This is a genomic window from Bradyrhizobium sp. AUGA SZCCT0160, from assembly GCF_018130105.1.
Taxonomy (GTDB): Bacteria; Pseudomonadota; Alphaproteobacteria; order Rhizobiales; family Xanthobacteraceae; genus Bradyrhizobium.
Genome location: NZ_JAFCMD010000039.1, coordinates 1 through 47,900, shown reverse-complemented (window position 1 = coordinate 47,900; position 47,900 = coordinate 1). Strand labels below are relative to the sequence as shown.

At 63.8% G+C, this 47,900-nt stretch carries 39 protein-coding genes and 1 pseudogene; 14 read left to right on the top strand and 26 right to left on the bottom strand.

Annotated features, from left to right (window positions below):
• Positions 1–179, bottom strand: a pseudogene (locus JQ558_RS37735) (flagellar protein); the annotation flags it as partial.
• Positions 180–492: 313 nt separating this feature from the next.
• Here JQ558_RS37735 and flbT point away from each other — a divergent pair.
• A complete protein-coding gene (flbT, locus tag JQ558_RS35725; protein ID WP_212214230.1) occupies positions 493–915 on the top strand; it encodes a flagellar biosynthesis repressor FlbT in 423 nt (140 codons plus the stop codon).
• 72 nt (positions 916–987) lie between these two features.
• Here flbT and JQ558_RS35720 read toward each other — a convergent pair whose 3' ends face one another.
• The 5 genes from JQ558_RS35720 to JQ558_RS35700 form a co-directional block, all read right to left on the bottom strand.
• The gene (locus tag JQ558_RS35720) at positions 988–2,865 is read right to left on the bottom strand and encodes a flagellar protein (protein ID WP_212296616.1); all 1,878 of its coding nucleotides are present in this window, start codon (positions 2,863–2,865) and stop codon (positions 988–990) included.
• Between the two features lie 7 nt (positions 2,866–2,872).
• The gene (gene flgK, locus JQ558_RS35715; RefSeq protein WP_212296615.1) at positions 2,873–4,756 is read right to left on the bottom strand and encodes a flagellar hook-associated protein FlgK; all 1,884 of its coding nucleotides are present in this window, start codon (positions 4,754–4,756) and stop codon (positions 2,873–2,875) included.
• Between the two features lie 46 nt (positions 4,757–4,802).
• Positions 4,803–6,611: a flagellar hook-basal body complex protein gene (locus JQ558_RS35710; RefSeq protein WP_212296614.1), complete on the bottom strand. Its 1,809-nt coding sequence runs from the start codon at positions 6,609–6,611 to the stop codon at positions 4,803–4,805.
• Positions 6,612–6,860: 249 nt separating this feature from the next.
• The gene (msrB, locus tag JQ558_RS35705) at positions 6,861–7,361 is read right to left on the bottom strand and encodes a peptide-methionine (R)-S-oxide reductase MsrB (protein ID WP_212214240.1); all 501 of its coding nucleotides are present in this window, start codon (positions 7,359–7,361) and stop codon (positions 6,861–6,863) included.
• 64 nt (positions 7,362–7,425) lie between these two features.
• Positions 7,426–8,922: an FAD-binding oxidoreductase gene (locus JQ558_RS35700; RefSeq protein ID WP_212296613.1), complete on the bottom strand. Its 1,497-nt coding sequence runs from the start codon at positions 8,920–8,922 to the stop codon at positions 7,426–7,428.
• A gap of 95 nt (positions 8,923–9,017) precedes the next feature.
• Between JQ558_RS35700 and JQ558_RS35695 the strand changes: the two genes are divergently transcribed.
• Positions 9,018–9,569 carry a histidine phosphatase family protein gene (locus JQ558_RS35695; protein WP_212214251.1) on the top strand — a complete coding sequence of 184 codons (552 nt, stop codon included), beginning with the start codon at positions 9,018–9,020 and terminating at the stop codon, positions 9,567–9,569.
• Positions 9,570–9,664: 95 nt separating this feature from the next.
• Positions 9,665–10,090 (top strand): universal stress protein, encoded by a 426-nt coding sequence (locus JQ558_RS35690; protein WP_192737723.1) that lies wholly within the window; start codon positions 9,665–9,667, stop codon positions 10,088–10,090.
• A 76-nt stretch (positions 10,091–10,166) separates the two neighbouring features.
• On the opposite strand, the gene JQ558_RS35685 is transcribed toward JQ558_RS35690, so the two are convergent.
• Positions 10,167–10,403 (bottom strand): DUF1127 domain-containing protein, encoded by a 237-nt coding sequence (locus tag JQ558_RS35685; RefSeq protein ID WP_212214254.1) that lies wholly within the window; start codon positions 10,401–10,403, stop codon positions 10,167–10,169.
• A gap of 182 nt (positions 10,404–10,585) precedes the next feature.
• Here JQ558_RS35685 and JQ558_RS35680 point away from each other — a divergent pair, with 182 nt between their 5' ends.
• On the top strand, positions 10,586–11,929 hold the full coding sequence (locus tag JQ558_RS35680) for a PLP-dependent aminotransferase family protein (RefSeq protein ID WP_212214257.1): 1,344 nt from the start codon (positions 10,586–10,588) through the stop codon (positions 11,927–11,929).
• 16 nt (positions 11,930–11,945) lie between these two features.
• Here the strand turns inward: JQ558_RS35680 and JQ558_RS35675 are convergent, their stop codons facing one another.
• Positions 11,946–12,533, bottom strand: a complete 588-nt coding sequence (locus JQ558_RS35675; RefSeq protein WP_212296612.1) for a YdcF family protein — start codon at positions 12,531–12,533, stop codon at positions 11,946–11,948.
• Positions 12,534–12,638: 105 nt separating this feature from the next.
• Complete coding sequence (locus JQ558_RS35670; RefSeq protein WP_212296611.1) at positions 12,639–13,247, bottom strand: hypothetical protein; 609 nt, start codon at positions 13,245–13,247, stop codon at positions 12,639–12,641.
• Positions 13,248–13,316: 69 nt separating this feature from the next.
• Here JQ558_RS35670 and JQ558_RS35665 point away from each other — a divergent pair, with 69 nt between their 5' ends.
• Positions 13,317–13,751, top strand: coding sequence for a hypothetical protein (locus JQ558_RS35665; RefSeq protein ID WP_212214264.1), 435 nt, complete (start codon positions 13,317–13,319; stop codon positions 13,749–13,751).
• 115 nt (positions 13,752–13,866) lie between these two features.
• On the opposite strand, the gene JQ558_RS35660 is transcribed toward JQ558_RS35665, so the two are convergent.
• Positions 13,867–16,269 (bottom strand): EAL domain-containing protein, encoded by a 2,403-nt coding sequence (locus JQ558_RS35660; RefSeq protein WP_212296610.1) that lies wholly within the window; start codon positions 16,267–16,269, stop codon positions 13,867–13,869.
• 381 nt (positions 16,270–16,650) lie between these two features.
• Positions 16,651–16,809, bottom strand: a complete 159-nt coding sequence (locus JQ558_RS35655) for a hypothetical protein (RefSeq protein ID WP_212214268.1) — start codon at positions 16,807–16,809, stop codon at positions 16,651–16,653.
• A 476-nt stretch (positions 16,810–17,285) separates the two neighbouring features.
• On the opposite strand from JQ558_RS35655, the gene JQ558_RS35650 reads away from it, so the two are divergent.
• Both JQ558_RS35650 and JQ558_RS35645 read left to right on the top strand, forming a co-directional pair.
• The gene (locus JQ558_RS35650) at positions 17,286–18,341 is read left to right on the top strand and encodes a YbhN family protein (protein WP_212296609.1); all 1,056 of its coding nucleotides are present in this window, start codon (positions 17,286–17,288) and stop codon (positions 18,339–18,341) included.
• A 181-nt stretch (positions 18,342–18,522) separates the two neighbouring features.
• Positions 18,523–20,424, top strand: a complete 1,902-nt coding sequence (locus JQ558_RS35645; RefSeq protein ID WP_212296618.1) for a hypothetical protein — start codon at positions 18,523–18,525, stop codon at positions 20,422–20,424.
• Here JQ558_RS35645 and JQ558_RS35640 read toward each other — a convergent pair.
• Complete coding sequence (locus tag JQ558_RS35640) at positions 20,421–21,269, bottom strand: DUF3313 domain-containing protein (RefSeq protein ID WP_249142782.1); 849 nt, start codon at positions 21,267–21,269, stop codon at positions 20,421–20,423. The genes JQ558_RS35645 and JQ558_RS35640 overlap by 4 nt on opposite strands.
• 29 nt (positions 21,270–21,298) lie before the next feature.
• Positions 21,299–22,321 carry an acetylhydrolase gene (locus JQ558_RS35635; protein WP_212296607.1) on the bottom strand — a complete coding sequence of 341 codons (1,023 nt, stop codon included), beginning with the start codon at positions 22,319–22,321 and terminating at the stop codon, positions 21,299–21,301.
• 242 nt (positions 22,322–22,563) lie between these two features.
• Between JQ558_RS35635 and JQ558_RS35630 the strand changes: the two genes are divergently transcribed.
• Positions 22,564–23,166, top strand: a complete 603-nt coding sequence (locus tag JQ558_RS35630) for a TetR/AcrR family transcriptional regulator (RefSeq protein ID WP_212214279.1) — start codon at positions 22,564–22,566, stop codon at positions 23,164–23,166.
• Between the two features lie 127 nt (positions 23,167–23,293).
• Here JQ558_RS35630 and JQ558_RS35625 read toward each other — a convergent pair whose 3' ends face one another.
• The 3 genes from JQ558_RS35625 to JQ558_RS35615 form a co-directional block, all read right to left on the bottom strand.
• Positions 23,294–23,911, bottom strand: coding sequence for a DUF2147 domain-containing protein (locus tag JQ558_RS35625; protein ID WP_409363441.1), 618 nt, complete (start codon positions 23,909–23,911; stop codon positions 23,294–23,296).
• Between the two features lie 181 nt (positions 23,912–24,092).
• Positions 24,093–25,349: an urea ABC transporter substrate-binding protein gene (gene urtA, locus JQ558_RS35620; RefSeq protein WP_249142779.1), complete on the bottom strand. Its 1,257-nt coding sequence runs from the start codon at positions 25,347–25,349 to the stop codon at positions 24,093–24,095.
• A 135-nt stretch (positions 25,350–25,484) separates the two neighbouring features.
• The gene (locus JQ558_RS35615) at positions 25,485–26,513 is read right to left on the bottom strand and encodes an NAD(P)/FAD-dependent oxidoreductase (protein WP_212214284.1); all 1,029 of its coding nucleotides are present in this window, start codon (positions 26,511–26,513) and stop codon (positions 25,485–25,487) included.
• A 179-nt stretch (positions 26,514–26,692) separates the two neighbouring features.
• Here JQ558_RS35615 and JQ558_RS35610 point away from each other — a divergent pair, with 179 nt between their 5' ends.
• Both JQ558_RS35610 and JQ558_RS35605 read left to right on the top strand, forming a co-directional pair.
• Positions 26,693–27,148, top strand: a complete 456-nt coding sequence (locus JQ558_RS35610) for a thioesterase family protein (protein ID WP_212296606.1) — start codon at positions 26,693–26,695, stop codon at positions 27,146–27,148.
• Positions 27,148–28,254 (top strand): S9 family peptidase, encoded by a 1,107-nt coding sequence (locus JQ558_RS35605; RefSeq protein ID WP_212296605.1) that lies wholly within the window; start codon positions 27,148–27,150, stop codon positions 28,252–28,254. Before JQ558_RS35610 ends, JQ558_RS35605 begins: the two co-directional genes overlap by 1 nt.
• A 26-nt stretch (positions 28,255–28,280) precedes the next feature.
• On the opposite strand, the gene JQ558_RS35600 is transcribed toward JQ558_RS35605, so the two are convergent.
• Both JQ558_RS35600 and JQ558_RS35595 read right to left on the bottom strand, forming a co-directional pair.
• Positions 28,281–28,601, bottom strand: a complete 321-nt coding sequence (locus JQ558_RS35600; RefSeq protein WP_192737738.1) for a 2Fe-2S iron-sulfur cluster-binding protein — start codon at positions 28,599–28,601, stop codon at positions 28,281–28,283.
• Between the two features lie 141 nt (positions 28,602–28,742).
• A complete protein-coding gene (locus JQ558_RS35595) occupies positions 28,743–29,120 on the bottom strand; it encodes an Hpt domain-containing protein (RefSeq protein ID WP_212214294.1) in 378 nt (125 codons plus the stop codon).
• 385 nt (positions 29,121–29,505) lie between these two features.
• Between JQ558_RS35595 and JQ558_RS35590 the strand changes: the two genes are divergently transcribed.
• Positions 29,506–35,523, top strand: coding sequence for a negative regulator of septation ring formation (locus JQ558_RS35590; RefSeq protein ID WP_212296604.1), 6,018 nt, complete (start codon positions 29,506–29,508; stop codon positions 35,521–35,523).
• 189 nt (positions 35,524–35,712) lie between these two features.
• Here the strand turns inward: JQ558_RS35590 and JQ558_RS35585 are convergent, their stop codons facing one another.
• From JQ558_RS35585 to JQ558_RS35570, 4 genes are all read right to left on the bottom strand, one after another.
• Positions 35,713–35,856 (bottom strand): hypothetical protein, encoded by a 144-nt coding sequence (locus JQ558_RS35585; RefSeq protein ID WP_212274776.1) that lies wholly within the window; start codon positions 35,854–35,856, stop codon positions 35,713–35,715.
• A 180-nt stretch (positions 35,857–36,036) separates the two neighbouring features.
• On the bottom strand, positions 36,037–36,945 hold the full coding sequence (locus JQ558_RS35580) for an MlaD family protein (protein WP_212214300.1): 909 nt from the start codon (positions 36,943–36,945) through the stop codon (positions 36,037–36,039).
• A 114-nt stretch (positions 36,946–37,059) separates the two neighbouring features.
• Entirely contained in the window at positions 37,060–37,830 is a 771-nt protein-coding gene (locus tag JQ558_RS35575) for an ABC transporter ATP-binding protein (protein WP_212264242.1), read from the bottom strand.
• A gap of 2 nt (positions 37,831–37,832) precedes the next feature.
• A complete protein-coding gene (locus JQ558_RS35570; protein ID WP_212296603.1) occupies positions 37,833–38,966 on the bottom strand; it encodes an ABC transporter permease in 1,134 nt (377 codons plus the stop codon).
• A 141-nt stretch (positions 38,967–39,107) separates the two neighbouring features.
• Between JQ558_RS35570 and dgcA the strand changes: the two genes are divergently transcribed.
• Entirely contained in the window at positions 39,108–40,115 is a 1,008-nt protein-coding gene (dgcA, locus tag JQ558_RS35565; protein ID WP_212296602.1) for an N-acetyl-D-Glu racemase DgcA, read from the top strand.
• Between the two features lie 29 nt (positions 40,116–40,144).
• On the opposite strand, the gene JQ558_RS35560 is transcribed toward dgcA, so the two are convergent.
• Positions 40,145–41,347, bottom strand: coding sequence for an MFS transporter (locus JQ558_RS35560; RefSeq protein WP_212214309.1), 1,203 nt, complete (start codon positions 41,345–41,347; stop codon positions 40,145–40,147).
• Between the two features lie 76 nt (positions 41,348–41,423).
• Between JQ558_RS35560 and JQ558_RS35555 the strand changes: the two genes are divergently transcribed.
• Together JQ558_RS35555 and JQ558_RS35550 are read left to right on the top strand one after the other, a co-directional pair.
• Positions 41,424–42,713: a hypothetical protein gene (locus JQ558_RS35555; protein WP_212296601.1), complete on the top strand. Its 1,290-nt coding sequence runs from the start codon at positions 41,424–41,426 to the stop codon at positions 42,711–42,713.
• 115 nt (positions 42,714–42,828) lie between these two features.
• Entirely contained in the window at positions 42,829–44,367 is a 1,539-nt protein-coding gene (locus tag JQ558_RS35550) for a caspase family protein (protein WP_212296600.1), read from the top strand.
• A gap of 33 nt (positions 44,368–44,400) precedes the next feature.
• Here the strand turns inward: JQ558_RS35550 and JQ558_RS35545 are convergent, their stop codons facing one another.
• From JQ558_RS35545 to JQ558_RS35535, 3 genes are all read right to left on the bottom strand, one after another.
• Complete coding sequence (locus JQ558_RS35545; RefSeq protein WP_409363442.1) at positions 44,401–45,372, bottom strand: threonine/serine dehydratase; 972 nt, start codon at positions 45,370–45,372, stop codon at positions 44,401–44,403.
• A 71-nt stretch (positions 45,373–45,443) separates the two neighbouring features.
• Positions 45,444–46,499, bottom strand: coding sequence for a glycosyltransferase family 1 protein (locus tag JQ558_RS35540; protein ID WP_212296599.1), 1,056 nt, complete (start codon positions 46,497–46,499; stop codon positions 45,444–45,446).
• Entirely contained in the window at positions 46,496–47,308 is an 813-nt protein-coding gene (locus JQ558_RS35535; protein ID WP_192737752.1) for a UDP-2,3-diacylglucosamine diphosphatase, read from the bottom strand. Before JQ558_RS35535 ends, JQ558_RS35540 begins: the two co-directional genes overlap by 4 nt.
• Positions 47,309–47,900 lie beyond the last annotated feature (592 nt).

Here is a 47,900-nt window from a genome sequence, read left to right as displayed (position 1 = left end):
ATGTCGCCGGCGCGGCTATCGAGCGAGGCGGCGGTGAAATAGTTGGTCGGATTGTCGAGCGCCGTGTTGACCTTCTTACCGGTCGAGAGGCGGGACTGCGTGGTTGCGAGAAGATCAGCAGTCGACTGCAGCGAGAGAAGGTTCTGGCGAACCGAGGCCGAAAGAACAATACCGGACATGTTTCATACCTTTCTGGTGTGAAATTAAAACGAGCCACTATCCCGACCTCTCGATCGGGCGACGGCTCACTCTGAAACCAAGTCTCTAAGAAAAAATGAATCCGATCGAACAAGCGGCACATATGGAGGGTGAATTTCGAATTAATGGCCGTCCAGGGCTTCGTTCCCGTGTTCCTACGGGTCGCGCTCCGCCGCGCCGCGTAACGTAGGCACCAACAGCCCATTTACGATTGGTTAACCATCCTCAGAAAGGATGCCGAATCTGCCGGCGGGCACCCAGAACTCGCGCAACAAGCGTCAATGGAGAACAGGCATGGCCTTGAAAGTCGAGCTGAAGCCGCACGAACGAATCATCATCGGCGCTTGCGTGGTCACCAATACCGACCAGCGCGCAAGGCTCTTGATCGACGGCGACAGGATTCCGATCCTGCGCGAAAAAGATATCCTGACCCCCGAGAGTGCCGACACCCCGGCGAAGCTGATCTACCTCGCGGTGCAGCTGATGTACCTGTCGCCGGACCCGATGGCCCACCACCCGACTTATTTCAGCCTGGTACGCGATATCCTGACCGCGATGCCGAGCGCATGGCCCTTCATCGAAGGGATCAACAACTACATCCTGAACGGCGACCTCTATCACGCGCTAAAGGAGGCGAAGAAACTGATCGCCCATGAGGAGCAGATTCTCGAAAGCGCGCGAAAGCTGCAGAACGAGCCCGACCTCAAGTCCGCCTGAACAATCGCAATGGCGTCAGACGAAAAAGGCCTCCGCAAGGAGGCCTTTTTGCTTGGGTTGCAAGCCTTCCGATCAGATCGGCAGGAACTTGGTCAGCGTGGTCTGGTAGAGCATCGAGGTGGTTTGATACGACGCCTGCAGGTTGGTTTGCAGCGCCAGAATCTTGGTCGCAACCTCGTCCGCATTGATCCCCTCGATCGAGTCGAGCATCGTCTGCGCCATTCCCTTGAGTTGAGTTTGACGATCGGTCGCGCCCTTGATCGCGGTCTGTGCGCCGGCGATTTCCGCCTGCATATCCTGGATCGACTGCTGCCCATTCTGCGGCGCCAGGTTTGCCGAGATGCGCTGTTGCAGCGCGTTGATCTGTGCTTTCGAATTCGGGTTGTTGGCGTTGGTCGTGACCGCGGCATACACCGCAATATTCTGCAGCTGATAGCGCAGCGCCTCCTCGTTGGCGCGTGCGCCGTATTGCACCGTGACGGCCTGGTCGACGCGCGCGATCGCGGTGCCGCGCGCGGAATCGGCGCCGACTTCACCGGTGTACCACGACACCGTGTTGGCCGGAGTGCCACCGATCAGGTTCGTAGCGGTGGCGAACGGCGGACCGTTGACGCGCAACGGCGCAGGCGTAGCCGTTGCCGGAGCATTGAAGCCAAGCGCCGCAAATGCCGCCGTGTTCGAGCTGCTGATCGAGAGATTCTCGTTGTCGGCTCCATGCAACGCAATCGCTCCGCCGTTGACGGTCGAAGGCGTCGTGGCACCGGAAATCGAATCGACCTTCGCCAGCAGCGCCTGAACGCTGTCGGTGACGTTGAGCTGGTTGCCGGTCGCGCCGGAGGCAACGAACGTGATCGGCGTCCCGTTGACGGTGATGGTGTCGCCCGCCGCGAAGCTCGCGGCCAGCGAATCCGTTCCCGCCGCGCCGTACAATAACGTGGCGCCGGTGATCGGCGCCGGGACCGCCGCCTGGTTGTTGACGGCGCTTCCCGTGATCGTGGCCGACGGATTAAAGAAATTATCCGATGCGGCGATCGCCGATGCCGCAACCAGCGCCGTATCGCCGAGCGTCTGGATCGACGATGTCAGCGCAGCCTGCAGGTTCGCGGTCGTCGCGACGGTGTCGACGCCGATCAGGAACGAACCAGCCGGCGCCGGGCTCGTCGTGGTCGCGGTCAGCGAGATCGTCTCGCTGGTGCCGTCTGGCAGATTGAAGTTGAACGAAATCTTGTCGCCGTTATTCGGATTGACGGCGCCGAGATCGATCGTTGCAGACGGCGGCGCGCCGGCCGGCTGCGTCACGGTCGCACCGGTGAGCGACGAGGTGATGGCGCCGAGCTTCAACCCGAACGACGAACCGTCCTCGCCAAGGCTGGTGACGGTCGTGGTCGCCGGCGGCGACGAGACGGTGAGATGCGCCATGTTGCCGACGCCCTGATCCGCCTGCCGGCGTTCGCTAATCAATTGCGTCAACCCGGCCTGCGTTCCCGTGCCGGCGAGCATCACCTCGGCCGGCACCGTCGCAGCCTTGTCAGTGGTGCGCCCCGAAAACAGATAGCGGTCGCCCGACTGACTGTTGAGCAGCGAGACCGCGTTGGAGAACGCCGCCTGCGCCGTGATCTGCCCGGAGGTCTGGCCGTTATTGTTGAGCACGATGGTGGACGAGCTCGCCGCGCTTTTGACCGACGTGCCGATGTTGGTCATGCCCTGCAGCGCCAGGTTGAGAACGCCGATTCTCGTATTGACGTTGGTCGCGGTGTTCGCGAACGCATTGATGCTGCTGACCTGCGCGCGCAGGCTGAGCGCAAATCCGCGATCGGCGCCCTGCCCGGCATAGGTCGTCGAGACCTTGCCGCTCGCAAGCTGCTGCGTCAGCTCATTGAGCTGATTGCGGAGCCCGATGATCGAGGTCCCGATATAGGATGTCCTGCCACTAACGCCATCGATAGACATCAAATCCTCACATGGACTGGATCAGCGTGTCGTACATCTGCTTGATCGAAGACATCACGCGTGCGTTGGCCGAATAGGCATTCTGCAGCGCCAGCAGATGCGCCATTTCGTCGTCGATATTGACGCCCGAAGTCGCGCTCACCTTGTTCTGCAGGGTGTTCAGCACGACGTTCTGGCCGTCCGCCAGTTGCTTGGCGGCGTTTGCCGCCTCGCCCTGCTGGCTGATGAACTGCCTGGCGAAGTTGGTGAGCGTGCCGGTGAACGGCGCCCCCGTGGTGCCGATGCCGGTCGCCGGCGAGTAGCGATAGGACCCCGACGACAATTGCGTAAGAATGAAGTCTGAACGCGCGGTATCACCGGCGGCAGTCAGCGGATTGGTGGAATAGACGATGGTGCGCGAGGGATCGCCGAGCAACGCGGTATTGACGCTGATGCGGGCGGCCAATCCGATCTGCTGCGAGCCGTTGGCGGTGATCGCGCCGCCGTAAGGCGCGCCATTGTCGGTGAACAACGGCAGCTGTACGTTACCGCTGGTGAGCGACGTCATGGTCGTGGTGACCGACGCAGCGGTAACGTCCGAACGGTTCGGCGCGCCGTCGTCCAGCACCCGCAACACCGACCCCGATGGATTTGAGAACTGAAGGTCGGCGGTCGATCCAAGCGCGGCGTTGAGCTGGGAAATGACCGAGCCCATGCCGGCGGAGAAATCGACGCCAAGAACCTCATCGTTCGGATCGAGCGTTGCAGCGTTGGTCAGCGGCAACACGCCCGGATCATCGACGCGCATGATCGAAAGATTGTGCGTGACGCCGGTGATGTTGTTCTTGTAGGTGACGTGAATGACGTTGCCGGACTGCAGCCCGGCCAGGTCGAGATCGAAGCCGGCCTGCGGCGCGACCGATCCGGGAGCGGCGGTGCCGGCCGTGGTCTTGTCCGACAGCGCGCTCGACATCGACGCCGCGAACTGATCGATCTGCGCCTGTGCCTGCACCAGCGTCTTGTCGCGCAGTTCGAGATAGGCCGCGATCTTGCCGGAGCGGATCGAATTGGTCGACACCATGTCGTAACTGCCGCCATGCGGAAAGTTGATGGTGATGGTGCCGACGTTGTTCTTCGTTGGATCGGTACTGTACAGCGTGTTGGGCGTCATCGTGCCCTGCGGATTGAAGCTCAGCTGCGACGCCTCGGTGCCGACCAGCTGCACGCCGGAATTGGTGAATATCGTCACCTGATTGAGATTGTTGGTGACCGTCCTGATATCGATCAGCTGCGACAGCTGATCGATATACTGATCGCGCTGATCGAGCAGCGAGGCCGTCGAAGCGTCGGTCTGGCCGTTATTCTGCAGCTGGACGTTGATCGCCGCGATCCGGGCCATGGCGTTGTTCGCGGTGATCACGGAGTCGTTGATCCCGTTCTCGGCGTTGGCACGGAGGTTCTGAATGCCTTGCGTCGTCGAATTGAGCTGCTGCGCCATCGCCTGCGCCGCGGCGACCGCGCCGATACGCGCCGACTGCGAGTCCGGGCTGGTCGACAGGTTCTGCATCGCCGTCAACAGGGTGTTGAACGCGTTCTCGATGGTGCCGCTTTCGTCCGGATTGCCATAGACGTTCTGCAGATTGGCGAGATAGGTCGAGCGGATAGTGGAGTAAGACGCGCCGGAGTTCTCGGTACGCAATTGGGTCTGCAGATACTGATCGAGCTGCCGGTTGACGCCGTTGATGAGGACGCTCGATCCGAACTCCCCGGTCGTCCCCGCGACCTGGTTGAGCGTCTTCTTGACGTAACCCGGCGTCTCCGCGTTGGCGACATTCGACGAGACCAGCGCGAGCGAGGCCTGCGTCGCGCGCAGGCCGGACATCGCGGTAGAGAGAGCTTGACTCAAACCCATGACTAAATGCCCATCTCAAATCGTATCAAGGACGACCGCGTCGGAATTATCGCAGCACGTTCAGCAGATCCTGCACCATCGTGTTGGAAGTGGTGATGACTTTGGTGTTGGCCGAATAGGCCTGCTGGGTCACGATCAGCTTGGTGAACTCGTCGGCGATGTCGGTGTTGGATCCTTCCAGCGACGAACCGACGATGGTTCCGGCCTTGCCGTACAATGCGCCACCGGATTCGTCAGTCACCTCGAAGGCGCCGCCGTTGACGCGTTTGAGGAAGTTGGTGCCGTTGAAGGTCGCGACCGAGATTTCGGCGAGATCGAGGTTTCGACCGTTGGAATAGTTGCCGACGATGCGGCCGTTGGTGCTGACACCGACCGACTGCAACTGGCCGGCCGGAAAACCGTCCTGCTGGATCTGGTTGACCTGAACGTTGCCGTTGGCATCGGCGAACTGGGTCACGCCGCCGGTGCCGAAGTTGATAACGGGGCTGCCCAGCGAAACACCGTTCACAACGGCGTTCGTGAGCGTGATGGAAGGAATCGCGGGCGACATCTGGCCGGAGGCGGAGAAAGTGAAATTGGTGTTGACGTTCTGCCAGGCGACCTGCGTGCCAGTCGCATTGGCGTTGACCTGATAGAACATGTTCCAGGTATCGGTGTGGCCCGCACCGAGCGAGGAACTGTCGGTCTTGGCCCAGCGGAACTGCAGGTTCACCGGCGCGCCTGACACGTCGTAGGTGGTCACCGCACCACCGGCGACGCTTTGATCAAGGAATGTCGAGTTGTCGTTGCCAACCACCTGTCCGGTGCCGATCGTACCGCCACCGCCGCGGGTCGCGGACGCGGTGCCGCCGGTGAAGCCGAGGGCTGCGAATGCCGTGGAGTTCGAACTGGTGACCGTGAGGTCGGACGTCGTTCCGGTGTGTAACCTGATGGAGCCGGCCGTGATGGTGGACGGGACCGCGGTTCCCGTGATCGAGTCGATCTTGGCGAGCAAGTCATCGATGTCGTCGGTAACGTTGAGCTGATTGCCGACGGCACCGGCCGCCACGAAGGTGACCACGGTGCCGTTGATCGTGATGGTGTCGCCCGCGGCAAAGTTGGCGGAGATCGAGTTGGTGCCCGCCGCGCCCGAAAGCTGTGTCGCGCCGGTATTGAAAACCGATGGCGTCGCTTTGTTGCTCTGCACGGTGCCGTTGGTATAGGAGTCGGTATACGGCGCCGGAGGCGTCCCTACCACCAGCGGATTGTGTCCTGCGCTGAACGATCCCGGCGCGATCAGTTCCGATCCCTGCACCGACGTATCGTGTCGCGTCGTGAACGGATAAGAGGCAAGGTTGGCGCGGTAGTCGATCTTGGTGGTTTCCTGCGCCGGCAGGAAGTCGTTCTGGAATTTGAGAACCTGCGGCGAACTGCCCGACGGGTTGCCGGTGGTCGGGTCGATCGGAACGCCCTGGAGATAATAGCCGGCGCCGTTGACGAGATAGCCGCTCTTGTCGATCTGGAAGTCGCCGCGCCTGGTGTAACGGTCGACACCGTCGAACACCGGCGTGCCGTCGGTGAAGGTGCCGGGCTTTTGCACGGCGAAGAAGCCGGCGCCGTTGATGGCCATGAAGGTCGCGACCGATGCGGTCTGCACGTCGCCCTGCACCGAGTTGGTGCTGCGCGATTGCGTGGTGACGCCGCCCGCCAATTGCTGGGTCGATGCGGTCTGCGGAATCAGATCGAGGAAACTGGTGTCGACGCGCTTGAAGGCCGTGGTCTGCGAGTTCGCAATATTACCCGAGACGTTTTCCAGTGCGTACGACTGCGAGCGGAGGCCGCCGACGGCTGTCGTAAGAGCGCCGAAGATACCCATGACATATTCTCCAAATTCGATCCGGGCGGCTCGCCGGTCTCACGTCATTGCAGGCCGCGTCGGGAGAAGATGTCGCAAGCGTCGTGCCAAATACAAAAATCCATATATACCAATGGCTTAAACAAAAAACCCCGGTCCGAAGACCGGGGCACAATTGCCGGGCGGGCAACATTTGCCGGGCGCCAAAGCGTTTTCAAGCGAAGTGGACACCCGGTTCGCGTCAAGAAAACGCGTCAAACAAAGAAGGCCTCACGAAGGCGACGGCGACGCCGGGTGAAACACCATCCCAAATCCGTCGATGCAATAGCGCAACCCCGTCGGTTTCGGTCCATCGTTGAAGACGTGACCGAGATGGCCGCCGCAGCGCCGGCAATGCACCTCGGTGCGCAGCATGCCGTAGGTGCGGTCCTCGGTCTTGCCGAGCGCGTTGTCGAGCGGCTGGTAGAAACTCGGCCAGCCGGTGCCGCTCTCGAATTTGGTTTCGGAAGAGAACAACGGCAGGTCGCAACCGGCGCAGGCAAAGATGCCCTTGCGGTGCTCTTTCAGAAGCGGGCTCGAGCCCGGACGCTCGGTGCCGTGCTTGCGCAGGATTTCGTATTGCTGCGGCGTCAGCTGCGCGCGCCACTCGGCGTCGGTCTTTTCGATCTCGAATTTCCCGGCGGCCTGCGCCGGCGATGTGCGCAGCCAGCGGAAGGTTGCAAGGCCGAACAGGCCGGCCACAGATGCGAGCAGGATACGGCGGTCCATCATCGGGGTCTCCGTGCGAGGCGGAACAAGGTGGTTCGCCATCAAATACGACGCGCACGTGCGGAAGTTACACGGATCCGTCCCGAATTCGCTCACTTTCCTGCGAGGCCACGACCGGCGGTATTGCCGCGTCCGGGGCTTCCGACGGCGGCTGCGGGCGGACCAGCCGCGACGGACCCGGCGGCGGCGGACGGCGACGGAGCGGCGGCCTGGTTCCGGCCTGCCGGCTGGCCTCGGCCACCCGCGCCTCGCGAATCCGCTCCTTGGCGCGCATGCCTTCCCGATACCGGGCCAGCGCGCCCGCAGCCGCTGAACTTCCCCGCCCCCACATGCCGATCAGGTGACCGGCGACCCGCCCGGTCGAGCCGCCTGCCCAGACCAGTTCGAACGGCGAAAACAGCCGCCAGCGCTCGTCGCCCCACAGAATGCTGCGTGCCACCAATTGCCCCGCCATCGCCGCGGTGTTCATCCCCTGGCGGCCGAAGCCGGAGGCGACCCACAATCCTTTCCGCAACTGGCCGATCTGCGGCATGCCGTGAACGGTCACACCGACGGCGCCGCCGAAGACATCGGATATTCCGACCTTGCCGAGCTTTGGAAAAATCGTGGAGATTCGCTGCTGGATGGTTGCGCAGAAGCGCCGCGGCCGCGCGTCCCAGGTCGTCTCCGGACTGGCCCACATCAGGCGGTCGCCCTCCACGATCCGGAAATGATCGATGCCGTCGCTGTCGCAAACAGATCCCTGAAAGGTGATGGCGTCAGCGAGGCGCGCGCCGAGCGGTTCGGTCACGGCGGCATAGCGCCAGACCGGCAGCAGCGTTTCCGACAGCCGCCGCAGCGGCGCTCCGAGATGGATGTTGCCGGCCAGCACGATGTGTGAAGCGCGAAGCCGCGCCGACGGCGTCACAATGCGCTTGCGAATGCCCGATGGATCGATGCTGACCACCGGCGTGTCCTCGAAGATGCGCGCCCCTGCCCGCCTTGCGAGCGCCGCCAGGCCATGGACATATTTGCGGCCGTCGACCTGAAACGCCTTGGGGTAATAGATGCCGTGGAAATAGTGCCCGGTCCTGAGCTGATCGCGCACCCGGTCGACCTGCCAGCCCTCGACTTCGGTCTCGAAATCCTCGTTCAGCGTCTGCAGCCGGCTGATCAGCGTTTCGCCGGCATCGACATTGGAGACCTCCAGCGCCCCCTCGGTCAGTGCAATGCCCGGCATCGCTTCTTCGGTCGCCACGGCGCGAATGTAATCAGCGCCCTCCTTCGACAGCGCCCAGAGCTCGCGGGCATCCTCAAGGCCGACGCGCTCGATCAACTCGCCGATCGGAAGGCTATAGCCCGGCATGACGGTGCCGAGCTGGTTGCCGGACGCGTTCCATCCGACGTGCCGGCCCTCAAGCACGGCAACGCTGGCGCCAAGACGCGCGGCCTCCAGCGCCACCGTCAGGCCAGCAAGCCCTGCTCCGACCACGCAGATATCGACATCGAGGTCGAACGACAGGCGCGAGCGAAACGGCGCGTCGTCGTCCGGACCGTGGGTCGCACTTGTGAAAGTCTCTGCCATGGCGTTTTCTTACGGACCGCTGCGGCGCTTGTCACCTTGTCCTGGGCATGAGCCTGTAGATTAATTCAGGCCGAAACGAATCGAGATTGCTGCCCATGCGCCGTTTGATGCTGCTGCGTCACGCCAAGACCGAACATGACGCGCCCTCGGGGCACGACCAGGACCGCCGTCTCGACGACCGCGGCCGGCTGGATGCCGCCGCCGTCGGTGGCTGGATCGGCCGGCACCTGCCCGTTCCCGACATGGTTCTGGTCTCGACCGCGGTGCGGACGCTGCAGACCTGGGAGATCGTCCGGCAGGCGATGCAGGATGCGGCCAAGGATTTCGCCCCGCCGCAGGTCGAGTTCCTGGCCGAACTCTACGGCGCCGACCCAACGCATCTCCTGAAGATCATCCGCATGGCCGAAGCCACCGATCCGAAGCGGTTGATGGTGATCGGCCACAATCCCGGCATGCATGAACTGGCGCTGGCGCTGTCCGGCAGCGGCGATGCGGCCGCGAAGAAAGCACTCAATGACAATCTGCCGACCAGCGGCCTTGCGATCCTCGACTTTGCGATCAAGGACTGGAACGAGGTGGCGTTTCGCCGTGGCACGCTCGTGCGCTTCACCAGCCCGAAATTGCTGAAGCAGACGTCGGACGACTAGCCCGGATATAAATCGCGAAAACAACCCCATGCAAAGTAGGCCGGGCGGACATCCGGTCGCCCTCATGCTAGGCTCGTTTCCGACAGGAGGCGCGGATGTTCAAATCCATTCTGGTGCCGCTCGATCTCGCCGATACTGATTTGGCGAAGCCTGCGATCGCGACCGCGGCGACGCTGTCGCAGACCTGGAACGGCACGGTGCGGCTGCTCAACGTCATGCCGATGACGCCGGTGATGCTGGCGGAATATGTGCCGGCCGATTTCGACGCCCAGCAGCGCCAGACCTCGGAAGAAGCGCTCGCGATCGTGGCGCAGGAATCCGGCATCGAGGCGTCGCGCATTTCCGCCGTGGTGCGGCAAGGCGGGATCTATCACGAGATCCTGGAGGAGGCCGCGGCAATCAAGGCCGATTTGATCGTGATGACGTCGCACCGGCCGGCGATGCGGACCTATTTTCTCGGCTCCAATGCCGGCCACGTGGTGCGCTACGCCAAATGCTCGGTGCTGGTGGTCCGTCACTGACGGAGCGCGATACAAGGACGGTACGGCCCGGTCGACCGACCGGGCTGTATGTGTGTCGTGCAGGTCGAAGCGGCGCTTACCGAAGCCGCCCGAGTTCCGGATCGACCTGACCCCAAACCGCCTGCTCGATGTGGCTGCGGGTTATTCCGATATCGCGGAGCTCACGATCGTCCAGCTGCCGTAGCGCTTTGACCGCCGCCCGGCGATCCAGATACGCGACGATGGCATGCGCCCAAATCCCGAGCCGGCGAAAAAATCCGCCCGAGCTGAGGGAAATTGCAGGCTGGGCTGCGGCTTGGGACATCGTGGTCATTGGTCTTCTCCAGTTGGCTTTCACGCGGCAAGGCGATGCCGCCGACGCAATCGCTGGGAATCAGCGGCGGCGCCTTTAGGTCTGATTGTTTGCACTCTCCTCAGTGCAATCTCAGGCTTGATAGGTTCAAAATGATCCGGTACATTTCTCGGTGCAAGTAAAACATTGCTCTCGGTGCAATTATGTCAAAGTTCGAATATCTCAGGCTTGCCGATGCCGTTGCCTCCGAGATCGCCAATGGCGGGCTCAAACCGGGCGATCGCCTGCCGCCGCAGCGCAGTTTTGCCTATGAGCGCAAGATCGCGGTCTCCACCGCGAGCCGCGTCTACACGGAATTGTTACGGCGAGGCCTGGTGGTCGGCGAAGTCGGACGCGGCACGTTCATTTCCGGACAGGCGCCCCGCACGCTCACCACGCTAACCGAACCGCGCGGCGCCCGCATCGATCTGGAAGTCAATTATCCGCTGCTGCCGACGCAATCGGCCCTGATTGCGAAAAGCCTCGAAGGACTGGAGCGGCCGGAAGCCCTCGAAATCGCGTTGCGGCAAGGCACCAGCGCCGGCACGCAAGCGGCAAGAAATATCGCGGCGGATTTCCTCTCGCAAAACGGCTGGTCGGCGCGCGCGGAGCAGATCGTCTTCACCGCCAACGGCCGGCAATGCATCGCCGCCGCATTGGCCGCGATCGTACCGGCCGGCGGCCGTTGCGGCGTGGAGGCCCTGACCTATCCTTTCATCAAGGGCATCGCCGCCCGGATCGGCGTGACACTGGTGCCGCTGACGATGGACGAACACGGCGTGCGTCCCGACGCCGTGCAAAAGGCCCACCGTGAAGCGCATCTGACAGCGCTGTACATCCAGCCGACGGTCCAGAATCCATTGGGCATGACCATGCCGGCCTCGCGCCGCACCGAGTTGCTGCGCGTCGTCGAGAAGCTCGATCTCACCATCATCGAAGACGCGGTCTATGGATTCCTCGACGACGAGGCTCCGCTGGCGGCACTGGCGCCCGATCGCTGCGTCGTGCTCGACAGTCTTTCCAAGAAGGTCGCACCGGGTCTGGCGCTCGGCTTCATCGTTCCGCCGCCACGTTTGCGCGAGAGCATCATGGCATCGGTTCGTTCCGGCGGATGGACAGCGTCGGGATACGCCTTCGCGGCCGCACAACGCATGATGGCCGACGGCACCGCGTCCGAACTCGTCAGACTAAAGCGCATCGATGCGCAGCGGCGCCAGCACATTGCCGCCGAACGGCTGGCCGGCTTCGAGTTGCAGGCCAACCCGAAATCCTACCATCTGTGGCTGACGCTGCCGCACCACTGGCGGTCGCAGACTTTCGTCGCCGCCGCTGCCCGCCGGGACATCGCCTTGACGCCCTCGTCGACCTTTGCGGTGAGCCCCGGACATGCGCCGAACGCAATAAGGCTGGCGCTGGCGGCGCCCCCCGTCGACCAGCTTGATGCGGCGCTGCGGACGCTGGCGGGAATGCTGCGCGCGAGCGAAGAAGATTTCGAATCGACCGAATAGACCGGTCGCCCTCATTTCACGGCCACTCGGCGATGAAGCCTTTCGCCTTGTACGGCTCGATCTTGTCCCATTCGAAGAGCATGCGCCGCCTGAATTCGGGATCGGTGTGCCAGAGCGACCGCGGTGTCGCAAAACTGTCGACCGTGACCAGCATTTTCTCCACTTCCGGCCAGTGCCGGTGCAGCGTCATCGGATAGCGGCGCGCGGTCCAGGTATTGCCGAGGCAAATCACGCTGCGGATGTTAATCAGTCCAAGCGCGGCGTCGATGACCGGGAGCGAGAAGATCACGTTCTCGCCGGTGTTCATCGCGCGATCTTCCCGCAGGACCCGTCCGGGCGGGATGCCGCGCGCAATCATCGCATCGGCAATGATTTCGCATTCCGAGCGCTCCGATCCCGGCGTGATCCCGCCGCTGACGATCGACCAGCGAAAATAACCGTCCCGCCACAGCCTGAAGGCTTCATCGACGCGCTCTTCGACATCGACGCGGGTGCCGAACACGAACAGCAGATCGGCCGGCTTCAACGGCGTGCTGATCAAATGCTGCGCATCGATGGCGGCAATCTCGGCCTCGGTCGGCAATCGCGTGCTTCGATCCGTCACTTCATGCTCGCAGCAATGCTCATCCAACCGCGGGGAACGCATTGCCACGATGCCGCATGCGGCGCGCTTGGCGAAGTCACATTTGATTGCGCTTGATTGCGCAAGCTACGGCAGCAACGCCTGCGGCAAATGATCGAAGTCGTAAGCGCGCGGCCGGTTGCGTTTGATGAAGCCGCCGATCTGCCAGCTGAACAGCGCGACGAAGCCAACCAGAAACAACGCGCCGTACCATTCACCGGTCGCGAACGCGCGCACCAGAAGTCCGGCCATCGCGATGCCGAGCAACGTCACCATCGCAAGGGCCGCGGCGTAGGTGATCCGTCCGATACCGGCGATCAACGCGGCCTTGCTGCCCGCCTTCGCCATGCGCCGATGCAACTCGGTGATGAAGGCACGATAGTCGCGATCCTGCGGCACCATCAGCGAGACGGTTTGCCAGGTGGTCGAGAGAATGGTGATGCGTCCACCATCCCTGCCCTGGAGGTCGGCGCGGAAACGGCGGGACTGCATCGACGACGGCTTGTAACTGAGGCGGATCGACGCGATGTCGGCATAGTCCCAGACACCGGACTTGCCCGAAATATGCCAGGACAAGCCGGCATCGGTCAGCTTGAATTCATGCGCCGATCCGATCAGCGACGCCTTGTAGACGTAGCGGGTCTCGGGCGCGCTATTCCCCGATGTCTCCGTCCTGTTGGGTAACGAGGTTGGCAATTGAAAAATCCCGGTAGCGGCCGAGCGCGCAGCTTGCGCGGCCAGCCGGCTTTACCTTACAAGCAGGCCATGGCCGAGACGACCTATTTTCCGCGACGCCTGATTCTGGCCGGCGCGATGATATCCGGGGTGCTGCTGGCGCTTGCCGTTCACATGCTGGGCGCGCGCTACGGCCTCGACCTCGGCGGCCTGTGGCGATCCGATACCCGTGAATTCATGCCCGCGGGCGCGGCCATTGCGTGGTGGCTGATTGCGAGCGTCGGGTTTTGCAGCGGCTATTTCACCGCCAATCTGATGCACAGTGCGGTGTCCGGCCAAATCCCGCAGCGGATGCGCCAGTTCCTGATCGCGGTCGGCGTGCTGATCCTGGCTGGCGCCGGCCAGGCAGCCTCCGCACCGAGCCCGATCCCGACGATTTCGGGTGTGCTTTCGGGACTTGCGGCGTTATGCCTCGGCGCCGCGATGGCGTTCTGCGGCGCGCATTTCGCGCTGCGTAAGGCGTAACTTCAAACTCGATTCCTCTTTTGACGCGTTTTCTACCGCAGATAAGTCTACGCAATCTGCGTAAACTTGATTGCTATGCGAACCGGTATCCACTTCGCTCGAAAACGCTCTGCGATTATGCGACGATGCGCGCGCGCGGCTTCGACAGCATCGCGGCCACTTCGGCGGCGGGACGCGGCCTGCTGAACAGATAGCCCTGGGCCTGCGTGCATCCTTCGCGGCGCAGCAGATCGAACTGGGCCTCCGTCTCGACGCCCTCCGCCGTGGTGACGATCCCGAGACTCTTGCCCAATCCGGTGACGGCGCGGACGATGGCCATGGAATCGTCGCGCGTGGCCAGTTCAGTGACGAACGAACGGTCGATCTTGATCTTGTCGAACGGGAAACTGCGCAGATAGCTAAGCGACGAATAGCCCGTTCCGAAGTCGTCGAGCGAGATCCTGACGCCAAAGCCGCGCAGCTCGTGCAGAACCGCCAGCGTCGCCTCGCTGTTCTGCAACAGCACCGATTCCGTGATCTCCAGTTCGAGACGATGTGCCGGAAGACCGGCGGCCTGCAACGCTGATTTGACGGACAAGATCAGGTTCGGATTCTTGAACTGCACCGGCGAAAGATTGACGGCGACGGTGATATCCTCGGACCAGCCTGCGGCGTCAATGCAGGCCTGCCGAAGCACCCAATCGCCGAGCGGAATGATCAGGGCGGTTTCCTCCGCCAACGGAATGAAATTCGCGGGCGAGATCATGCCGCGCAGCGAATGGTTCCAGCGTACCAGGGCCTCGAACGCGACGACGCTGTCGCTGGCGACATCGCGGATCGGTTGATAATAGACCTCGAACTCGTCCCGTTGCAGCGCCGCGCGCAAATCCAGTTCCAGAATGCGCCGCGCCTGGGCGCGGGCATCCATTCCGCTCTCGAAAAAGCGATAAGTGCCGCGGCCATCCGCTTTGGCGCGATAGAGGGCGAGATCGGCCTTCTTCAGCAACTCATCGGGGTTCTTGCCGTCCTCGGGCGCCAGCGAGATCCCGATGCTGACGCCGACGACGAGTTGGTGCCCTCCGATATCGTAGGGCTCGCCGATCTTCTCGACGATGTGGCTGGCAAGCAAGGCCACCGCCGACGGATCGCAGTCGCTGCAGAACTGCACGACCGCGAATTCGTCGCCGCCAAGTCGCGCAACCGTATCGTGCTCGGTGACACATTCGCCGAGCCGGCGGGCGACTTCCCTCAGCAGCGCGTCGCCGACCGGATGACCGAGCGAGTCGTTGATTTCCTTGAAATGATCGAGATCGAGACAGAATACCGCGAGCTGATCGCTGCGCTTGACCAGGCGCAGCGCCTTCTCAAGCTGCTCGCGGAACAGCGTCCGGTTCGGCAGATTGGTGAGCGCGTCGTGGCGCGCCATATGCGTGATCTGCTCCTGGGCCGCCTGCCATTCGGTGATGTCCTCGAAGGTCGCGACCCAACCACCGCCCTCTTTGGGCTGATCGACGACGCGGATCGAACGTCCGTTGCGGGTGACGACCCGGTTCAGGCTCTCGCCGGCCTTCGCCGCGGTCACCACAATGTTGAAGAATTCATCCGGATCGCCGTCCCATTTGCCGATCGCTTTCTGATCCTTGAGAACGTCGACCAACAAACGGCCCTGCAGGGACATATTGGTCCGATCCATCATCTCGCTGTAGCGCTGGTTGAACAGCATGATGCGGCCGTCCGCATCGAACATGCAAAGTCCCTGCGACATGTTTGTGATGGCCGAGTCGAGCAGAACCTTCTGCTGATGCAGCTCGCTGCTTGAACGGCGATCGAGTATCGCCGCCACGAACGTTATGCCGAGAATGGCGAACGCCGCCACCGCGGTCAGAAAGGAAAGCGCCGCCGGTGAGATCGTCAATTCATCGATGACGAGGGTCGGATCGGCAACGAGCGTCACGGCGCCCATCGCCGTGAAATGGTGGGAAACGATCGCGATCGTCAGCAGGCCCGTGGCAGCCACGGTATGTTTGCGGTCGTCCCGGCGCGCGGCGACAACGAGCGCCAGGCCTGCGAACACGCTCCCGAACACGACGGATGCCAGCACGATGCCGGGCGACCAGACGATGCGCGCCGGAAGCTCGAGCGCCATCATGCCGGTGTAGTGCATCGCTGCGACGCCAGCGCCAACAACCGCACCGCCCATCGCAAGCGTCGACCGGCGATCATTGAGCAGGGCGATGCTGAGGCCGGCCGCCGCGATCGACACGGCGAAGATCAGCGACAACAGCGTGACCGGAATATTGTAACCGGCCCCCGAGCCGGGATCGTAGGCCAGCATCGCCACGAAGTGGGTAGCCCAGATTCCGCAGCCGCCGACCGCGGCATCAAGGCCGACCCAGATCGCGCGGGTGCGACCGTGAGAAGCCCGGGCCCGATGAAACAGGCTGACCGCTACCGCGCTGGCGAGCCAGCAAATGATGCCGCCGAGAACGACCAGCCGCAAATCATGCTCGGTGACCAGGCAATTCAGAACTTGATACATCACAGACCCCTGCTAGCCCTCTGTAATGACGGCGCTAATGGTGCATGTGAGGTAACCGACGCGGTTTCGTCTGCTCCGATGGTGAATAAATGCTTCGCGTCCTCGCGTGCGGGTTGCGGGTTCCCGCCATCACCCGGTGATTTCCGCTGTCACCTGAAACGACGAACCGGCGAACTGATTCCCAGGTGGTGAGCACCCGCTCCGGCAGCAGCAGGCCGGCCAGAATCGCAGCCACGGACGCAAGAACGCGCGCGATTTTCACGCGCGGCGTTTTGCCTCAATGGCCGGACAAATCAGCTCGCGGCCTGCAGACCAACCGTGGGCTCCGCCAGCGTATGGTCGCGCGGCAGCTTCCGCCCGGACGGTCACAGCGAGATCTCGTCAAGCGCAGCGGCGCAGGCGACATTGCTGAGCGGTAGCATCCAGCACGGCCGCGACCTCGTCCACGACTTGGTCGGCCTTCTGGATGATGGCGTCGATCGACGGGCCATTGACCGCCTTGCCCACCGGTCCCCGCAGCGGAAGCACCTTTCCGGGCATGCGTCCGTTTCGTCGAGATGACAGAAAAAGCCCCGTTTAAGCTGCTTTTCGGCCGCGTTCTCGGGCGTCCAAGGCGGCGACGCTTTCACGAGTTGTCTCTCAGCGTAATCTTAGATGTCCGCAATTCGGGATGAACAAGCCGTTCATGGTCGTGATGCCTCCGAATACCCGTCCCCGGCTTGGGAATGCGAAACCCCGGTCCGTCCTCAAGCCGATCTACGCGGGGCGGCCCCGGTAACAGCGGAACGGCGCTTGCAAGAGAGCGTTGGGAACACGCCTGGCCGCGACTCACAATCGTTAACGCGGCCGGATATGTAGGACGTATGACAGGGTTACCGAACGAACGCAGATGCTAGGCTTGTCAAGGGCTGCACAACGGTTCGATTTTGGCTTATGTGTCTTCGCGCACGGTGCGTCTGACCGTCCCTGTCGCCTCGTTTGACAGGTTTTCTTTTGCCATCCCGCCGGGAGGATGAATGCATCGGCTGCTGACCACGCTTGGGCGTGGCTTCAAGGAGAAGATCGGCTGGAAACGGCTAGGGATCGCTGCGAGTCTCCTCATCATCATTCTTGCGGTCACCCATCTGGTTAACACCCTGAAGGGGGTCGACACCGCGATCATCCTGACCGCGCTGACGGAAATCGCGCCGCATCGCATCGCGCTGGCTGCACTGTGCGTGGTAGGCGCGTTTTGCACGCTGACCTTCTATGATTTCTTTGCGCTGCGAACCATCGGCAAAACGCACGTCCCCTATCGCATCGCTGCGCTGTCGAGTTTCACCAGCTACACCATCGGCCACAACATCGGCGCCACCGTTTTTACCGGCGGCGCGATCCGTTTCCGGATCTATTCCGACTACGGCCTGAGCGCGATCGATGTCGCCAAAATCTGTTTCCTCTCGGGCCTGACCTTCTGGCTCGGCAACCTGTTCGTGCTCGGCATGGGCATGGCCTGGCATCCCGAAGCGGCGACGGCCATGGACCTGCTGCCGCCATCGGTGAACCGGCTGATCGCACTCGGCTGCCTCGCCGGCATCGCGGCCTATTTCCTCTGGCTGGTCACCGGAGACAGCCGCCGCGAACTCGGCCAGAACGGCTGGAAGGTGGTGCTGCCCTCGGCGCGGCTGACGCTGCTGCAGGTCGCGATCGGCGTGATCGATCTCGGATTTTGCGCGCTGGCGATGTATCTGTTGATGCCGACGCAGCCCCATATCGATTTCGTTTCGCTGGCGGTGGTCTTCATCCTCGCAACACTTCTCGGCTTCGCCAGCCATGCGCCGGGCAGCATCGGCGTGTTCGACGCCGCGATGCTGGTAGCGCTGCCCCAGTTCGGCAAGGAACAATTGCTGGCGACGCTCGTGGTATTCCGGATCCTGTATTTCCTGCTTCCGTTCGCGATCTCGATCTCGATCATGGGTGTGCGCGAACTCTGGCTCAGTGTGTTGCAGCCTTGGTACGAACGCCGACGGCTCGCAGACGCCTGCACGGCGTCCGCCCGGGTGCGGCAGCCGATCAAGAGCCGCCAGTCCTAGCACCGGGTTTCGCCTTGGGGGTTCCTGCTCACCAGGTTCGGTAACGGCAAATTGTTGCCCTCCAGACTTTTGGGCTAGGACTGCCTCATTCTCTTATTTCTGCCTTACCGCTAACGTCAAACGCGCCATGGCCGGAATTTTACCTCGATCGATAACATCAGTCGCGCTGCTCGCCGGCGCGATGGCGGCGTTATCGCCTCCCCCTGCTCAAGCGCAGACCGCGCCCCAAGGCGCCATGCAGATTTCGTGGGAGGTCCGCAACCGCTTCCGCCTGTTCCGGGAAGAACGGGATTTTCAGCTGCATTCCGAAAGTGGCCGCGGCCGCAGCGTTCTGGCCGCCGAACAGGCGCTGGGATTGCAAAGCGACGGCCGCGGCTGGGCACGAAACACCGTGAACCGGCTTTGCATCGATCTTGCCGGCCGCGTCAGCGAGCCCTGCACGCGCGATAACGTCAAGGAAAGCTATCTGACGCCGATCGATCATCCCATCACCGTCCGCCTGACGGGACAGGTTCCTGTCGGCGCCACCTGCGCCTGGTCGTTTGACGATGGCGACGGACCGCAAGGATCCACCTTCGACTGCGCCGAGCCGGTCAATTTCCGGGTCCGCTATGGACGTACCACCGTTGCCAGCGTCGACGTCTCCGCCGGCTCGGACGGTGGCCAGCGCGTCGCCACAGAGATCTCGGTGCGCGACATCTTCATCGCCGGCCTCGGCGACAGCATCGCTTCCGGCGAGGGAAATCCGGACCGGCCTATCGCGCTGTCCGATGAAGGCTTTTGTTTCCGCTCCTATCTGGGAACGGCCGCCTCGCAATATTACCGTCCAAGCCGCGCCGGCTATAAAGGCGGACGGGCCTGTGAAGCGCCGGATACGATGGCCGTTTGGCAGCGGCAGAGCGCGCTCTGGCTCAATGCAGCCTGCCACCGCTCGCTCTACAGCTACCAGACGCGGACCGCATTGGCGCTCGCCGTACAATATCCGCATATCGCGGTGACGTATCTGCCGCTGGCCTGCACCGGCGCCACCATCGCCGACGGCCTGTTCGGCTCGCAGCGCGCCCGTGACTGCCCGCCGTCGAAATCCGGCAGCTGCCGGGGCACGGTCAATGCCCAGCTCTCCGAATTGCGCGAAGCCGTTACGGCGGCCAAAAGCCGGCAGCCTGACCGCAAGCTCGATCTGGTGCTGCTGTCGATCGGCGCCAACGACATTTATTTTTCGGGGCTCGTCGCCGACGTGATCGTGGACACGGCGACGGAGCGCGCCCTGTTCCGGCGCAGCGGCGTGCTGGCATCGGTCGACGACGCACGCGGCGCATTGATGCGCGACCTGCCGCAAGGATTCGCCAAGCTGCGTGAGGCGTTAAAGCCGCTGGTCGGCGACATGTCTCGCGTGGTCTACACCTCCTACGCCAACCCGACGCTGGCCAATAACGGCGCACCCTGCCCCGGCGGACGGGCGGGCTTTGATATTCATCCCTCGTTCAACGCCGAGCCGCAGCGGCTCGCCGCGGTCTCTAACTTTGTCGAGGGCGAATTCCTGCCGCAGCTGAAGGCGCTCGCGCTGTGCCAATCCGGCATCCTGTGCCGCAACCCGCGCGCCGACCGCATGACCTTTGTCGATGCGCATCAGGCGACCTTTGCGAACCACGGTTTCTGCGCGCGTGCGGAGAGCGATCCCGAGTTCGATCGCCAATGTTTCTCGGCCCGCGGCGAGAGCTTCGATCCTGATATCGTCACCGCCGCCAGCCAGCCGATGCTGTGCGGCCGCAGCGCCGGGGAATATCGCGCCTATCTGCCCCGCGCGCGCTGGATCCGCGACGCCAATGACAGCTATTTCGCGGCAATGACCTATCCGCAGGGCTTGCCGTCGTCGCAGCAGCCTGCCGACATCCACGACGCGACCTGGGGGGTCCTGTCGGCGGTGTATGGCGGCGCTGTGCATCCCACCGCCGAAGGCCACGCCGCAATGGCGGACGCGGCACTGCCGGCCGCGGCTGCCGTGCTGCAACTGGATGCCGCCGTACCTGAAGTGATTTCGCAGCCGGTATCGCCGATCCCGGGATTTCCGGGGACGCGTTAGCGTTCGAGCGCGGAAACTGCCTTCGTGTCGACACGCGGAGCAGGTTCAGGGTGGATCTCGTTTGCTGGCGTACCTCGGTCGGTCCAATCCGGCGGCAGTCCAATCCTCTCGCCGATCATGCCAACCAGTCCCGGCGCTCGCCCGAATGCTTCACAAGCCACCTCCTTCGGCGCGCCGCCGAGCGAGGCCTGCAATCTGGCGATCGATGGCGGTGACGAAATTTTTCCGAACGGACTCTCGGCCGTGACCAGCAATTTCCCGAAATCGTCTCCGAAGGCAGAAGCGAGATCATAGGCGTCCCCGTCGCTCGACACGCGCGGCGAGCTGGTAAAGGAATTCGCGCCACGCGCCCAGATCATGGCGGCCTTTTGGCTGCCGTTACGATCACGGGCCTCGGCCTCCACGGCGAGGCTCCCGAGCCCGATCGGAAGCCGCGGGACGGGGATCGGTACACCAGGAGCAACGATCGACGGCACGACGCTCGCGACCTTGGAGACGCCGGCGGCGGTCGCATCGGTCGGCGCCACGTGGATGATCACCGCACGGACGCTCAGATCCGCCGTCTCCGCCGGTGCCACGATCCGGAAGCGCTCGCTCAGCGCAAGGCACATGGCTCTGCTGACCGTATTCTTGATCAGCCTGCGCTGCTCGTCCGAGAAGGGCACGCGCGCGGCGGCTGCCGTGAGGGCGGTTGGCTCGATCCGCAGGGTCTTTGCTGCGAGAATCTCGGCCTTGCTGACCCGAACCTGCGACTTGGTCAGAAGCCCGTCGGACGGGGTCAGATTGTCGTAGGACGCCAACGAGCCGGACCGCTCCAGTTGTACGGCCGAGCAGCCCCCGGCCATCCAGCCCAACGCCGCGACGACGAGCCACCTCATGGCGTAACCGGCAAGCCGATCGCTGAACCCTGCACCACCCGGCGGGAACGGGCGCTCAGAGCCGGCGAAAGCGCTGACCCGGGCGCGGACGCCAGAATAGGTTGCCATGTCGCATTCCAACGCGTCATCGCCGTACCGTTGCCGTCGAAGGCCATATCGAGAAAAGCCAGCGTGAGCTCTGCCGTGGCGGCCTTCACTTTCGGGTTGAGGGCCGGACCGCCCGTGAACGAGCGGTCTGTGAATATGCTGTGCGACCCGCCTTCGAATACGGCGAGCAGCTTGCGCGGTGCGGCCATTGCGTCGAAGACGGCGAGCCGGTCGGCCGCGGGCGAGTAATACCCGGGAATTTGGATGACATCATTGGTGGCGGTCACATGCAGAGTGGGAACAGTGATTTTGCTCAGCACCGGAGCCAGATCGGTTTCACCGTAGAACGGCGGCGCGGAGATCACGATCGCCGCAGCAAAGCGCGGGTCGCGGGCCTCGACCCACTGCCCTTCGCGCATCACGCGCGCGCCGACGGCAAGCAGCGCCGTGTTCGCGCCATACGAATGACCAGCCGCCACGATGCGCCGACGGTCGATCTGGGCTCCGTAGGGGCCGACGCCGCCGAGCAGCACGCGGTCGAGCGCGAAGCGCAAATCCCAGACCCGGGCAAGCGCCTCGCTCTCGTGAGCCGCTCGCTGCAAACGGTCGACGACGGTAAGGGGATTGCCGGCCCAGAGCGACGAGTCGCTGCCCGCGTGCTGAACATGCAGGCTGGCAACGCCGCGCGCGGCCCAATACTTGCCGAGATAGCTATATCCCCGGCGGGAGCCGCCCATCCCGTGGGAGAACACAATGAGCGGCACGCGCGCTCCCGGCGCGATATTCGCGGGCCAGTGCAGGCGCGCGGGAATGGTCCGCGAACGCGTCGGGTCGACCCACTCGAAATCAACGACGCGAAAAGCGGGCGCCACGGCCTCCGCTGCCGCGGGATTGGCCGGAACGGCAGCCGTGACGGCGACGGCGAGCAGCATTGCGCCGAGGCCCCGTCGCGTGATGGTGGCCGGCACGCCCTCGCCGGACCGTCGGGGCCGCGAGGCAGCCCCGGTTGTACCGTCCTGACCAACTGCAGCGGACTGAACACGCCGCAACGATGCACCGCCGCCAATCCTGCTCTTCATGCTGCCTCTTCTTGAACACAATTCGCACTGGGTGTAATATTGTATTTGCACTTAGTGTAATTTTGCAAGGAAATATATTCGTGCCAGAAGGGGCCATGGAAAATTCGTCCCCCAAGGAGGAAGGCCTGCGAGAGCGGAAGCGGCGTGCGACGCTGCATCGCATCGCCGAGCAAGGCCTGAAACTGTTTCTGACCAACGGCTACGAGGCCACCACGCTCGATGCGATCGCGGAGGCCGCGGGGATCTCGCGGCGAACGTTCTTCTACTACTTCAAGTCCAAGGAAGAGATTTTGCTGGCGTGGCAGGACGGCGGTTTCAACGAGACCCTGCGAGCCGCCTTGCTGGAGCAATCGACCAAACAGTCCCCCCTCAACGCCGTGAAGAGCGCCTTATTGGAGCTGACGTTGCGCTTTCAGGCCGATTACAAGCAAACCAGGGTGATCGAACGCCTGATGTGCGCGAACGAGTCGCTTCGCATCCGACACCAGGCGAAATATGTAGAGAAGGAACAAGCGGTATTCGACGCGCTCTGCCAGATGTGGCCGCAGCCCAAGCGGCAGCCTGCGCTCCGCGTCGTCGCGATGATGTCGATCGGAGCACTACGTCTCGCGATCGATAACTGGAACCGCGAGGAGGGAAAGCGACCTATCGCCGCTTACCTCAAAGAGGCTTTCGCCGACCTGAAGTCGGAGATTTGAAGCCCTTTGGCCGAACGGCCACCGCTACAGCCTTTTTCCGTTCCGATGGAATCGGAACGGAGCTTTAGATTCTTGTTTTGACGCGTTTTCTTCACGCGAACCGGTGTCTACTTCGCTGGAAAACGCTCTAACGCGCGGGGGCCGGCGCTCCAGGTGGCGGCGCGAGCGCCGGCGTCGTCGCCTTCTTTGGGGCGGGCGCTTTCGGAGCAGGCTGCTTCATCGCCGCCGCCTGTGCCGGCAGGTATTTCGCGATGATGGCGGGGTCGAGCGTTGCTATCGAAGTATCCGGCAGCCGGGTCCAGACCTCGTCCCTGCCCAATAACGAGAAGCCGAGATAGCCGCGCATGGTCAACGTCTGTCCGTCGGGACTGAGCGTCATCTTGGCTTTGTAGATCTTGCCGTCGCGCGGATCGAGCACATTGCCGTTCTCGTATTTCAGTCCGTCGCGTTTCATGTCGCGAATGAACGAGAGCCCGAGCCACGGCTGATCTTTTCGATCGTCGGTGCATTTTGAGCAGACCGGATTGGGAGCATCGCCTGGCTCAGGAAAAAGCTTGGCAAACGCGCCTTCATAGAGGCCGTCGCGATCGACCACCAGAAACCATCCGACCGGCTTGCCCTTCTCGACCTTTTGCCACAGCCCGGCGGCTGACGGCTCCGCCGTTTGCGCAGCAAGTTCGCAAACGAACGCAAAGCCCATCACGATCGGCAATATCAGTCGAATCAAGGAAAGCGCATTTCGCATCGTCATCACCTGACTTATTCACAAAATGAATGGCCGCAGACTAAGGCCATTTCACGGACGGTTCCAGTGCCTGGACGGACGAACGCGAGACCGCGGCGAACGAGCCGCGGCCATTCGGTCATATTTTCGTTGGAATCATCGCCAGCAAGAGCCAGGAACCGGCTCGATACGCAAACCGGCTTCAATGGCCTCCGCACTTGTTGGTCTTGGTGTTGTAGTTGCCGCACTTCCTGCCAACCCAGTCGCCGATCAGGTCCCTGGAGCCCTCGAGTTCGTTCGACCACGCATCGCCGGCCACCAGGCCCGGGGCCTTCCACACCACGTCGAACTGACCATTGATTTTGACTTCACCAATGAACACCGGCTTGGTGATGTGATGGTTCGGAAGCATCTTCGCGATGCCGCCGGTCAGATTTGGAGTTTCGATGCCCGGCAGCGCGTCGATCACCTTGTCCGGATCGGTCGACTTCACCTTCTCAACCGCCTTCACCCACATGTTGAAGCCAATATAGGAGGCTTCCATCGGATCGTTGGTGTCGCGCTTCGGATTCTTGGTATAGGCCTGCCAGGCCTTGATGAACTTCTCGTTGGCCGGATCCTTGATCGACTGGAAGTAGTTCCAGGCGGCCAGATGACCGAGCAGTGGCCTGGTGTCGATGCCGGCGAGTTCTTCTTCGCCGACCGAGAACGCGACAACCGGAATGTCGCTCGCCTTGATGCCCTGGTTGCCGAGTTCCTTGTAGAAGGGAACGTTGGCGTCGCCGTTGATGGTGGAAACGACGGCGGTCCTCTTGCCGGCCGAGCCGAACTTCTTGATGTCGGCCACGATCGTCCGCCAGTTCGAATGACCGAACGGCGTGTAATTGATCATGATATCTTCCTGCGCAACGCCTTTCGACTTCAAGTAGGCTTCGAGGATCCTGTTGGTGGTGCGCGGATAGACGTAGTCGGTGCCGGCCAGCACCCAGCGCTGCACCTTCTCGTGCTTCATCAGATAGTCGACCGCGGGGATCGCCTGCTGGTTCGGCGCCGCCCCGGTGTAGAACACGTTGCGCTCGCTCTCTTCTCCCTCGTACTGCACGGGGTAGAACAGGATCGAGTTCAGCTCCTTGAACACCGGGAGCACGGATTTGCGCGACACCGAGGTCCAGCAGCCGAACACGACGGAGACCTTGTCCTTGGTGATCAGCTCGCGGGCCTTTTCCGCGAACAGCGGCCAGTTCGACGCCGGGTCGACCACGACGGCCTCGAGCTTCTTGCCGAGTATGCCGCCCTTCTTGTTCTGCTCGTCGATCAGGAAGAGGACGGTGTCCTTCAGCGTGGTTTCGCTGATGGCCATGGTGCCGGAGAGCGAATGCAGGACGCCGACCTTGATGGTGTCGTCCGAACTCTCGCTACCGACGGCGCTACCCGCCGGCAGCAGGGAGCACAAAAACAAGATGACCGCGCACCGCCTCACTCGGTTCGACCAACGTTTCACGGTGCTCTCCGAATGGGACAGCTCAGGGGCGCTGCTGTAAAAAGAACGTCAGTCGAACTCTTAGTCAAATACTTTCGTTAGATGCGCCGGCTGTCAGTTGACGCCGAGCTTCTTCTGCAGGCTCGATGACGAGGTCGTGTACTGGAAGACGAGGCGCTTGTCCGGATAGACGTAGCGATGCGCCTTCTGCGCCATCAGCGCGCCCTCGTGGAATCCGCTCAGGATCAGCTTCAGCTTGCCCGGATAGGTATTGATGTCGCCGATCGCAAATATGCCTGACACATTGGTTTCGAAGGCGGCGGTTTCGACCGGCACCAGATTGTTCTCGAGCGCAACGCCCCAGTTCGCAACCGGTCCGAGCTTCATGGTCAGCCCGAAGAACGGCAGCATGGTATCGCACTCGACCTTCGAGACCGCGTTGTCGTTGCCTTTCATCATGGCGCCCGAGAGCTTGCCGCCCTCGCCTTCAAGCGAGGTGACCTGACCGATCTTCAGGTCCATTTTTCCGGAAGCCACCAGTGCACGCATCTGTTCGACGCTGTGTGGAGCGGCGCGGAAATCATCGCGCCGATGCAGCAGCGTCACGTGCTTGGCAATGGGGTGCAGATTGAGCGTCCAGTCGAGTGCGGAATCGCCGCCGCCGACAATCAGGATATTCTTGTCGCGGAACTGCTCCATCTTGCGCACCGCGTAGAACACCGAGGTGCCCTCATAGGCCTCGATGCCCGGCACCGGCGGGCGCTTGGGCTGGAACGAGCCGCCGCCCGCGGAGATCACGACCACCTTGCATTCGAACACCTGGCCGGCGTCGGTGGTGACGCGAAAGAGAGGATCGCCGATCTTCTCGATCGTCTCCACCATCTCGTTGAGGTGAAAGGTCGGATTGAACGGCTTGATCTGCTCCAGCAGCGCGTCGGTGAGGCCCTGGCCGGTGACAAAGGGAATGCCGGGAATGTCGTAGATCGGTTTTTCCGGATAGAGCTCGGCGCACTGGCCGCCGATCTTGTCGAGGATGTCGACCAGATGCGTCTTCATATCGAGGAGGCCCAATTCGAACACGGCGAACAGTCCGCAAGGACCTGCACCAATAATCAGCACATCGGTTTTGATCGCTTCGCTCATCTCAGCTTCTTTTCGGTTGGACCGCGCCGATGGCCTGGGCGGCGCTTCTGGGGCAGCGTCTGTCTAGCCAACGCCGGTGGAACAGGAAAGCCATAATATGGCAGGTGGCCTTCGCCTCAACCCCTTGCCGGAGCAGGATAACTGGGCTGTAACAACGTGAAACGTTCGGAGACCGCCCCGTGAACGCCCCTGCCCGCCTCGATTCAACGCCGCGCCTGGAGGATTTCCCCTACCGGCTGACCGACAATGTGCGTTTCGCCGACCTCGACCCCAACCAGCACGTCAACAACGCGGTCTATGCGACCTATTTCGAAACCGGCCGCGTCACGCTGATGAAGGACCGCAGCTATGGGCTGATGCCGGACGGCGTCAGCTGGATCATGGTCCGGCTCGACATCCATTTTCGCGCCGAGCTGCGCTGGCCGGGCACCATCGAGATGGGGCTCGGGGTCGTGAAATTCGGCCGCACCTCCGTGACCTTCGATCAGGTGGTGTTCTCCGAAGGCACATGCGTCGCCTCGGCGCAATCGATATCGGTGCTGCTCAATGAGGCGACACGAAAGCCGACACCGCTGACCGAGGAGATCATCGGAAACTTCCAGCGCTGGCTGCGGCGCGGAATGGACGGACGATAATGCGCGCCGCGCTGCTGGCGGTGTTGATCGTCTCCGCGACGATAAAGCCCGCCGCGGCCGATGGATACCATCGCGAGGATTTGCGCATTCCGATGGCGGCTGCGGAAACGGTGGGCCTTGAGGCAATGCTGGTGCGGCCCTCGGGCAGCGGACGCTATCCACTGGCGCTGATCAGCCACGGCGCACCGCGCGATCACACCGCGCGAGCCGACATGTCGCCGTATGGCATGTACCGGCAGGCGATCGAATTCGCGCGGCGCGGTTTCGCAGCGCTGGTCGTGATGCGGCGAGGCTATGGCGAGTCCGGCGGCCGATATGCCGAGAGCAACGGTCGCTGCGCCAATCGTGATTATTTGCGATCGGCCCGGGCGTCTGCCGAAGATTTGGCCGCCGCGATCCGCGCCATGCAGGACCGCACCGACGTTTCCATAAGCGGCATGATCGCGGTCGGCTCCTCGGCGGGCGGCTTTGCCAGCATCGCGCTCGCCGCCACTGCGCCGCCCGGACTCGTCGCCGCGATCAGCTTCGCCGGCGGGCGCGGTTCACGTGCCGATGACGATGTCTGCGACGAGGCGGCACTGGTGCGGGCATTTGCGGCGCTCGGCCGGACGTCGCGAATTCCGACGCTGTGGATCTATGCGGAGAACGACAAGTTCTTTCGCCCCGACCTCGCGCACCGGATGCACGCGGCGTTCACCGGCGCCGGCGGGCGCGCCGAATTGATCGACGCCCCTGCGTTCCGCGACGACGGCCACACGCTGTTCTCGAGGGGCATTGCGCTATGGACCCCGATGGTCGATCGCTTCCTGCACGAGCAGAACCTGGGAACGCGGGAACTGGCCGCAGCACCGCTTCCGGCAGCGCTTTCGCCGCCGCCCCGCTTGGGTGAAAAAGGCCGCTCAGCCTTTGCAGATTATTTGTCCGCGAGCCCTCACAAGGCATTTGCGGTGTCCCCGACCGGCGGCTTTGGCTACCGTGCCGGGCAGCGGTCCGCCGTCGCGGCGCAGGACGCGGCCCTTGCCGCATGCGCAAAGGCTGCCGCCGACTGCGCGGTTTATGCGGTCGATGAGGGACTGGTCGAAAGGGAGCGCGCCGGGGCGCGCTGAACCATCCGGCGGAGCCGGACGAGGTTCTACGCCTGCCGTTCCGGCGTGGAGACCACGAGGCCGTCGAGTTCGTCGGAGACCTTGATCTGGCACGACAGGCGCGAATTCGGCCGTACGTCGAAGCCGAAATCCAGCATGTCCTCTTCCATCGGCGTGGGCGAGCCGACCTTCTCGCGCCATTCTTCCTCGACATAGACGTGGCAGGTCGCGCAGGCGCAGGCCCCGCCGCATTCGGCTTCGATGCCCGGAATGGCGTTGCGGATCGCGGCTTCCATCACGGTCGCGCCGTTTTCGACTTCAATGGTTCGTTTTTCGCCGGAATGGTCGACAAAGTGGATTTTGGCCATGATCGCTCGTGCTGCCGGTATACGGTAGGAGGGTCCCCGGCAGTCCTATAACGGGTCGATCCGCACAGCGCCAGCGGTCGGAACGAAAACCTAAGGGGCTAATTTGGCGGGGTTTTGGCGGGCGTCAGACGCAGGCCCGCGTCAGGACCGGCGCAGAATCGCCTCGATCGCCGCCCGCGCCCGCGCAATGGCCTCGTCGAGTTCGGCAACAAGGCGGGACGGATCGGCGCCATCGGCAAGAACCGCCTCCAGCCGGGCGGCGGTTTCCGCCACACCGAAGGCGCCGATCGCGCGGGCCGAGCCCTTCAGCGTATGGGCCAGCGCATCGGCATCTGCCGGCACGGTGGCAAGCATGGCCATCAGCTTGGCCGACTGGGCCGCGAACATCGCCAGCACCTCCTGTTCGAGGCCGGCATCGTCAAGCGTCATGCGCTTAAGGTGTTCGAAATCGATCGGACCGTCATCGGGAGCGAGCGGCGGCGATGGCATCCATTGTATCCGTTCAAGGTGAAGCGGCATGGCCTGACCCACATCTCCCCGCCGGACCGATCCAGGCAGGGCCGTTTTGGCCACCCAATCACGAAACTGGTTAATGGAACGTTCACCGGAATTGCCGCAACTTTGCCTACTTTTCGCCGAGGACTTGCCGCAAAGGACGGTCTCCCACGGGAATTTCGAGTATCCGTAAGGCCTTAAGCCACAAAGCTGTTAACGATGATTAAGAAAGTCTTAATCGCGGCCATTTCATTCGCATCACTCAACCAATAGGATGTTTGCGGATGTAGCGGACAAGCCGCCGACGGGGCGCGGCTGCGTCCGTGTGGGGGCAAAGATCCGGCTTGGGCTTGCGGGGGCGTTTGCAAGACCAGCTGGACGCGTAAAAAGTAAGAGGGCTCGACTGAACATGGCGAACAATCCCAAGAAGGTCAAAGATCCCACCGAAGTCGCGCTTTCCGCCATTCAGGAAGCGCTGAACATCAGTGACACCACTGTCGATCCCAATCGCAATTCGATCGGCAACAACGACCTTTCGCCATCAAGCATTTCGTCCACGCCCCCGGCCTATTCCGAAACCCCGTTCGATACGCGCGTTGATACGCGGTCTGGCGTCGACCGCCAGGTCTTCGATCCGATCGAAGAGCCGCGCGCCCCGCGTCGCGCCGCCAACGACGACCGCGAAACCATCGGACAAATTCTCCAGGCAATCCAGAAGGGCCGTCCTGCCCGCGGCGTCTATACGCTTGCCACCGTGTTCGCCGGCGTCTGGATCGTCGGCTGCGCACTGCTGACCGCCGCGTTCCTGCCTTCGCTGCAGGCCGCAATGGGACAGAGCGGCGGCGTGCTGGTGCTGGGCGGCCTTGCCGCGCTGTTCTTTGCGCCGGTGCTGCTGTTCTATTTCCTCGCCAGCCTTGCCTGGCGCGGCCAGGAAATGCGGATGATCGCGCAATCGATGGCGCAGGTCGCGATCCGCTTCTCCGAGCCCGAAGGTGCCGCCTCGGACTCGATGGTGACGGTCGGCCAGGCGATCCGCCGCGAAGTCGCTGCGATGGGCGACGGCGTCGAACGCGCGATCGCGCGCGCCGGCGAACTGGAAACGCTGGTGGCCAACGAAGTCGCGGCGCTGGAGCGTGCCTATTCCGACAACGAAGTGCGCATCCGCGCGTTGCTGCAGGATATCGCCCATCAGCGCGACAATCTGGTCGGCCAGGCCGAGCAGGTTCGCAGCGCCATTTCCGGCGTGCAGATCGACCTGCGCCACGACATCGCGCTGATCTCGGACGCGATCGCCTCGCGCGTCGACGAAGTCGCGAAAAGCATCACCGGCGCGCTGGAAGAACGCGGCGCCCACATCACCACCGCCTTGAGCCATGCCGGCGACAACATGATCCTCGCGCTCGGCGAGCGCGGCGGCGACCTGCTCGACCGCCTCGAGGAAGCCAGCGCCGAGACCACGCGCGCCGTGCTCGACGCCTCGGAGCGGCTGACCACCAGCCTCAACTTCAAGACCGGCCACGTCCATGACGAGTTCGTCGATCTGGCCGATCGCGTCCACGAGATGCTGAACGAACGCATCGACCGCATCACCGGCGAGTTCGAGCAGCGTTCCTCGACCATCGTCGACGGCATTTCCGACCGCACCGAACAGGTCCACGACTCCCTGAAGAATTCCAGCGACTCGCTGCTGCTCGAGCTCGAGCTGCGCAGCGGCGATCTCGTCAGCAAGATCGACGAGGCCGGCAACCGCCTGGCGACCCGCATCATGACCTCCGGCGACAAGGCCAGCGACGCGCTCGACGTGACCGTGAACTCGCTGGTCGCCAAGGTCGTCAGCCAGACCGAGACCGCGCATGACAGCCTCTCGCTGCAGATGAGCGCGTTCGACGAACTGGTGAAGAACCAGGGCAGCGAACTGGTCGAGAAATTCGCCCGCGACTCAGGCACGCTCGGCGCCCTGATCACCCGTCACATCTCCGAATTCGACCGCACCGTCAAAACCTTCGGCGGCGAGATCGTCGACCGCATGGGCCAGCGGACGCAGGACATCGCCGAGAGCCTGAAGAACTATGTCGACACCTTCGACACCCGCCTGATCTCCAACAGCGGCGAGATCACCGCCTCGCTCGATCAGCGCCTGCTGCAGTTCGAAACCACGCTGAGCACGCGCGTCAACCACCTCGACAACTCGCTCGACACCAAGATCCGGTCGTTCGACGAGACCGTCGACGGCCGCCTGAAAGCGCTCGAACAGACCTTCGACACCCGCGCCAGGTCCGTCACCGAGACGATCGATGATCGCCTCGGCACACTGGCGAGCTCGTTGACCGATGGTGCCGCGCAGGCAATCCACTCGATCGACTCGCGTCTCACCGAACTCACCTCGTCGCTGACCGGAGGCACCACGCAGGCCATCCAGTCGATCGACTCCCGCCTCACCAACCTGACGACGTCGCTGACGGTTGGCGCCGCGCAGGCCGTCGAAGCTATCGACCAGCGCCTCACCAACGTCACCACCTCGCTGACCGTCGGCGCTGCGCAAGCAGTCGAAGCCATCGACCAGCGCCTCGGCAACGTCACCACGTCGCTGACCGTTGGCACCGCGCAAGCGGTCGAAGCCATAGACCAGCGCCTCGGCAATGTCACCACGTCGCTGACCGTTGGCACCGCGCAGGCCGTCGAAGCCATCGACCAGCGCCTCACCAACGTCACCACGTCGCTGACGGTTGGCACCGCACAGGCAGTCGAAGCCGTGGACCAGCGCATCACCAGCGTGACCCAGACCATCGACGGCCGCAGCGCCTATCTGATCGACACCATCGCGGCGCGGTTCCAGGATATCCACCAGGGTATCGAAACCCGGGTCGGCGCCGTCGCCACCGACATCGACATGCGCGTCGCCCAGTTCGAGGATTTGCTCGGCTCGCGCGTCGAAGCCGTGGCCGGCCGTATCGAAAGCAGCGGCCGTCAGGCCAGCGACGACCTCATGGCGCGCGCCGAGCTGTTGTCCTCGGGCATCAGGTCGCACGTCGAGGACGCCGAGCGCTCGCTCACCAACCTCGTGGTCAACACCTCTGAAACCATCCAGACCGGCGCGCGTACCGCGCAGCAGGCGCTGCTCACGGTTTCGTCCGATGTCGGCGCCCAGCTGAGGCTGACATCGGCCGAGGTCGAAAGCTCCCTCACCGCCGTCGGCACCGGTGCCGCGAACTCGATCCTCACCAGCGCCCGCGAGGCCCAGACCTCGCTGGTCTCGGCTTCCAGCGAAGCGGCGTCCCAGATCAAATTGCTGGCCGACGACGTCGAGCGCACGCTCTCGGCCGCCGGCAACGCCACCGCTGCGTCGGTACTCTCCGGCGCCCGCGAGGCCCAGACCACGCTGGTTACGGCGTCCGCGGACGCGGCAAGCCAGGTCAAGTCGCTCGCAGCCGACGTCGAACGTGCCCTGTCGGCCGCCGGATCCGCCACTGCCGAAGCCGTCACGACCGGCGCCCGCGAAGCCCAGAACACCTTGATCGCGGCCTCGACGGAGGCCACCAACCAGGTCAAGTCGCTGGCCGCCGATGTGCAGCGCTCGCTGTCGATCGCCGGCACCGCCACCGCCGAATCGATTACCGCCGGCGCCCGCGAGGCGCAGAGCACGCTGGTCAACGCGTCCACGGATGCGGCGAACCAGGTCAAGTCGCTCGCCGCCGACGTGCAGCGCTCGCTGTCGATCGCCGGCACCGCCACCGCGGAATCGATTACCGCCGGTGCCCGCGACGCCCAGAACACCCTCATCAACGCGTCCGCGGATGCGGCCAGCCACGTCAAGTCGCTCGCTGCCGACGTCGAACGCTCGCTCTCGGCCGCCGGTACCGCCACCGCCGAGGCCATCACATCAGGAGCACGCGAAGCCCAGAACACCCTCGTCACCGTTTCCACGGATGCAACCAGCCAGGTCAAGTCGCTCACGGCCGACGTCGAGCGTTCGCTGTCTGCGGCCGGCACCGCCACTGCCGAGGCCATCACATCGGGTGCACGCGAAGCCCAGAACGCCCTCCTCACCGCATCAACGGATGTCGCGACCAAGGTCGCGTCGCTGGCAGCCGACATGCAACGTTCGCTCTCGATGGCAGGCAATGCCACCGCCGAGTCGATCACATCGGGCGCCCGTGAAGCGCAGAGCGCGCTCACTACCGCGTCGACGGAAGCCGCCGACCACGTCAAGTCGCTGGCCATCGATGTCGAACGCACGCTGAGCGCGGTCGGCGCCGGCACCGCCGCCGCGATCCTCGGCACCGCGCGCGAAGCGCAGAGCTCGTTCGCCGCGACCTCGGCCGACGCCGCAAGCCAGATCAAGGCAATCGCCAGCGACATCGAGCGTTCGCTCGCAGCGGTCACCGCCGCCACCACCGACAACATCCAGACCACGGCGCAGACCGCGCAGAACGCGATCCAGGCCAGCGCGCAGAATGCACAGAGTGCACTCGTCGCCGCGTCGAACGAAGTCAGCTCCAAGGTCAAGACGACCTCGGCCGACATCGAACGCTCGGTGCTGTCGGCCAGCAGCAATTTCGGCTCGACGATGACCGGCAAGACCGACGAAATCGTGACCTACGTTCAGCAGCAGACCGATCGTCTGGCGCAGATCGTGGACAGCCGCCGTGGTTCGCTGGTCGAGGCGCTCAGCGCCAAGACCACCCAGCTCACGACCGAGCTCGACCGCGTCACCGCCGACTCGCTGAAGTCGATCGAGACAAGGGGCCAGGCGTTCTCGCAATCGATGGCGACCCATGGCTCGGAAGTCGCCCGCACGATCACCTCCGCGGGCGATATGGCTACCGGCGCGGTGGCCAAGTCGCTGAAGGATCTCGAGCAGTCGTCGCGTTCGGCCATCGACCAGTCGCGTCAGGTTTCGATCGCGGCCGTCACCGAAATGCAGGAGACCAGCAAGATCCTGCGCACCGACACCGTCGCGCTGTTCGAGCGGCTGCGTGAAGGCAACATCCTGCTGCAGGAAGTGCTGACCGGCGCTCACGACAACCTCAACTCGCTGGAGCGCGCCTTGGTGACCCGCGTGGCCGACTTCGTGTCCGCCATGAACGACGTCACCTCGCGCAACGGCGTCGCGACCCAGACGCTGGAAGACCAGCTCACCACCTTCAACAGCAAGACCTCGAAGGCGCTGGAGGATCTCGGCTCGCTGTCGAGCGAGTTCGAAATCCACGGCAAGGCGCTGGTCGATGCCGCCACGGCGGTCGAACAGGCCAACCGCACCACCACGACGTCTGTCGCCGAACGCAAATCGCAACTTGAATCGCTGGTGACCACCATCGATCTGCGCACCACCGACCTTGATCAGCGGCTGTCGCGCTTCACCGGCTTGCTGGATGAATCGCTTGCCGCCGCCGAGGAACGCGCCCGCGACATCGCCCGCGTGGTGGCGGAAACCGCCGGCGCCGGTTCTGCCGCGATCAGCCGTCAGTTCGAAGCGGTCCGTGTCGCAGCCGAAAACGAGCGGCACCAGACCATCGACGCCATGAACGAACTGTACCAGCAGAGCAACGCCGAAACGGACGCGATGTTCAAGCAGTCGACCGAGAAGTTCGGCGCCATGGTGGTGGCCATGAAGCAGATGGCCTCCGAGATGCATCACGAGCTCGAGGCGACCCGCAACGAACTGCGCCGCGGCGTGCTCGAAATGCCGCAGGAGGCCGCCGACAACACCGCGCAGATGCGCAAGGTGATCGTCGACCAGATCGAGGCGCTGGCCGAACTCAACCGGATCGTCGCCCATCACGGCCGCGGCCTCGACGTCATGACGACGAGCCGCGCCAGCGTGCAACGCCAGGAAGAACCCGTGATGGCAGCAGCCGCTGGCGGCGCCCGCAATGACGTGCGCATGCGCGACACCGCCAGCGCGTCGAACCTGCCGCCGCCGGATCTCGGCATGCCGGCGACGCGCCGCACCGAAGCGCCGCCGGTCAGCCCGGCGAGCAACCAGGATGGCGGTCGCGACGGCTGGCTGTCGGACCTGCTCAGCCGTACCGACGCCGGTGGTCCGAGCGGTCGCGAGGCTCCCCGCCCGCGCGCGCAGCAAAGCCCGGCCAATCCGCTGGAATCGCTGTCGCTCGACATCGGCCGGCTGATGGATCGCAATCTCGCGGCCGAGATGTGGGATCGCTATCAGCGCGGCGAGAGCAAGGCTTTCACCAAACGGCTCTACACGCCCGCCGGCCAGAAGGCTTTCGATGAGGTCGCCCGCAAATACCGCGCCGACCGTACCTTCAAGCAGACGGTCGACCGCTACATCGCCGAGTTCGAACGCTTGCTCGACGAAGTTGCCCGGGAGGATCGCGGTCCGCAGGCGCTGCGCGGCCACCTGACCTCGGAGACCGGCCTCGTCTACACCCTGCTCGCGCATGCGGCGGGACGGCTGGGGTAAGGTTCGGGTTCAAGCTTACGAGATAAAAACGGAGGCCTCACGGCCTCCGTTTTGTTTTGCGTCTTTGCGAGGAGCGCAGCGACGACGCAATCCATTCTTCCGACGCGGCAAGATTGCTTCGCTTCGCTCGCAATGACGGCTCTCGCGGCGATTTCTCGCTGCTACTCAACATTCCCTATTTGCCGATACCTATTGCCGCTTCTGTCTGCTCGGCGCGGCGGCGGGCAAGGGCCGATCCGGGCGACGCACCGGCATCGGCGTCCGCATTGGCTCGATATCGATCTCGCGAAGCGGCGACGCCTGCAGCGCCGCGATCAGGGCTTCACCGGTCAAGTTGCCCTTGACGGCGCTTGCAGCGGCGAGGCGTCGCTGGCTTCGAGGCGGCTGATTCAGGTTCCTAGCCATGCTGATTAATTTAGATCATCCAGGTTGAATTCCAATGATCATCAACTCGCGACTGATTGCTTCGCTTCGCTCGCAATGACGGAGTTCACAGCGATTAGCGATCTACAATTACTGCCGCTTCTGCCCGCTCGGCGCTGCAGCCGCAGCGGGCGGTCTGGGCGCGGCCGGCCTGGCTGGTGGCGGCGCGGCTTCCGGCGCCGGCGCGGCGTTGTTGCTGCCGCCGAAAATCACCCGGCTCGGATTGCGGTCGAAATTGTTCACCGCGCGGCTGATGTCGGCGAGCGTACGGCGGCCATCGGAAATCAGCGCGCCCGTGCGCTTGTCTAGATCGTCAGCCAGTTCGCGGATCGACTTCACCATCAGGTTCAACTCGCCGCCGTTGGCACCGCCCGCGATGGTGTTGAGGCCGAGCATGAGATTGTCGGCCTTGAGCATGACGCCGTCGACCTTGAGCATGACGTTGTCGATCTTCTCGGAGTTGCGCGCGAGCGCTCCCGTAAAAGTCTCGAGGTTCCGCAGCGAGTTCTTCACTGACTCCTGGTTGTCGGCGACGATCCGGTTGACGTTTTGCAAGGTGGCGCGGATCGACTCCGTGACGTCCTGCAGCGCGGCCGGATCGGCGGTCAAAACCGGAACGCCGTCCTCGTCCAGCGGCACGGGTGGCGCCCCCTCCTCGCCGCCCTTGAGCGAGATCGCAGCCACGCCGGTCAGTCCCTGGAATTCGAGGCCGACCAGGGTGTCCTTGCGGATCGGGGCGTTGTTCTCGACCATCGCCAATGCGACGACGCGACGCGGGTTGTCCAGCTTCACGCGGACAACTTCGCCTACCCGGATACCGTTAAAATTGACGCTGCCGCCATTGCGCAAGCCGGTCGCCGGGCCTTCGAAAATCACCCGCAGCGGACTGCGCGCCTTGGTGGTGTGCAGACTCTGGAACCAGAGTACGAATCCGAACGCCGCCGCGATCACCGCCAGGGTGAAGGCTCCGATCAGGACGTAGTTCGCCCGCGTTTCCATAACTCAAACTACTCCGGTACTGGGGCTCGGTTCTGATCAGAACCAGGCGCCCGACTTTATCCTTTTGACGCGTTTTCTTCACGCGAACCGGTACCCGCTTCGCTCGAAAACGCTCTAGCCCATCACAGCGCGGGCGCGTTTGCCGTGAAAATATTGCTGCAGCCATGGATGCTGCGAGGCCTGCATGTCGGCAATTGATCCTGCTGCAATGATCTTACCGTTCCCTAAAACGGCGATACGGTCGCAAGCCGTGTAAAGGCTGTCGAGGTCGTGGGTTACCATGAAAACGGTCAGCCCCAAAGTACGCTGCAGGGTGCGGACCAGTTCGTCGAAATCGCCGGCGCCGATCGGGTCGAGGCCCGAGGTCGGCTCGTCCAGGAACACCAGTTCCGGATCGAGCGCGAGCGCGCGCGCCAGCGCCACGCGCTTGATCATGCCGCCGGAAAGCTCGGACGGAAACCTGTCGGCGACTTCGGGCTTCAGGCCCACCATGCCGAGCTTGGCCACCATGACCTCGTCGAGCAGGCGCTGCGAGAGGTTGAGATATTCGCGCACCGGGAACTGGATGTTCTGCCGCACGGTAAGCGAGGAGAACAGCGCGCCTTGCTGGAACAGCACGCCCCAGCGCCGTTCGACCCCGCGCCGCTCGGCCGTAGAGGCCTTGTCGAGATCGACGCCGAACACTTCGATGCGGCCGGCGACCTTGGGAACGAGGCCGATGATGGTGCGCGTCAGCACGGATTTGCCCGCGCCCGACGGGCCGACAAAGCCCAGGATCTCGCCGCGCTTCACGTCGAGATTGAGCCCGTCGAGAATCCGCGTCTTGCCGAACTGCACCGTGATGTCGCGGACCCGGATGATGGCGTCGGAAATCTCGCCCACCATGGTCACATTCCGATCGATGCGAAGAAGATGGCGAACACGCCATCCATGACGATGACCAGGAAAATTCCCTTCACCACCGACGACGTGGTGTGTTGTCCGAGCGATTCGGCGCTGCCCTGAACCGCAAGCCCCTCGACACAGGCCACGATGCCGATCACCGCGGCCATGACCGGCGCCTTGATGAGCCCGACGATGAAATGATTGATCGAGATGGCGTCGCGCAGCCGCAGCAGGAAGGCTTCCGGTTCGACGCCGCCATAGAGATACGCCACGAGACCGCCGCCATAGAGTGCTGCCATCGCGCCGAGGAAAGCCAAAATCGGCAACGCCATGACCAGCGCCAGCATGCGCGGCAGGATCAGGACCTCGATCGGATCGAAACCCATGGTGCGCAGCGCGTCGATCTCCTCGCGCATTTTCATCGAGCCGAGTTCGGCGGTGTAGGCCGAGCCCGAACGCCCCGCCACCATGATCGCCACCAGCAGCACGCCGATCTCGCGCAGCACCAGCACGCCGAGCATGTCGACCACGAAAATATCGGCACCGAACTGACGGAAATGGAAAATGCCCTGCTGCGCGATGATGCAGCCGATCAGGAACGTGATCAGCACCACGATCGGCACCGCGCGCCAGCACACCTGCTCCAGATGATGAACGGTGGAGGTCAGGCGGAAACCGCGGGGACGAATCAGGACATGGCCGGCCGCCGCCAGCACCGCGCCGAGCATCTCGATCAACCCGACCAGGGTGCCGCCGACGCCGGCGACGCTGCGGCCGATCTGCTCCAGCATGCCCGTGATCGTCACCGAACGGGTCTGGACGACAGGGTCGGCTTTGACCCGGCGCACCTCGTCGACGAGGCTGGAATAATTCGCCGACAGGCCGGCGATCTTGGCCTCGATGCCGCCATCGGTCAGGCTGCGGCGCAGCCGTTCGATCAGCCAGGCGCCGAACGTATCGAGTTTCGACACCTGTGAGACGTCGATGAAGATGTTCGCGCGGCTGCCGCGAAGCTTCTCGGCGTCGGCCACCATTTTCTCGAGCGCCGGGGCAAAGCGGGCCGTCCACGAACCGGCAGCGCACAGCGCAAGCCCGTTGCCTTGGGCTATCCGCTCCAGTGTCGGATCGCCGCTCACGATGCCCTCCCCCCGGTTGGCTCGCTAGTCATGCAATAGGTATGGTCCGGCACGCCGCACTGCCTTGTAGAATCTGTCCCTAACCAGCCATAGTTGGTAGCGGGGGGCAAGCTCACGGTTCAGAAATTGCCAGATTTTAAAATGACTTCCGGCCGATCCCAGGAATTTGCCCGACAGCTTGTTGCCCATATCGAGCGCTGGCCGATCGCCGGCGCCTTCACCATCAGCCGGGGGGCCAAGACGGAAGCGGTTACCGTCGTCGCCGAAGTCAGCCATGGCGGCCATACCGGGCGCGGCGAGTGCGTTCCCTATCCCCGCTATGGCGAAACGGTGGAAGCGACCCTGGCTGCCCTTCAGGCGATGCAGGAACCGCTGTCCAGGGGATTGGACCGAACGGCCCTGCAGGCCGCGATGCCAGCAGGCGCCGCCCGTAACGCGCTGGATTGCGCGCTGTTGGACCTCGAGGCCAAAAGCAGGGGCCAGCGCGCCTGGACCCTGCTCGGCCGGCCGGCGCCGCGAGCCTGCACCACCGCCTACACGATTTCGCTCGGAACGCCGCAGGCGATGGCGGCAGCGACCGCCAGGGCCGCGCGCCGCCCGCTGCTCAAGATCAAGCTCGGCGGCGACGGCGACGAGCGGCGGATCGCCGCCGTCCGCAAGGCCGCCCCCGAATCCGAGTTGATCGTGGACGCCAACGAGGCCTGGACCTCGGACAATCTCGAACGGAACCTCAATGCCTGCGCCGAACTCGGCGTGACGCTGGTCGAGCAACCGCTTGCCGCCGCCCATGATGGTGCGCTGGCGCGCATCAGGCGGCCGGTCGCGGTCTGCGCCGACGAAAGCGTGCATGACCGCGCCTCGCTCAGCGGCCTTCGCGAGCGCTATGACGCCGTCAACATCAAGCTCGACAAGACAGGCGGATTGACAGAAGCGCTTGATATGACCGATGCCGCCCACGAACTCGGCTTCGAAATCATGATCGGCTGCATGGTTGCCACCTCGCTCGCGATGGCCCCTGCAATGCTGCTGGCGCAACACGCGCGCTTCGTCGACCTCGACGGCCCGCTATTGCTCGCGCACGACCGCGAGGACGGGCTGCGCTACGAAGGCAGTCTGGTCTATCCGCCGGAAGTCGCGCTCTGGGGCTGATGCGGTAGATTCTATTTTTGACGCGTTTTCTAGCGCGAACCGGTGCCCACTTCGCTTGAAAACGCTGTCAGCCGGTGCCGCGCCAGCCACATCACGATCGCGGCCAGCAGTGCCATCGCCGCCATCACGTAATAGACCCGCTGCCCATAGCCCGCATAGACCAATCCCGACACCACCGACGCCGTGCCGCTGACGATGCCGCCGCAGGCCGCAAGATAGCCCTGCCCGCGCGCCATCACATGGCCGGGCACGTGACGCACCAGCAGTCCCATGACGCCGACCTGCGTCAATCCATAGGTCAGGCCATGCGCGAGCTGCACCAGGGACAACACCACGACTGACGGCTCCTGCGCGGTGATTAGCCAGCGCGCCACCGCGCTGAGCGCGCCGATCACCACCAGCAGCGCCGGGGCCAGCGTGAAACGCGGCGAGAGCGCGAACACCACGATCTCGGCGAGCACGCCCAACACCCACAGGCCGGCGATGGTCAGACCGTCCAGGCCGGACGCCTGCCAGGTGATGGAAGCAAAGGCGTAGTAGGCGGCGTGACTGCCCTGGATCAGCGCGGCCGCGACGATGATGGCGAGGAAACCGGGATCGCGCAGCAAGGCGCTCGCGCCAAGCACCGCGGTCGCCTGCGGTTTTGGCCGGTCCAGCGGCTGCAGCCCGAGGCTCGCGACGGCGCCGAGCGCCGCTACCGCCGCAATGACCCAGATCAGCTGGCTAGCTGCAATGAAATCGACCAGCAGGCCGCAGATCAATGCGCCCACCACGAAGGCTGCAGAACCCCACAGCCTCAGCGGTCCGTAATTCAGGCCATAGCGCGCCACCCCGCCGAGCGCATAGGCGTCCGTCAGCGGCACCATCGGGGTCCACAGGCAGCAGGTCACGGCATAAGCGAGCAGCACCGCGAGCGGCAGATATTGCGTGCCGATCACCGCAAAGCCGAGCGCGGTGGCGGTCGCGGTGACGATCAGGACCGCGCGCAGCGAATAGCGCCGCCCCGCGGCGCCGGTCACGAACGGCAGCACGGTAAATCGCGTCACCGCAGGAACCGCGGAAATGATTCCGATCCAGAAGGCGTCGATGCCGACCGACTTCAGCCACAGCGTGAAAAACGGCAGATGGGTGCCCATCGTCCCGAACGTCGCGCCGTAGAACAGCGCCAGCCGCGCCGCGAATCGCTTCGATGCGCCTTGAGATGCGATGGGGATTTGTGATTCGCTTGGCATCAATTCAATTGCGATTCGCCCGATATCGTGTTGTTTCGTTATCGCAACGCGCGGTGATTTGCGCGAAGAGTTTAGCATGGCCGACGAAGCATTCGCCCTTTCGCCGATCTCAGCACGCGCCGCGCTGCCGGGTGAGGAAGACTATGCTGCGATCAGCGAAGCCTTCATGGAGACTTCGCGCGGCCGCTGGTTTCTCGGCGAATATGCTAAGCGCAACCGCAACGCCGACACCAGCATGGTGCTCGACGCGGTGGCGCGGATCGAGCAAAGCCTGGCCGCGCAGAAGGAAGAGAGCCTTGCCATCCAGCGGGAGGCTGCGAACGCACAGCGCGAAGCTGCCAACGCACAGCGAGCGGCGGCGGACGCCGTCGCGGACAATAGCCTCGCCGAGGCCAAGTTAGTTGAGGCCTTGATTGCGATTCGCGGGGCGCTGGAGGCGGCGCAGACCTCGGCGATGGGGGCGATCGACGGACTGGCGCTGAACGAGAAGCTGGCGCCGGTGCGCAAAGGCGCGCGGGTGATTCGCGAGATTGCCTGGCGGTTGCGGGAAATCGGCAATGACAGCCGAATCTGCGACCTGATCGATTCGCAGGTTCAGGTCATCGAGAAGGGCGCCGAGCAAATCTCCTCCGACGAGGCCAAAGCGGCGCTGGAGGCCGCGTTCGCCTCGCTTGCCGGACGGATCGCAGAATTCAGTGATGAAGAGACGCCCGCCCCCGTGGCGCAGGATGAGTCCCCGGCGGTCGCCGAGATGATCGAGGAAGCGCCCGCCTCGCAAACTCAGGCTGCAACCAGTGCCTTTTCGACCGACGCCGTAGCTCCGGCCACCGAAGCCGTCGCCGCTGAAGTTGTGATCGCCGAAGCTGTGGTCTCCCAGGCCGAGGCCGCGCTGGAGGAAGTGGAAACCGCCGAGACGGCCGGGATTGAACTCACCGCCGAGGCTGCCGACGCCCACGACGAGGCAGTCCTCGACATGATCGCGATGGAGATGGGCGCGCCCGATCCCATCGACGACGATGAGTTCGCCGAACCGGAGATCGAGCAAGCCCACATCGCAATGCCGATGGTTGAGGAAACCCGGTTTGCGGAGCCGGTTGTTGAGGAGGCTCAGATTGTCGAGCCGCTTCCGGCCCCGCCCGAAATCGTCGCTGCATTGCCCGAGCCAATGATGTCCGCACCGGTCGCGCCGCCGGTTCAACCACCACCTCAGCCGGTTGCCCAAGCCATGCCGGAACCGGCGCTGGAAGTCTCGCTCGGCTCGTCGATCATCGCCAGCGGCATCGTGCGCAGACCTGTTGCGGGCAATGATCCGCTGGCCCCGATCCGGCGCATGAGCCAGGCCGAGAAGATCGCGTTCTTCTCGTGAAGCCGACCTCCCCGGCTCCCGAAATCGAACAGTGACCGAGGTCACGTACAGCACCCACACCCCAAACTAGCCTGTCCGCCGGACATCTCGCCTTGAGATTGGATGGAGGACACTCATGCCAGGGTTCAAATCATTGGCGCTTTGCGCCGGTCTGTTGGGCAGCCTGCTGAGCTTGGCGCACACCAGCACCGCTTCTGCAGAGGCGGTGAACGCTGCCATCAGCGACGGCGTTCGATCGCTGCCGGCCGAGCAGCGGGTCGCGCTCGTGATCGGCAACGCGAACTACCAGGTCGCGCCGCGGCTCGCCAATCCGAGCAACGATGCGCGATCGGTGGCGCAGCTCCTCAACACGGCGGGCTTTGAAGTCATCACGGCGACCGATCTGACGCGCAGCGACATGATTAAGGCGGTGGAGGGTTTCATTGACCGGGTTGCCGATCGCGGACCCAATGCCGTCGCCATGATTTACTATGCCGGGCACGGCGTGCAGCTCGAGGGCGAGAATTACCTGCTGCCGATCGACGCGAGAATTTCCAAGCTGTCGGATCTCGACAGCAATTCGCTGCGTCTGGTCGACCTGATGGGGACGCTGGAAACCATCACGAGCCGGATGCGGATCGTCGTGCTCGACGCCTGCCGCAACAATCCCTTTCCCGACGTCGACGATTCCGGGCGCGGCCTTGCGATGGTCGATGCGCCGGCCGGCTCGATCGTCGGGTATTCGACGGCGCCGGGCATGGTCGCCCATGATGGCGATGGCAATCACAGCCCCTATACGTCGGCATTCCTGAACATCGCGCGGCAGCCCAATCTGCCGATCGAGCAATTATTCAAGCGCGTTCGTCTCGAAGTGAACAACGCCACCGGCGGCCGGCAGACGCCGTGGGAAAGCTCGTCGCTGACCAACGACTTCTATTTCTTCGGCGATACGGCTGTCGCGGCAACCCGCGCGCCCGATCGCGGCCCGGTGGTCCAGATGGCGTCGAACCTGCCTTCGCGTTCGGTGCGTCAGGCCTATGATTACGTCCTGTCGGAAGGTTCGCCCGAACATTATGAGGAATTCATTCAGCTGTATCCGTCCGACCCGCTGTCCGATCGCGTCCGCGTGCTGCTCGGCAACTACCGGCAGTCATATGCATGGCACAAGGCGGTGCTCACCAACACATCTGGCGGCTACAGGTCGTTCCGCGACCGCTTCCCCGATAGTCCGTATGCGCGCACCGCATTGAGGCTGCAAGCACAGCCGAGACACGTTCCGCTGATGCACTTCAACCGCCTGTCGAAGCATTCGGGCCATCATGGACATGGCTTTTCGCACGGCCATCGGGCGCCATCCCTGGCCTCATCGGCAAAGGGAATGAATGCGTCCGCCTCGATGCACGGCCACAGGCCGGGCAGGTTCACCCACACCTCCTCCAGGATGAACGCCCACGCCCCTGCCAATCACATGCATGGCAAGAGCCGATTCCACGACCGCGGACCGCGCAGGATGGGCGGCGGCATGCACAGCCATTCCAGCCACCGCTTCGCCGCGAACCACTCGCGTAGCTCGTTTGCTCACTCGCGGCATTCGTTTGGTGGTGGCCGCTCATTCGGCGGCGGCGGTTCGTTTGGCGGTGGCCGTTCGTTTGGCGGCGGAGGGTTCAGGCGCTGAGCCGCATGACCTGCGGCGTCCGGTCGCACCCAATCAGGCGACCAGCTTGGCGAACAGGTCGGCGTCGACATTGCCGCCGGAGAGAACGATGACGACGTTCTTGCCGCGCACATCGATCCGGCCGGCCAGCAACGCGGCAAGGCCGACGGCGCCGCCGGGTTCGACCACCAGCTTCAGTTCCCGGTAGGCATAGGCTACCGCCGCCCCGACTTCGGCATCGGAGGCGACCACGCCCTGGGCCAGCAGCTTGCTGTTGATCGAGAACGTCATCACGCCGGGGATCGCGGCCATCAGGGCGTCGCAGATGGTGCGATCGGCCGCATGATGGGCTTCGCGATGGCCGGCGCGCAACGAGAGACCGTGATCGTCATAGCCCTCGGGTTCGGCGACGATCAGCGTCGATTGCGGAAAGCGCGCCTTGATGGCCGTCGCAACGCCCGCGATCAGCCCGCCGCCGGAAGCCGGCGCCACCACGATGTCGGGCATCAGGCCAAGCGCAGTCATATCCTCCGCGATCTCGCGGCCCGCGGTGCCCTGCCCCGCGATCACGAAGGGATCGTCATAGGGACGCACCAGGGTTGCACCGCGCTTGCTCGCGATCTCCCTGGAGATCGCCTCGCGATCTTCCTTGTCGCGGTCATAGAGCACAACCTCGGCGCCATAGCCCTTGGTGCGCTCGCGCTTGGTCAGCGGCGAGTCCTTGGGCATCACGATGGTCGCCTGCATGTTGAGTATCTGCGCCGCCGCCGCCACGCCCTGGGCGTGGTTGCCGGACGAGAACGCGACCACACCGCCGCCGCGTTCGGCCTGCGGGATCGAGGCGAGCTTGTTGAAGGCGCCGCGGAACTTGAAAGAACCGGTCCGCTGCAGCATTTCCGGCTTGAGAAAGACCTTGGTTCCGACGCGTTCGTTGAGAACCGGGAACGACAGCAGCGGCGTTCGCACCGCAAAGGGCGCAACCACCCGCGCCGCCGCATCGATATCTGCGGCTCCAATCGGTGCCATCGAGGCCTGATCCGTCATGACCGCTTTGTATCGCGTCCGTGGACAGGCCGGCAAGACGCAATCCGGTGAAGTCAGGCGGCGAAATGCGGGTCTTCCACAAACTCGACCACCTCGCCTTCGGAGCCCGGGGCCCGGACATTGAGGGCGTGGTCGACAAAAACCCGCGCCGAGGCCTGCCAGGTGTGGGCGGCGGCAAACTCCACACAGGCCTGCGGCGATATCTGCAGCGCATCGAGGCAGGCGGCGCGCAAATCGTCGCTCAGCACGCCGACCGGCGCCGCACCGATCACATCGCGGGGACCGGTGACCGGAAAAGCGGCAACCGGCACGCCGCTGGCGAGCGCTTCCAGCAGCACCAGGCCAAAGGTGTCGGTCTTGCTGGGGAACACGAAGATGTCGGCGGCCGCGTAAATCTCCGCCAGTTCCTCGCCGTGCCGGGCGCCCAGGAACACCGCGTCCGGATATTTCCGCTCCAGCGCCACGCGGGCCGGCCCATCGCCGACAACAAGCTTGGTGCCGGGCAGATCGAGGTCGAGGAACGCCTCGAGATTCTTTTCGACCGCGACGCGGCCGACACTGAGGAACACCGGCTGCGGCAGACAGAGGTCTGCGGTGCGCGGATGAAACAGCGAGGTGTCGACGCCACGCGACCACAGCACCACATTGCGAAATCCGCGCTGGCGCAATTCAGCTGCAAGCGCCGGCGTTGCCGCCATCACCGCCTGGCTCGGCCAGTGAAACCAGCGCAGCGCGCGCCAGACCCAACTTTCCGGGATCGGCGAGCGCGCCGAGACGTATTCCGGAAAGCGCGTGTGGAAGCTCGTGGTGAACGGCAGCCCGTGCTTGCGGCAATAACGACGAACCAATAACCCGATCGGGCCTTCGGTCGCGATGTGAATGCTGTCGGGCCTGGCCGCTTCGATCAGCGCCGCGATCTTCGCCGGGTAAGGCAGCGCGAGCTGCAAATCCGGATAGCTCGGCATCGCAAAGGTGCGAAACGATTGTGGCGTCAGGAAGCTGACATCGACGCCGAAGCCCTTGGCGGCTTCCGCCATCATGGTCAGCGTCCGCACCACCCCGTTGACCTGGGGATGCCACGCATCGGTCGCGACCAGGATATGCGTCATGCCGCGCGCGCCGCGACGCGGGGAACCGGCGCCAGCCGGCGCTGCGGATCCGCCCAGGTGATGATTTCGAACCGGCCGTCCTCGTGCTCGACCAGCGCGGTGCAGCTTTCGACCCAGTCGCCGCAGTTCATATAGCGGATACCGTGCTCGTCGCGGATCGTGGCGTAGTGGATATGGCCGCAGATCACACCATCGGCGCCGTGACGCCGCGCTTCGCCGGCCAGGGTCTTTTCGAACGCGCCGATATAATTCACCGCGTTCTTGACCTTCAGCTTCGCCCATTGCGACAGCGACCAATAGGGAACGCCGAACATGCGCCGGAAGAAGTTGACCAGGCGATTCATCTGAATGGCGAAATCATAGGCCTTGTCGCCGAGATGGGCGAGCCAGCGCGCGTTCTGCACCACGAGATCGAAGATGTCGCCGTGGATGACGAGATAGCGCTTGCCGTCGGCGCCCTCATGAATGGTGTTTTCCACCACGTCGATGCCGCCGAAATGGGTGCCGTAATAGTTGCGCAGGAACTCGTCGTGATTGCCCGGCACGTAAACGACCTTGGCGCCCTTGCGCGCCTTGCGCAGCATTTTCTGCACGAAGTCGTTATGCGATTGCGGCCAGTACCAGTTGGACTTCAGCGCCCAGCCGTCAACGATATCGCCGACGAGATAAATGGTGTCGGCGTCGTGGCTTTTGAGGAAGTCCAGCAACCGGTCGGCTTGCGAGCCGCGGGCTCCGAGATGGACGTCGGAGATAAACAAAGTGCGAAAGCGCCGCTCCGGGCTCTCTTCACTCGAGGAGTCACTACCCATGCCGTGCACCTAACAGGTTCCTGTGACGGAGCGATGACAACCGACGCGACTGATAGCCCCACGCGAATCGATGACGCGCCCCTGCAAAAGCGGATAGCAGCGCGATGCGACAGGGAAACGACGTAGCGCCACGTGGATTTACGGAGTTCACCCGCGCTGCGGGTATCGGATCGTCGTCCCGGCCTTGAGCTCAGATGCGCAATTGCGCATCGGGGGACCCATACCGCGTGATCTCTCGATGAAGTCTCAGAAGCAGAGACCGTTCGCAAAACTTCTTCCTGTGGTTATGGGTCCCGGCTCAAGGCCGGGACGACGGCGGTGTTTGTTGTGCGACCATCATCCAAAACGCGGTTTCGCATTCTCGCGACGCGATGCGCCCGAGCTCTGCCAAAACTCCTTGCCCTCCAAAGAGAGGGCGCAGGGAAGACCGGGTGCGCGCTGCACCCGCGGTCCCGTGTGCGGTTTGCACTAAGTAGGCTGCACACGAGCATACAGGGCAGCGGTGAACACCCGGCCTTCCCTGCGCAACGGCTTTACGGCTTATGCCGTGATCTCCCCGGAGACGAGTTCTTGGTTGACTCCGTCACCGCCG

Excerpts from the sequence above, each read along its gene's own strand:
- JQ558_RS35655 (WP_212214268.1), bottom strand. The coding sequence starts at position 16,809 with ATGCCCGGAAAGGTGCTTCCGCTGCGGGGACCGGTGGGCAAGGCGGTC.
- JQ558_RS35590 (WP_212296604.1), top strand. The coding sequence starts at position 29,506 with ATGGCGAACAATCCCAAGAAGGTCAAAGATCCCACCGAAGTCGCGCTT.
- JQ558_RS35600 (WP_192737738.1), bottom strand. The coding sequence starts at position 28,601 with ATGGCCAAAATCCACTTTGTCGACCATTCCGGCGAAAAACGAACCATT.
- JQ558_RS35615 (WP_212214284.1), bottom strand. The coding sequence starts at position 26,513 with ATGAGCGAAGCGATCAAAACCGATGTGCTGATTATTGGTGCAGGTCCT.
- JQ558_RS35545 (WP_409363442.1), bottom strand. The coding sequence starts at position 45,372 with ATGGCACCGATTGGAGCCGCAGATATCGATGCGGCGGCGCGGGTGGTT.
- JQ558_RS35560 (WP_212214309.1), bottom strand. The coding sequence starts at position 41,347 with ATGCCAAGCGAATCACAAATCCCCATCGCATCTCAAGGCGCATCGAAG.
- msrB (WP_212214240.1), bottom strand. The coding sequence starts at position 7,361 with ATGATGGACCGCCGTATCCTGCTCGCATCTGTGGCCGGCCTGTTCGGC.
- JQ558_RS35540 (WP_212296599.1), bottom strand. The coding sequence starts at position 46,499 with ATGACGCATATCCTGGTCGCGACCGATGCGTGGCATCCCCAGGTCAAC.
- JQ558_RS35595 (WP_212214294.1), bottom strand. The coding sequence starts at position 29,120 with ATGCCGCTTCACCTTGAACGGATACAATGGATGCCATCGCCGCCGCTC.
- JQ558_RS35550 (WP_212296600.1), top strand. The coding sequence starts at position 42,829 with ATGCCAGGGTTCAAATCATTGGCGCTTTGCGCCGGTCTGTTGGGCAGC.
- JQ558_RS35630 (WP_212214279.1), top strand. The coding sequence starts at position 22,564 with ATGGAAAATTCGTCCCCCAAGGAGGAAGGCCTGCGAGAGCGGAAGCGG.
- JQ558_RS35580 (WP_212214300.1), bottom strand. The coding sequence starts at position 36,945 with ATGGAAACGCGGGCGAACTACGTCCTGATCGGAGCCTTCACCCTGGCG.
- JQ558_RS35640 (WP_249142782.1), bottom strand. The coding sequence starts at position 21,269 with ATGGCCGGGGGCTGCTCGGCCGTACAACTGGAGCGGTCCGGCTCGTTG.
- JQ558_RS35575 (WP_212264242.1), bottom strand. The coding sequence starts at position 37,830 with ATGGTGGGCGAGATTTCCGACGCCATCATCCGGGTCCGCGACATCACG.
- flgK (WP_212296615.1), bottom strand. The coding sequence starts at position 4,756 with ATGGGTTTGAGTCAAGCTCTCTCTACCGCGATGTCCGGCCTGCGCGCG.
- JQ558_RS35555 (WP_212296601.1), top strand. The coding sequence starts at position 41,424 with ATGGCCGACGAAGCATTCGCCCTTTCGCCGATCTCAGCACGCGCCGCG.
- JQ558_RS35695 (WP_212214251.1), top strand. The coding sequence starts at position 9,018 with ATGCGCCGTTTGATGCTGCTGCGTCACGCCAAGACCGAACATGACGCG.
- JQ558_RS35710 (WP_212296614.1), bottom strand. The coding sequence starts at position 6,611 with ATGGGTATCTTCGGCGCTCTTACGACAGCCGTCGGCGGCCTCCGCTCG.
- dgcA (WP_212296602.1), top strand. The coding sequence starts at position 39,108 with ATGACTTCCGGCCGATCCCAGGAATTTGCCCGACAGCTTGTTGCCCAT.
- JQ558_RS35635 (WP_212296607.1), bottom strand. The coding sequence starts at position 22,321 with ATGCTGCTCGCCGTCGCCGTCACGGCTGCCGTTCCGGCCAATCCCGCG.
- JQ558_RS35605 (WP_212296605.1), top strand. The coding sequence starts at position 27,148 with ATGCGCGCCGCGCTGCTGGCGGTGTTGATCGTCTCCGCGACGATAAAG.
- JQ558_RS35720 (WP_212296616.1), bottom strand. The coding sequence starts at position 2,865 with ATGTCTATCGATGGCGTTAGTGGCAGGACATCCTATATCGGGACCTCG.
- JQ558_RS35700 (WP_212296613.1), bottom strand. The coding sequence starts at position 8,922 with ATGGCAGAGACTTTCACAAGTGCGACCCACGGTCCGGACGACGACGCG.
- JQ558_RS35665 (WP_212214264.1), top strand. The coding sequence starts at position 13,317 with ATGGCCGAGACGACCTATTTTCCGCGACGCCTGATTCTGGCCGGCGCG.
- JQ558_RS35645 (WP_212296618.1), top strand. The coding sequence starts at position 18,523 with ATGGCGGCGTTATCGCCTCCCCCTGCTCAAGCGCAGACCGCGCCCCAA.
- JQ558_RS35685 (WP_212214254.1), bottom strand. The coding sequence starts at position 10,403 with ATGACCACGATGTCCCAAGCCGCAGCCCAGCCTGCAATTTCCCTCAGC.
- JQ558_RS35680 (WP_212214257.1), top strand. The coding sequence starts at position 10,586 with ATGTCAAAGTTCGAATATCTCAGGCTTGCCGATGCCGTTGCCTCCGAG.
- JQ558_RS35535 (WP_192737752.1), bottom strand. The coding sequence starts at position 47,308 with ATGGGTAGTGACTCCTCGAGTGAAGAGAGCCCGGAGCGGCGCTTTCGC.
- JQ558_RS35625 (WP_409363441.1), bottom strand. The coding sequence starts at position 23,911 with ATGCGAAATGCGCTTTCCTTGATTCGACTGATATTGCCGATCGTGATG.
- JQ558_RS35650 (WP_212296609.1), top strand. The coding sequence starts at position 17,286 with ATGCATCGGCTGCTGACCACGCTTGGGCGTGGCTTCAAGGAGAAGATC.
- JQ558_RS35690 (WP_192737723.1), top strand. The coding sequence starts at position 9,665 with ATGTTCAAATCCATTCTGGTGCCGCTCGATCTCGCCGATACTGATTTG.
- flbT (WP_212214230.1), top strand. The coding sequence starts at position 493 with ATGGCCTTGAAAGTCGAGCTGAAGCCGCACGAACGAATCATCATCGGC.
- JQ558_RS35660 (WP_212296610.1), bottom strand. The coding sequence starts at position 16,269 with ATGTATCAAGTTCTGAATTGCCTGGTCACCGAGCATGATTTGCGGCTG.